The organism is Aestuariimicrobium soli, from assembly GCF_051192575.1.
GTDB classification, from domain to species: domain Bacteria; phylum Actinomycetota; class Actinomycetes; order Propionibacteriales; family Propionibacteriaceae; genus Aestuariimicrobium; species Aestuariimicrobium soli.
In genome coordinates this window covers 282932-340602 of record NZ_JBPJSQ010000006.1, presented here as the reverse complement: position 1 = coordinate 340602, position 57671 = coordinate 282932, and the positions used below count along the sequence as shown (strand labels likewise).

48 protein-coding genes and 2 pseudogenes (2 of these 50 running past the window's edge) are annotated in these 57671 nt (G+C 69.5%); 16 read left to right on the top strand and 34 right to left on the bottom strand.

What is annotated here, in order from left to right; genetic code table 11:
• The 4 genes in view from ACSDQ9_RS08340 to ACSDQ9_RS08325 are tightly spaced (at most 5 nt apart) and all read right to left on the bottom strand, a layout consistent with a single transcriptional unit that may run on beyond the window.
• On the bottom strand, window positions 1–61 hold the 5' portion of the coding sequence (locus ACSDQ9_RS08340; protein ID WP_435145955.1) for a sulfate/molybdate ABC transporter ATP-binding protein. The gene continues 656 nt to the left of window position 1, outside the view; 61 of the gene's 717 nt are visible here — the first part of the coding sequence; the start codon lies at window positions 59–61; the stop codon falls past the left edge of the window.
• Window positions 54–848 (bottom strand): ABC transporter permease, encoded by a 795-nt coding sequence (locus tag ACSDQ9_RS08335; protein WP_435145953.1) that lies wholly within the window; start codon window positions 846–848, stop codon window positions 54–56. The genes ACSDQ9_RS08340 and ACSDQ9_RS08335 overlap by 8 nt, the downstream gene beginning before the upstream one ends.
• Window positions 849–853: 5 nt before the next feature.
• On the bottom strand, window positions 854–1615 hold the full coding sequence (modA, locus tag ACSDQ9_RS08330; protein WP_435145951.1) for a molybdate ABC transporter substrate-binding protein: 762 nt from the start codon (window positions 1613–1615) through the stop codon (window positions 854–856).
• Window positions 1612–2022, bottom strand: a complete 411-nt coding sequence (locus ACSDQ9_RS08325; protein ID WP_435145949.1) for a TOBE domain-containing protein — start codon at window positions 2020–2022, stop codon at window positions 1612–1614. Before ACSDQ9_RS08325 ends, modA begins: the two co-directional genes overlap by 4 nt.
• A gap of 75 nt (window positions 2023–2097) precedes the next feature.
• Here ACSDQ9_RS08325 and ACSDQ9_RS08320 point away from each other — a divergent pair, with 75 nt between their 5' ends.
• The 5 genes and pseudogenes from ACSDQ9_RS08320 to ACSDQ9_RS08300 form a co-directional block, all read left to right on the top strand.
• Window positions 2098–2616, top strand: a complete 519-nt coding sequence (locus tag ACSDQ9_RS08320; protein ID WP_435145947.1) for a MogA/MoaB family molybdenum cofactor biosynthesis protein — start codon at window positions 2098–2100, stop codon at window positions 2614–2616.
• A gap of 608 nt (window positions 2617–3224) precedes the next feature.
• Window positions 3225–4805, top strand: a complete 1581-nt coding sequence (locus ACSDQ9_RS08315; protein ID WP_435145945.1) for a DNRLRE domain-containing protein — start codon at window positions 3225–3227, stop codon at window positions 4803–4805.
• A complete protein-coding gene (locus tag ACSDQ9_RS08310; protein ID WP_435145943.1) occupies window positions 4756–9687 on the top strand; it encodes a hypothetical protein in 4932 nt (1643 codons plus the stop codon). The genes ACSDQ9_RS08315 and ACSDQ9_RS08310 overlap by 50 nt, the downstream gene beginning before the upstream one ends.
• A gap of 17 nt (window positions 9688–9704) precedes the next feature.
• Window positions 9705–9938 carry a CPCC family cysteine-rich protein gene (locus tag ACSDQ9_RS08305; protein WP_435145941.1) on the top strand — a complete coding sequence of 78 codons (234 nt, stop codon included), beginning with the start codon at window positions 9705–9707 and terminating at the stop codon, window positions 9936–9938.
• A 142-nt stretch (window positions 9939–10080) separates the two neighbouring features.
• Window positions 10081–10221 (top strand): annotated as a pseudogene (locus ACSDQ9_RS08300) (IS256 family transposase); the annotation flags it as partial.
• 427 nt (window positions 10222–10648) lie between these two features.
• Here the strand turns inward: ACSDQ9_RS08300 and ACSDQ9_RS08295 are convergent.
• Window positions 10649–11835, bottom strand: a pseudogene (locus ACSDQ9_RS08295) (transposase).
• Window positions 11836–12057: 222 nt separating this feature from the next.
• On the opposite strand from ACSDQ9_RS08295, the gene ACSDQ9_RS08290 reads away from it, so the two are divergent.
• Together ACSDQ9_RS08290 and ACSDQ9_RS08285 are read left to right on the top strand one after the other, a co-directional pair.
• Window positions 12058–12396, top strand: a complete 339-nt coding sequence (locus tag ACSDQ9_RS08290) for a DUF1877 family protein (protein WP_435145939.1) — start codon at window positions 12058–12060, stop codon at window positions 12394–12396.
• Entirely contained in the window at window positions 12396–13235 is an 840-nt protein-coding gene (locus ACSDQ9_RS08285; RefSeq protein ID WP_435145937.1) for a hypothetical protein, read from the top strand. Before ACSDQ9_RS08290 ends, ACSDQ9_RS08285 begins: the two co-directional genes overlap by 1 nt.
• 119 nt (window positions 13236–13354) lie before the next feature.
• Here ACSDQ9_RS08285 and ACSDQ9_RS08280 read toward each other — a convergent pair whose 3' ends face one another.
• On the bottom strand, window positions 13355–13615 hold the full coding sequence (locus ACSDQ9_RS08280) for a hypothetical protein (RefSeq protein WP_435145935.1): 261 nt from the start codon (window positions 13613–13615) through the stop codon (window positions 13355–13357).
• 139 nt (window positions 13616–13754) lie between these two features.
• Between ACSDQ9_RS08280 and ACSDQ9_RS08275 the strand changes: the two genes are divergently transcribed.
• Window positions 13755–14042 carry a DUF1877 family protein gene (locus ACSDQ9_RS08275; RefSeq protein WP_435145933.1) on the top strand — a complete coding sequence of 96 codons (288 nt, stop codon included), beginning with the start codon at window positions 13755–13757 and terminating at the stop codon, window positions 14040–14042.
• Window positions 14043–14227: 185 nt separating this feature from the next.
• On the opposite strand, the gene ACSDQ9_RS08270 is transcribed toward ACSDQ9_RS08275, so the two are convergent.
• Window positions 14228–14410: a hypothetical protein gene (locus tag ACSDQ9_RS08270; RefSeq protein WP_435145931.1), complete on the bottom strand. Its 183-nt coding sequence runs from the start codon at window positions 14408–14410 to the stop codon at window positions 14228–14230.
• 271 nt (window positions 14411–14681) lie between these two features.
• Here ACSDQ9_RS08270 and ACSDQ9_RS08265 point away from each other — a divergent pair, with 271 nt between their 5' ends.
• Window positions 14682–14960 carry a hypothetical protein gene (locus ACSDQ9_RS08265; RefSeq protein WP_435145929.1) on the top strand — a complete coding sequence of 93 codons (279 nt, stop codon included), beginning with the start codon at window positions 14682–14684 and terminating at the stop codon, window positions 14958–14960.
• A gap of 198 nt (window positions 14961–15158) precedes the next feature.
• On the opposite strand, the gene moaC is transcribed toward ACSDQ9_RS08265, so the two are convergent.
• From moaC to moaA, 13 genes are read right to left on the bottom strand one after another with little or no spacing between them, the layout of a single operon-like run.
• On the bottom strand, window positions 15159–15665 hold the full coding sequence (gene moaC, locus ACSDQ9_RS08260; RefSeq protein ID WP_435145927.1) for a cyclic pyranopterin monophosphate synthase MoaC: 507 nt from the start codon (window positions 15663–15665) through the stop codon (window positions 15159–15161).
• Window positions 15662–16906: a molybdopterin molybdotransferase MoeA gene (locus tag ACSDQ9_RS08255; RefSeq protein WP_435145925.1), complete on the bottom strand. Its 1245-nt coding sequence runs from the start codon at window positions 16904–16906 to the stop codon at window positions 15662–15664. Before ACSDQ9_RS08255 ends, moaC begins: the two co-directional genes overlap by 4 nt.
• Window positions 16903–17646, bottom strand: a complete 744-nt coding sequence (locus ACSDQ9_RS08250; protein WP_435145923.1) for a HesA/MoeB/ThiF family protein — start codon at window positions 17644–17646, stop codon at window positions 16903–16905. The genes ACSDQ9_RS08255 and ACSDQ9_RS08250 overlap by 4 nt, the downstream gene beginning before the upstream one ends.
• A complete protein-coding gene (locus ACSDQ9_RS08245) occupies window positions 17643–18050 on the bottom strand; it encodes a molybdenum cofactor biosynthesis protein MoaE (protein WP_435145921.1) in 408 nt (135 codons plus the stop codon). Before ACSDQ9_RS08245 ends, ACSDQ9_RS08250 begins: the two co-directional genes overlap by 4 nt.
• 8 nt (window positions 18051–18058) lie before the next feature.
• Entirely contained in the window at window positions 18059–19465 is a 1407-nt protein-coding gene (locus ACSDQ9_RS08240) for an MFS transporter (RefSeq protein ID WP_435145919.1), read from the bottom strand.
• A 57-nt stretch (window positions 19466–19522) separates the two neighbouring features.
• Entirely contained in the window at window positions 19523–20833 is a 1311-nt protein-coding gene (locus ACSDQ9_RS08235) for an MFS transporter (protein ID WP_435145917.1), read from the bottom strand.
• Window positions 20834–20861: 28 nt separating this feature from the next.
• Window positions 20862–21617 (bottom strand): respiratory nitrate reductase subunit gamma, encoded by a 756-nt coding sequence (narI, locus tag ACSDQ9_RS08230; protein WP_435145915.1) that lies wholly within the window; start codon window positions 21615–21617, stop codon window positions 20862–20864.
• A 1-nt stretch (window position 21618) separates the two neighbouring features.
• Window positions 21619–22278, bottom strand: a complete 660-nt coding sequence (gene narJ / locus ACSDQ9_RS08225) for a nitrate reductase molybdenum cofactor assembly chaperone (RefSeq protein WP_435145913.1) — start codon at window positions 22276–22278, stop codon at window positions 21619–21621.
• A complete protein-coding gene (narH, locus tag ACSDQ9_RS08220) occupies window positions 22278–23903 on the bottom strand; it encodes a nitrate reductase subunit beta (RefSeq protein WP_435145911.1) in 1626 nt (541 codons plus the stop codon). The genes narJ and narH overlap by 1 nt, the downstream gene beginning before the upstream one ends.
• Window positions 23903–27634: a nitrate reductase subunit alpha gene (locus ACSDQ9_RS08215; RefSeq protein ID WP_435145909.1), complete on the bottom strand. Its 3732-nt coding sequence runs from the start codon at window positions 27632–27634 to the stop codon at window positions 23903–23905. The genes narH and ACSDQ9_RS08215 overlap by 1 nt, the downstream gene beginning before the upstream one ends.
• Before the next feature lie 54 nt (window positions 27635–27688).
• Window positions 27689–28294 carry a molybdenum cofactor guanylyltransferase gene (gene mobA / locus ACSDQ9_RS08210; protein WP_435145907.1) on the bottom strand — a complete coding sequence of 202 codons (606 nt, stop codon included), beginning with the start codon at window positions 28292–28294 and terminating at the stop codon, window positions 27689–27691.
• A gap of 5 nt (window positions 28295–28299) precedes the next feature.
• Window positions 28300–28554, bottom strand: coding sequence for a ubiquitin family protein (locus tag ACSDQ9_RS08205; RefSeq protein WP_435145905.1), 255 nt, complete (start codon window positions 28552–28554; stop codon window positions 28300–28302).
• 42 nt (window positions 28555–28596) lie between these two features.
• The gene (gene moaA / locus ACSDQ9_RS08200; protein WP_435145903.1) at window positions 28597–29625 is read right to left on the bottom strand and encodes a GTP 3',8-cyclase MoaA; all 1029 of its coding nucleotides are present in this window, start codon (window positions 29623–29625) and stop codon (window positions 28597–28599) included.
• Window positions 29626–29706: 81 nt separating this feature from the next.
• Between moaA and ACSDQ9_RS08195 the strand changes: the two genes are divergently transcribed.
• Window positions 29707–30336 carry a helix-turn-helix transcriptional regulator gene (locus tag ACSDQ9_RS08195; RefSeq protein ID WP_435145901.1) on the top strand — a complete coding sequence of 210 codons (630 nt, stop codon included), beginning with the start codon at window positions 29707–29709 and terminating at the stop codon, window positions 30334–30336.
• Window positions 30337–30366: 30 nt separating this feature from the next.
• On the opposite strand, the gene ACSDQ9_RS08190 is transcribed toward ACSDQ9_RS08195, so the two are convergent.
• The 3 genes from ACSDQ9_RS08190 to ACSDQ9_RS08180 form a co-directional block, all read right to left on the bottom strand.
• Entirely contained in the window at window positions 30367–31077 is a 711-nt protein-coding gene (locus ACSDQ9_RS08190) for a DUF1707 SHOCT-like domain-containing protein (protein WP_435145899.1), read from the bottom strand.
• Window positions 31078–31258: 181 nt separating this feature from the next.
• Window positions 31259–32152, bottom strand: a complete 894-nt coding sequence (locus tag ACSDQ9_RS08185; protein ID WP_435145898.1) for an aldo/keto reductase — start codon at window positions 32150–32152, stop codon at window positions 31259–31261.
• Between the two features lie 167 nt (window positions 32153–32319).
• A complete protein-coding gene (locus ACSDQ9_RS08180; protein WP_435145896.1) occupies window positions 32320–34359 on the bottom strand; it encodes an alpha-amylase family glycosyl hydrolase in 2040 nt (679 codons plus the stop codon).
• Between the two features lie 80 nt (window positions 34360–34439).
• On the opposite strand from ACSDQ9_RS08180, the gene ACSDQ9_RS08175 reads away from it, so the two are divergent.
• Window positions 34440–37460, top strand: coding sequence for a glycine--tRNA ligase (locus ACSDQ9_RS08175; RefSeq protein ID WP_435146342.1), 3021 nt, complete (start codon window positions 34440–34442; stop codon window positions 37458–37460).
• A 34-nt stretch (window positions 37461–37494) separates the two neighbouring features.
• Complete coding sequence (locus ACSDQ9_RS08170; protein ID WP_435145894.1) at window positions 37495–38415, top strand: 1,4-dihydroxy-2-naphthoyl-CoA synthase; 921 nt, start codon at window positions 37495–37497, stop codon at window positions 38413–38415.
• Between the two features lie 150 nt (window positions 38416–38565).
• Here ACSDQ9_RS08170 and ACSDQ9_RS08165 read toward each other — a convergent pair whose 3' ends face one another.
• The 10 genes from ACSDQ9_RS08165 to ACSDQ9_RS08120 all read right to left on the bottom strand — a co-directional run bounded on the left by ACSDQ9_RS08165 (window position 38566) and on the right by ACSDQ9_RS08120 (window position 50786).
• Window positions 38566–39444 carry a diacylglycerol kinase catalytic domain-containing protein gene (locus ACSDQ9_RS08165; protein ID WP_435145893.1) on the bottom strand — a complete coding sequence of 293 codons (879 nt, stop codon included), beginning with the start codon at window positions 39442–39444 and terminating at the stop codon, window positions 38566–38568.
• On the bottom strand, window positions 39441–40457 hold the full coding sequence (locus ACSDQ9_RS08160; protein ID WP_435145891.1) for an SPFH domain-containing protein: 1017 nt from the start codon (window positions 40455–40457) through the stop codon (window positions 39441–39443). The genes ACSDQ9_RS08165 and ACSDQ9_RS08160 overlap by 4 nt, the downstream gene beginning before the upstream one ends.
• A 109-nt stretch (window positions 40458–40566) precedes the next feature.
• Window positions 40567–40824, bottom strand: a complete 258-nt coding sequence (locus tag ACSDQ9_RS08155) for a DUF6457 domain-containing protein (protein ID WP_435145889.1) — start codon at window positions 40822–40824, stop codon at window positions 40567–40569.
• On the bottom strand, window positions 40821–41933 hold the full coding sequence (locus ACSDQ9_RS08150) for a uroporphyrinogen-III synthase (RefSeq protein ID WP_435145887.1): 1113 nt from the start codon (window positions 41931–41933) through the stop codon (window positions 40821–40823). The genes ACSDQ9_RS08155 and ACSDQ9_RS08150 overlap by 4 nt, the downstream gene beginning before the upstream one ends.
• Window positions 41934–42015: 82 nt before the next feature.
• Complete coding sequence (locus tag ACSDQ9_RS08145) at window positions 42016–42504, bottom strand: precorrin-2 dehydrogenase/sirohydrochlorin ferrochelatase family protein (RefSeq protein ID WP_435145885.1); 489 nt, start codon at window positions 42502–42504, stop codon at window positions 42016–42018.
• Window positions 42501–42968, bottom strand: a complete 468-nt coding sequence (gene nirD, locus ACSDQ9_RS08140) for a nitrite reductase small subunit NirD (RefSeq protein WP_435145883.1) — start codon at window positions 42966–42968, stop codon at window positions 42501–42503. The genes ACSDQ9_RS08145 and nirD overlap by 4 nt, the downstream gene beginning before the upstream one ends.
• Window positions 42965–45658: a nitrite reductase large subunit NirB gene (gene nirB, locus ACSDQ9_RS08135; RefSeq protein WP_435145882.1), complete on the bottom strand. Its 2694-nt coding sequence runs from the start codon at window positions 45656–45658 to the stop codon at window positions 42965–42967. The genes nirD and nirB overlap by 4 nt, the downstream gene beginning before the upstream one ends.
• Window positions 45659–45662: 4 nt before the next feature.
• Window positions 45663–47228 (bottom strand): FAD-dependent oxidoreductase, encoded by a 1566-nt coding sequence (locus tag ACSDQ9_RS08130; RefSeq protein ID WP_435145880.1) that lies wholly within the window; start codon window positions 47226–47228, stop codon window positions 45663–45665.
• Entirely contained in the window at window positions 47225–49387 is a 2163-nt protein-coding gene (locus ACSDQ9_RS08125; protein ID WP_435145878.1) for a molybdopterin oxidoreductase family protein, read from the bottom strand. The genes ACSDQ9_RS08130 and ACSDQ9_RS08125 overlap by 4 nt, the downstream gene beginning before the upstream one ends.
• A 1-nt stretch (window position 49388) precedes the next feature.
• Complete coding sequence (locus ACSDQ9_RS08120; protein ID WP_435145876.1) at window positions 49389–50786, bottom strand: MFS transporter; 1398 nt, start codon at window positions 50784–50786, stop codon at window positions 49389–49391.
• Between the two features lie 227 nt (window positions 50787–51013).
• On the opposite strand from ACSDQ9_RS08120, the gene ACSDQ9_RS08115 reads away from it, so the two are divergent.
• From ACSDQ9_RS08115 to ACSDQ9_RS08105, 3 genes are all read left to right on the top strand, one after another.
• Window positions 51014–52636, top strand: a complete 1623-nt coding sequence (locus tag ACSDQ9_RS08115; protein ID WP_435145874.1) for a molybdopterin-dependent oxidoreductase — start codon at window positions 51014–51016, stop codon at window positions 52634–52636.
• A 37-nt stretch (window positions 52637–52673) separates the two neighbouring features.
• A complete protein-coding gene (locus ACSDQ9_RS08110) occupies window positions 52674–53201 on the top strand; it encodes a hypothetical protein (protein ID WP_435145872.1) in 528 nt (175 codons plus the stop codon).
• Window positions 53202–53278: 77 nt separating this feature from the next.
• On the top strand, window positions 53279–54622 hold the full coding sequence (locus ACSDQ9_RS08105) for an MFS transporter (protein WP_435145870.1): 1344 nt from the start codon (window positions 53279–53281) through the stop codon (window positions 54620–54622).
• Here the strand turns inward: ACSDQ9_RS08105 and ACSDQ9_RS08100 are convergent.
• Window positions 54521–57439 (bottom strand): polysaccharide lyase family 8 super-sandwich domain-containing protein, encoded by a 2919-nt coding sequence (locus ACSDQ9_RS08100; protein WP_435145868.1) that lies wholly within the window; start codon window positions 57437–57439, stop codon window positions 54521–54523. The genes ACSDQ9_RS08105 and ACSDQ9_RS08100 overlap by 102 nt on opposite strands.
• A 176-nt stretch (window positions 57440–57615) precedes the next feature.
• Here ACSDQ9_RS08100 and ACSDQ9_RS08095 point away from each other — a divergent pair, with 176 nt between their 5' ends.
• On the top strand, window positions 57616–57671 hold the 5' portion of the coding sequence (locus tag ACSDQ9_RS08095; RefSeq protein ID WP_435145866.1) for a YbaK/EbsC family protein. It continues 490 nt past the right edge of the window; only the first 56 of its 546 coding nucleotides appear in the window; it begins with the start codon at window positions 57616–57618; its stop codon lies off the right edge, out of view.

Genomic DNA, 57671 nt, shown 5'->3' with positions numbered 1-57671 from the left:
CGAGGTCGAGGTCGAGGCCCCGCTCCGCGAGGGTGGCGCGCACGTGCACGGGGTCAGCCACGGATGCCTCCCCAGCGGGAGGTCGCGACCACCAGTACAGCCGCGACCGCCAGCAGCACCAGCGACAGGGCGAGCGACAGGTCGGGGTCGGCCTCACGGAGCAAATAGATCTCCAGCGGCAGGGTGCGGGTGACCCCGGGCAGGGAGCCCGCAAAGGTGAGCGTGGCGCCGAACTCGCCCAGGGCGCGGGCGAAGGCGAGCGCACCGGCGGCCACGATCGCGGGCGCGCTCATGGGAATGGTCACGGTCAGCAGTACCCGCAAGGGATGCGCCCCGAGCCCGGCGGCGACGAGTTCGTGGTCGCCGGCATTCGATCGCAGCGATCCCTCGAGCGAGCCGATCATGAACGGCAGCGAGACGAAGACCTGGGCGACGACCACGGCGGTGGTGGTGAACCCGATCTCGATGCCGGCCTGCGACAGCGGACGACCGATCAGCCCCCATCGTCCGAAGGTGGCGAGCAGGGCCAAGCCTGCGACGACCGGCGGCAGCACCATCGGGAGGCTGAACAGCGTGCGCGCCACCTCCACCCATCGCCCGCGGGCCCGTGCCAGCACGACGGCCGTCGGCACCCCGAGGAGCACCACGATCACCGTGCTGACCACGCACGTGCCGAGGCTGAGCCCCAGCGCCTGCTGCGCCTCGGTGGTGCCCAGCAGCGTGGGCAGCCTGCCCCACGGGGCGCGGATCACCAGGGTCAACAGCGGCAGCCCGATCAGCGCTGCGGCAAGGGAGAATGCCACCCAGGCGGTGCGGGGTGGCGGGGCGGTGACGCGGGCTCGGGACACCGTCGTCAGACGCCCGCGCCTGCCGGGCCGAAGCCCTTGGCGGTCAGCAGACGCCGGCCGGTCTCGCCGGTGACCGCGGCGATGAACGCATCGGCCCCGGAGCCCTTGGTGGTGCCCTTCACCCTGGCGATGTAGAGATGGGTGGCCCGCTTGTCGGCGCCGGGCAGGGTGATCACCTCGACCTCGTCGTTGGCGTCGGTGGTGTAGGCGACGCCTGCATCGGCCTCACCGGAGGCCACCTTGCCGACGACGTCGGTGACCTTGAGTTCCTCCGAGACAGGCTTGAGGGTGATCGAGCGGTCCTGGGCGACCTGCAGGGTGGCGCGACCGCAGGGAACCTCGGGGGCGCAGATCACCAGCTTCTTGCCGTCGAGATCGGCGAGGTCGGTGACACCCGCCGGGTTGCCCTTCGGCACCACCAGGGCGAGTTGGTTGGTGGCGAACTCGCGGGGCGTCTCGACCAGGCCGCCCTTGACGGCGCGATCCATCGTGGTCTTGTCGGCCGTGGCGAGCACATCGGCCGGCGCGCCGCCCTCCAGCTGGTCGACGAGCCCCGACGAGCCGTCGAAGCTGAACGTCGCCGGGGTCTTGGCCTCGTCCGCGATCTGGGGGAAGACCGTCGAGAGCGAGGCGGCCGCGAAGACGGTGGTCGTGTCGGGCTGGGAACTGCAGGCTGGCAGCCCGAGGGCAAGGGCGGCGGCGAGCACCAGTGCCGCGGCTCGGGCCGCGGCCCGGCGCGGCGAACGGCTGGGCACGGAGTGGGTCATGCGGGGGCTCCCTCGAGTGAGACGTTGGTGGCCTTGATGACCGCCGTGGCGATGGACCCCACCTCGAGGCCCAGGTCGTTCACGGCCTCGGTCGAGATCAGGGAGACGACGCGGTTCGCGCCGCACTGCAACTCCACCTGACTCATCACTGGATCGCTGACGATGCGGGTGACGATGCCGGTCAGATGGTTGCGGGCCGAACGCCGGTGTGAGCCGGGGTCGAGCGCGTCGTGGTCGACCTCGGCGGCGAGTTCAACCGCGAGGGTGGCGGCGGCGGACCCCTCGACGACCAGACGGTTCGCGTCGTCCTTGTGGGCGCTCAGCCGGCCCTGGTCGACCCACCGACGCACGGTGTCGTCGCTCACGCCGAGCAGGGTGGCGACCTGAGAGATCCGAATCTGCGGCATGAAAGGAAAGTATCAGCCGCATCTGCGCGTTCATCCACCGGGGTGATGGAAAGCACCGATCGTTACCATGAGGCCATGAACCAGCATCGCGCCTGCGTGATCACCTGCTCCGACCGGGCTCACGCCCACGTCTATGAAGACCGGTCGGGCCCGATTCTGCGGGAGGGGTTGGCCTCGCTCGGGTTCGCGGTCGGCGAGCCCGTGATCGTGCCCGATGAGGCGGACGAGATTCGCGCCGCCGTCGTGGCGGCCATCGACGCCGGCGTGCGGGTGGTGATCACCACCGGTGGCACCGGGATCGGGCCGCGCGACGTGACGGTGGCGGCGACCCGGCCCTTGTTGGACGTGGAGATTCCGGGGATCGGCGAGGCGATCCGGGCGGCCGGGGCGTCCAAGACCCCCCTGTCGTGGCTGTCGGGAGGCCTCGCCGGGGTGGTCCGACGGAAGGGCGTCGCGCCCGCGGTGGTGATCAACGTGCCCGGGAGTCGAGGCGGGGCCCGCGACGCCCTGGCGGTGCTGTCGCCCCTGCTCGTGCATCTGGTCGACCAGCTCGATGGGGGCGACCATCCGATGGATCCCGTCGGCGCCAGCTGACGGGGCGCGCGCTGCGATTCGCAGCGTTCCGAGGGTCAGATCTGTGAGGCGATCGCGATGGCGATGAAGATCAGCAGGCTGAGCCCCAGCAGTGAGCGGCTCACGGTCAGTGATTGCCCTCGTCTGATCGCCATGGCTATGAGCCCACCCACCCAGGCTCCCGACCCCACGGCCAGCCCGACCAAGTGGAGTGGCTTGGCGGCCGGGAAGCACCAGTCAGACGCGTTTGCTCCGCCGTCGGTGGCGCACGCCCAACTGGCTCCCAGTAGCCACGCTGCGAGACCGGCAGCGATGGAGGCCACCACGAGTGCCACGTCGATGCTCCGGCGCTCCCTCGCGCTGGCGGGTGAGGACATGTGAACCCCCAGATGGATGGTGCGACCCTTCTCTCGGGCGAGATTGAGGGTCGGGTGGCAGTCGGACGAGTGGGCGACTCCGCGCTGGCCACTCTAGCCGCGCCGCCGCGCATCCATTCCGAACGCGCTCCTCTGCAGGAAATGTTGGTGCCGGCTCTTGTGCTGGGGTGGGTGGGCTGTTTAGTGTGTGCTCGCTGGCTTGTTGGCCAACGTTTCCGGCGTAGTCCTGGCGGTGGTGCTGGGTGTGGATCGATGAAGATTCTGATGGTGGTTCTGCGTCGGTTGGTTGCTGTGGTGGTGGGGTTGGCGTTGGTGTGGTCGGTGGTCCCGACGGGGCGGGCGGTGGCGGATCCGACGTCTCCGGCAGATTCCCCTTCCCCGTCGCAGGGTGATCTGGTGCGTCCTGATTGGGTGTCGGCGACGGTGACGGCTCGGGCGACGGGGCAGCGGGTGGAGGTGTTGTCGGAACGTACGGAGTTCGGGTCGACGTGGGTCCGTCCTGATGGGGTGGTGGATCAGGAGGTGTCGGCCGGTCCGGTGCAGTTTGAGGACGCTGCCGCCGAGGGTGGGTGGCGCAGGATTGACACGCGTTTGGTGCGGGGGGCGGACGGGCGGCTCCGCGCGAACGCGGTGAAGGATGCGGTCATGGTGGGCACGACCCCGGCCGCTGCTGTGGTGAGTGTTGAGGGCGGTGTGGGGTTGTCGTTGCCGGGGGTGCAGCTGCCGGTGCCGACGGTGGAGGGGTCGACGGCTGTCTACGCCGAGGTGGTGCCCGGTGTGGATGTGACCGTGGAGGTGTTGCCGGCCGGGTTTGAGTTGTTGTGGGTGGTGAAGTCGAAGGCGGGCGCGGCGGAGCTGGTGTCCCGGTTCGGGAAGGCCGGGCAGGTGGTGTTGCCGACCACGGTCACCACGGATGGTGGAGTGTCGACGTCGGTGGATGCTGCGGGCGGGTTGGTGGTGACCAATGCCAAGGGGGCCCGGGTGGGTCGGTTCGGTTCTCCGGTGATGTGGGATGCGCCGGACACGTCGGCGGGCAAGGGCCCCGCCGTTGGGGACCGTGGTGTGGGCGATCGGGGTGTGGTGGAGCCGGTGGTGTTCAAGCCGGCGGCGGCGACGTTGCGGGGTGGGAAGGCGTCTCGGCGGGTGGATGTGGTGGCGTCGGTGGCGTGGTTGACGGGGGCGGAGCGCCGGTTCCCGGTGACGATTGATCCCACGTATGCCAGTGATTATCGTGCGCCGGCGTTCGACACGTTCGTGCAGCAGGGTTTCACGACGGATCAGTCGGCTGATGGGGAGTTGAAGCTGGGGAACAACGGGTCGGGGCAGGTGGCGCGCACGTATTTCAATTGGGACAACACTCTGTTCAAGGGCCGCACGATTGTGTCGGCGTCGTTGTCGATGTTTGAGAAGCATTCGTGGTCGTGTGAGGAGCGGGCCTGGTCTGCCTACGATGCGGGGTTGTCGAGCACGGCGTCCCGGTGGACGGTGCAGCCGTCGGTGGGGTCGAAGCGGGCGACGTCGACGCAGACGAAGGGCGCCTCCACCGCGTGTCCGGCGGGGCGGGTGTCGATGTACAACTTGACGGGTCTGGCGCAGGCGTGGTCGGCCACGACTGCTGCTCAGGTGGGGATGATGTTGCGTGCTGATGATGAGACCGATCCGTATGGGTGGAAGCGGTTCTATTCGGCCGACAGCAACTATCAGCCGTTGTTGAGTGTGTCGTACAACCGGGTGTCCGGGTCGCCGGCCACTCCGGGTTTGACGGGGCCCAACTATCGGGGGGGTGCAGTGGACATCGAAGACACCGACGGCGTCGGCGGTGGTGCCGAATGATCCGGACGGGAACACGGTGCGGGCTGAGTTCCGGGTGTTCACGTCGGCGGGGTCGGGCACGAATCCGGTGTCGTCGTGCGACACGGCGATGGTGGCCGGGGGGACGAGTGTCACGTGTGTGATGCCGGCGATTCCCGACAACGCGACCTACTGGCTGCGGTATCGCACCTGGGATGGCTACGGCTATTCGGCCTGGTCGCCGGCGCGGGAGTTCACGGTGGCGGGGTCGGTGCCGAATACTCCGTCGATCTCCTGTCCGGCCCCGTACGGCAACGGTTCGTGGACGGACACGGTTCCGTCGTCGAAGGTGCGCTGCACGATCACGGTGACCGGGTCGACGACCTCGGCGCCGTTGTGGGCGGCGGGCACGCTGGACGGGGTCGGGTTTGAGGCGGCGGTCACGCAGCCGACTTCGTCGGCGTCGTTCTCGTTCCCGTTGGATGTGGCCAATGTCAGCGGCCAGCACTCGATCAGTGTGTATGCGATTTCTCCGATCGGTACCGCATCGGCCACCCGGACGCACACGTTCGGGCTGGGTCAGTTGGCGTTCGCCACACCGGCGGAGAATGCGGTCACGACCGACACGGTGGCGTTGCGGGCGCAGGGTCCGGCGTCGGCGACTGGTTCGAGTGTGCAGTGGCGGGTCGGGGGCGCACTGGACGCCACCTCCGGGTGGGCATCTCCGCCGGCGTCGGCCACCAGCTCGTTGACGTTCAGCCTGCCTGCTGGGACGGTGTCGGGGCTGTTCGACACCACGGCGTTGGTGGGGGTCGCAGACGCCTCCGGGGCGAAGGTGTCGGCCAGGACAGCCAGCACGGTGGAGGTGAAGGTGTGTTTCACCTACGTTTCGGGCACGAAGTGCGCGACGCGGAGCATCGTGCGGGTCCCGCATGCGTACGGTGCGGGTTTCCCGACCACCGATGCGGGTCCGGCGTCGATCGCGTTGTGGACTGGTGAGGTGCAGGTCTCTGACACTGACGCCGAGTTCAACACCCCGGGGGCAGGGCTGTCGGTGTCGCGGACGTTCAGCTCCCTCGCCGGTCCTGCCGAGCCGAGGAACGCGATCTTCGGCCCCGGCTGGGCAGCGTCGCTTGATGCTGCCGAGTCCGCCGGGTTGTCCGGTTCTGAGGTGTATGACTCGACCCGGGTGGACGGCACGATCGTGGTCGAATCGGCCGAGGGGGACGTGTTGGTGTTCGCGGCGCCCAGCGGGAAGCGACGCACCACCGCCACCCTCGAGGCGGGCACCTGGAAACCGGTCACCGACGACACCACCGCTTCCGGGCTCGCCCTGACAATCACCACCTCGTCCGGGACCGTGTTCGTGACGATCACTGACGACGATGGGGTGGTCACCACTTTCACGGGCGCTGCCCCTGCTGCTGGCACGGATGCCACGTTCGCGGCGTTCACCGTCGCTGATGCGGTGACGGGGGAGAGCACCAGCTACCGGTACGACAATCTGGGTCGGGTGACCGCCATGGTTGCCCCGCTGCCTGAGGGGATCGGTTCGTGTGACACGGCGGCCCCGCAGGCTGGGTGCCGGTTCCTGAGCTTCACGTACTCGGCCACCGACTACTCGTCGGTGACGCCGGATGCTCCGTGGCGTTTGACGGGTGTGTCCGCCACGAACGGCACCACCACCAAGCAGGTGGCCTCCTACACCTACACCGGCGCCACCGGCCAACTGTGGAAGGCCACCGACACCCTGACCGGGCTGACCACCACCTACACCTACACCACCCCAGGGAAGATCGCCACGATCACCCCGCCGGGGGAGAAGCCGTACACCATCGAGTACCAAGCGACGGCGCCGGCCCTGGTGTCGGGTGTCACCCGGACGCAGCCAGCCCCGCTCACCGGCACCATGCAGCTCGCCCGGATCCTCCCGATCACCGATCTGTCCACCGTGACCGGGCTGAACATGGTCCAGTTCGGCCCCGGATCCGGCTACGACCTTCCGCGTGTGGCGACGCGCGGGTTTGCGGTGTTCGGGCCCGACCGGGTCAAGCCGGCTGGTGCTGCCATCGCTGCTGATGATTGGCCCTATGCCAGCCTGTATCTGACCGATGATGATGGGTACACGATCCACACCGGCAGCATGGGTGCCGGCGAGTGGCAGTTGGATGCCACCGTCTACGACGACCACGACAACGTCATCAAAACCTGGGATGCCCGCACCGTCGCCGCGATCCGCGCCAACCAAGCAGACCCCGAGCGGAACCTTCTGGACGGGCCGGTGGCGCAGCTCGCCAGCGACACCACCTACACCGCTGATGGTGCGCACGTGGTGGCGTCGGTGTCACCGATCCGCCGCGCCGTCATCCCCGGCGGTGACCCGGAAGGGATGTCGACCCGGGTGAAGACGGTCACCCTCTACGACGAGGGAACCCCCACCCCCGCCGAACCGGCCTGGTTGGTGACCCGGATCCTGACCACCGTCATCGACGGCGACGGCACCGAAGTGTACAAACTGGGCGCCACCATCAACGGCTACGCCAAAGTCGACCCGGCAGATGTGAAGACCGGGTGGGAACTGCGTCAACCCACCACCGTCACCACCGACATGAACGGCGACCAACAAGCCAACACCGGCGACATCACCCGCACCACCCGCTACGACGCCCGCGGCCGCACCATCGAAGACCGCCAACCCCTCTCGTCGGGTACCGATGCCGGGACCCGGCAGACCCTCTACTACACCGGCACGGGAACCGGCGGCTGCGTGAACGCCACCTACGCGGGCCTGGTCTGCCAGGTCGGACCCAAGGCCCAACCGTCGGGGGTGACTGTGCCGGTGACGAAGACGACGGGTTACACGTGGGCGATGCAGCCCACCACCACGGTCACCACGTCGGGGACCGTGACCCAGACCACCACCACCGGCTACGACACCGCGTTCCGGCCGACCACCTCGCAGACGGTGACCACCGGGTTGGCGTCATCGACACCGGTGCCAGCCACGACCACCACCTACGACCCTGCCGGGCGTGTGGCGTCGGAGTCGAACCAGTGGGGCACCATCAACCACAGCTACGACGAGTGGGGCCGCGAAACCCGCTACGAGACCACCTCCGGTGGCCAAACGGACTACTCCAACACCACCTACGATGCTCTCGGGCAGGTCGCCACGGTGGTCACGAATCAGACCACCACCGTCTACACCTACGACGGCACCGACGCCCTCGGCCAAACCGAACGCCGCGGCCTCACCACCAAGGTCACCGTCACCACGTCAGGGAAGACGTGGACCTCCACCGGCGCCTACGACGCCCAAGGCACCCTCACCCTCGAGAAACTGCCCGGCGGAATCATCAAACGCAGCACCTACGACACCGCGGGTGAACTGGTGGACCACACCTGGAACGGGCCCGCCACCCAAGCCGACGGCACCATCACCCCAGACCAGCCGTGGTTGGCGTGGTCGTCCCGGTCGGATCCGGCGGGCCGGGTGGTGCACGAGTGGATGCCTGACGGGCAACTGGCCACCAGTGGTGACCTGGGTGCCGCGGTCGCGGCGTCGGACCGTTCCTACAGCTACGACCCGGCCGGTCGGTTGACACAGGTGCGGGACTTGACCGGTGATCCGACCATCACCGCGGCCACCCCGTGCACGCTGCGGACCTATGGTTTCGACCGCAACGGCAACCGCACCAGCCAAGGCACCGCCACCAGCGCCAACAACACCCGCCCCACGACGGTCACCAGCAGTGTCAGCCCCGCCTACGACACCGCAGACCGGCCCACCACCGGCGCCAACGGGACCGGCACCTACACCTACGACCCGCTCGGCCGTCAAACCAGCATTCCCGCCGTCGACACCCCCCAAGGCGCTACGGCGGGTAACACCGGTCTGGCCTACTACGACACCGACGCCATCCAGTCCATCACCCAAGCAGGCACCACCATCGGGTTCACCCTGGACGCGGGCCTGCGGCGTTCCACCCAAACCACCACCACCGGTGGGGTGTCGTCGACGTTGATGCGGCATTACACCGACAGCAGTGACAACCCCACCTGGAGTGTCGACACCACCAGCGGGCAGACCACCACCACCCGCTACGCCGAACTCATCGCAGGAGACCTCGGCCTCACCATCACCACCACCAACACCGGCACCACCGCGACCATCGCAGTCTCCGGCCCCCGCGGTGACGTCACCTCACAAATCACCCTCCCCGCCGACGCCACCACCCCCACCACCGGCACCCCAGCCGGCCTCGACTGGTGGAACGACTACACCGAACACGGCCAACCCACCACCCCCCAGACCGTGACCCCCGGCTCCACCACCGGCATCGGCTACGGCTGGCTCGGCGCGAAACAACGAGCCACCACCCTCCACGGCTACACCCTCATGGGAGCACGCCTCCACAACCCCACCACCGGCCTCTTCACCAGCCTCGACCCCATCCACGGCGGCAACGAAACCACCTACGGATACCCCAACGACCCCATCAATCATGTAGACCTCGACGGTCAATGGTGCGTGGGGAGAGTCGGGAATAGTTGTCCTCGAGTTTGGAAGAACGGTAGTGGCGAAAGGATTCACGTCTCGAATGCCACGCTGGGAAAGCTGCAGGCGAAGCACGGCATTTCCCAAAGTACGGCCAGATACCTGCTTGAGCGACTTGGGCCGGATCGAGGAGTGGTACGCGGGGCGAATCGAAAATCATTCGGAGGTCGGCTCTACGAAATGCAGTGTCGCGGGTGGTTGATCAAGCGCTGTGTGCCAACGGGGCAATCTATCTACGTAACAATCATCGTGGATTACTCCAGTGGTCGTCCTAAGAAGACAGACGGAACGCTGGTGACGATGTTTTGCCTCACAAACCGAGGACATAAATGCCCATCATGGGTTAACAGTCCGAAACTTCGATAGATCGATCGGCGAATCAGATGCTCCCTTGCCCATGTTGCGGCCATCTCACAATAACCAGGATTGGATACTTTGATCTCTGCCCCGTTTGCTACTGGGAGGACGATTATGCGCAGAGCCAGAACCCAGAGTCACCACTGGGTGCAAATGGCTACAGCCTTGTGGAAGCGAGGCTGAACTTTCAAAAGACTGGAGCTTCTCATCCGGAGTTCATTGGCCTGGTTCGTCCTCCCACCCCTCTAGAGCGCAATTGAAGTAGCTTCGGAACGGAAGAATCAGTCGCGATCCCTTGGCTCTGCGTCATGGTGGGGCTGCCCAGACTTTGGTTGAAACCTGACCCGTGAGGATATGTCCTCGCTGGAAGGATGTCTGTCATGCCGAAGCCGTATCCCAAGGAGTTCCGTCATGAAGGTGCTCTACCTCGCTGTCCGACAGCGGGAGGCCAACCGGCCCAACCCCACGGGCAGGATCAACGGCTGGCAGGCCATCATGAACGTCCTCGCACTGACCTACGGCGACCGCCTGGGTCTCAACTAGCCGACACCACTCACACAAAAAATCTGACACACCCGTGCCAGGTCATGGTTTACGAATGCGAGGTTGACCGAAGGGGTCGAGTCTCCGGTCGGATCACGCGTGTGGGTACGGTCTATCCCGATGGAAGCGGTGGGACGCGGTATGTGGCGGCAAGGGTGCCAAAGGTCTATTCGATCGCGGGAACTTTCCGCGCTGGTGGAGCGGGTGGATTGTCCATCCGTGGTGGAAGTGGGGCAGGCGTGAGCAGCAAGATGCGCTAAAAGACTAAGATCTGCACAATTCAAGGCGAGGGGAACATGTATGGGAATGACGTGGATGGGCGCGGCATTTAAGAATCGCGCAGAGGTGGACAAGTTTGTCGAGCAGACATTGGATGACGTGGATTGGCTGGATGATGTGTGGTCGGAGCTTGTCGGGCTCATCGCATTCAAGGGTGTAGTCGGGGTCTGAATCCGCCGGCCTCGAGGAGCGCTCGGGCGATGTAGTTGGTGAGGTTACGGAATCCGAGGGCAGAGCCACGTAGGTGCTCGAGGCGACCGTTGATCGCTTCGGTGGGCCCGTTGCTGGATCGTGGTCGGTCGAAGTAGGCCAGGACGTCTTCGGCGCGGCGGGACAGAGTGCGGCCGAGTCGGCGTAGTTCGGCAAGGCCGGTCGGGACTCCTTGGCGGACGGCGTCGATCACTGACCGCATCTGTTCACGTCCCTGGCTGGGGTCGGGGTGCCGGTAGGCGGCGACCATGCGCTGGTAGATGCCCCAGGTCGCCTCGACCGCGACGTGCTCATCGACGGCGAAGAGGGCCTTGAGGCGTGCGACCTGTTTGTCGGTAAGCAGGTCGGCGCCGGTGTGCAGGGTCCGGCGGGCGGAGTAGAGCGGGTCGCCCTTGCGGCCTCGGTGTCCGCGGGTCTGTTGCTGGACCCGGCGGCGGGCCTCGTCCATCGCCTCCCCGGCCAGCTGGATCACGTGGAAGGGGTCCATCACCGTCACCGCGTCGGGGAGCTCCTCGGCGGTGGCTGCAGCAGCCGCGCCGGCCCGGTGCCGTCACGGACCGGCGTCAGGTCGATGATGACTGTGACGAACTTGTCGCCCTTGCGTGTGTGCCGCCAACAGTGTTCGTCGACGCCGAGTACATGGACGCCGTCGAGACGGTGCGGGTCGTTGATCAGGACCCTCCTGCCCTCGGCCAGGACCGCGTCGTTGGCGGTGTGCCAGGACACTCCCAGACCCTCGGCGACGCGAGCCATGGACAGGTGATCGACCACGATCCCGACCAGTGCCCACCTCAGCCCCGTCCGGGAGATCTTCGCCCTCGGCTCTGCCGCGGCGGTGGTGCCCTGACGCCACACGTGCCTGCACTCGGCGCACCGGTAGCGGCGCACCGTGATGAGCAAAGTGGTGGGCCGCCAACCGAACGGAGCGTGCGCGAGACGCCTGGTCACGGTGTCACGCGGGATGCCCTGGCAGCCGCAGCGCCTGCACCAGTCGTCCGGCTCCACCACCCGGCAGGCCAGGACGGCCCGGTCGGGCTCGAGGAGCTGGCCACTCACCTCCAGCCCGAGCTCGTGCAGGCCTGCGAAGGTGGTCAGGTCGGGGCGTGTGGAGGTAGCGTCGGGCACGTCGAGGTCTTTCGGATGGCTGGCGTAGGAACCTCCATCATCGGAAGACCTCGACCCCTACCCCGCCAGCGACGCGCCCACGACCCATACACCGTCATCTGCGAAGAGCCGCTTGTCGACGGGGACCTAGAGGAGCCCGAGGCCCTTCCAGATGGATGGGATTCCCTGCCTGGTGATGCCGATGTCCCCTTCCCGCGACGAGCCATTGAGATTGAGGGGTTCATGCTTTTCGAGGCCCTATTGCCCAAGGGTGGCGCATTGCGGTGGGCCGTATCCGGTGGTGAAGAGATCTCCGATGACATCTTGGGGTTGGGTGGTTGGCAACTGTTGACAGCCGAACAGGTCGCCAATATTGCCAGTGCGCTGCATGAGCTGGATCCGCAGGACCTTGCCGATGGTGCGGATCCCAAGCAACTAGCATCGGCGGGAATTCTCCCCTATGGGCGCCGTTGGACTCGCCGAAGGGTGATGGAGGTCTTCAGCGAGGAGTGCTTCGCGTTCGTGGACTTTTACCGGTGGGCCGCCCACAATCGGGCCCTGATCATTCATTTGATGGCCTGATGCGACGCATCGTCACGGCAGCAGCCATCTGGAACGCGCTTCCGATCCAACAAGCGCTTGAGACCGCTGCATCAGGCCCTGATCTCGATGAGAACATCTGCAGTGATTCTCGGCTGCTCGCTCCGGGGGTCACGGGCCTGGAGTCCCTGTTGGTGCAAGCTCGCACCCCTCATTGGATCAATGTGGCTGGGAGGGGGTCGCCGACCAGGGCGGTACTGTGTACTGAGCCGGAGTTTCGTGCCCGGGAAGATGAGCACGCGGAGGCCGCTGACAACTTGTCCGTTTGCCCTCTCGCGTCCATGGTCGTCGACCGCCTCCGGTGGAGTTACTGCCACCTCAAGATCAACCTCCACCCCGGCGCTACCGCGGTGGCCGAGGCCCTCAGGAGGCTCGACTGGTCAGGGGTGACGCTGCACGACTTCGTCATTGATGTGCCGTTGTTCAAGTTTCCAGACGGATTTGCCCTGGACTCGCCCGAACTCAGGACGAACGAGTGGATCGCACATGTTCTTCCCAGCATCAAGGACTGTCTCTTGTTGTCGACGACCATCTTGGGCTGCCATGCCGTCGCGCGACGCTTGGATGCGCCACGAGTGAGGGGAACCGTCGAGAAGTGGCGCTGGGCACTTTTGGGCCTTTCCATGCAAGACCCCTTCCCTCTCCTCACTCGAGAGTTCTTGGTGCGGTACTTTCCTGACAGCAGCAGCGACAAGGTCCCACTCAGTCGTCAGCGCACACAATCCAAGAATGCTTTGGTTGACCTGCTGGAGCAGACGAAGAACACACATCAAGTCTCCAAAGTCGAGAAGGTGTTCAGCGAGCCCTTTACGCGCTTCTGATCCCACGTACCGTCCGCTTCGTCGCTGACGAGGACGACCGACCAGTTGGTGGCGTCAGGTCTGGCTCCTCGACGTCGCACGAACCTGGCATCGCTGGATCGACGACGCGCTGGACTGGACTACGAGGGCGGGCTCAATGCCGCCGTGAGCCGCTCGGCCGACGTACCCAACCCCCAGCGCGCGGTGAGCGCCGCTACGCGCTCGTCGTCGTGCGGCAGCCGCTCCAGGTCGAGCGCCGCGGTGTCGAGCTCCAGATCGGTGACCACCTGCACGACCACCTGCGCCGGCCCCAGGTAATCGATGGCCCCCTCGAGCTTGCGGCGCAGGGCCGTAGCCGGGGCTGATCCCGGGTCGCTCGCCGCGGCGGCGATGTCGTCCAATCCAACCCCCCATAGGCGGCGATCAACTGGGCGGCGGACTTCCTCCCCGATCCCGGCCGCACCGGGCAGCAACGGGAGGCGTTCCTGTCGCGGTTCGATGCGGTGAGCTACCTCTACCTGACCCGAGATTCGCAAGCTGGTGGGAGGGATCGACGTCACGGCCGACCCGTTTGGTTACGGTGGAGCGCAATGGTTGGATCCCGGCCAGGTCACGGATACATCCGACTACCTGGCCGAGTTTGACGTGTCCGCTGCCATCCTTGGGGTCGACGTGGGGGAGATGAATCGGGGCGAGCTCTATCCAGCGTTCTCTGAGTGGAGTCTGGATTACGTCTCCGAGCTCGTCAATGATGAATGGGATGGATTGTGTCGGCTCTACCATCACGCCTCCTCAAAGAAACTGGGCGGTCTTCACGTCATTGAATAGACCGTCGCGCCATCCCACGGCTCCAACAGTGGGCTGGCCTGGCGGCGCTGCATCGGCGACGCGCTGGCGCAGACTACGAGCACGTTGTCGATGCGGCCGCGAGTCGGTCGGCCGATGTTCCCAACCCCCACCGCTGGCCGAGCGCGGCGATGCCGTCGTCGTCGAGCGGCAAAACCTCAACCGCCTCAGTGGTCGTCCGGGCGGGTCCAATCGCCGGACGTGCCTCCGGGCTTCGCGACCACTTTGGCCGAGGTGATCTCGGTGAACCGGTCGACGGCGTTGGCCATGTCGACCACCGCGGAGGTGGCGGCGGGCTCCGTGACCAGCGCTTGCAGGACAACCCCCCGGTGCGGTCGGCGGTGCGACATCGCTGCCGTGACGTCGCCGACGTGTGCAGGCGTTGTTGGCGCTGTCACTTGTGCTGGGCGGTTGGGCTGTTTAGTGTGTGTTCACTGGCCCGTTGGCCAACGTTTCCGATGAGGTCCCGGCAGTGGTGCTGGGCGTGAGCGGTGATCCATGCTGAAACCTGTCCAGCCCGCAGCCTTGGCGTGCATGTTCCTGGTGGCTCTCTCATCCCTCTACCTTGGGGCTTGCTCCCAAGCGGACCCCACGTGCACATTGGCGGGCAAGCAGAAGTTGATGAACATCGGCCAGGCCGTCGCCCAGGCCACATCCGCCACGGAACTTCAGTATCAGGATGCAGACTGCGACAGCGGAGGCTCGGCCTACGCCCAAATGTTGGTGCCCAACTCCGGATTCGCGGCACTGACGCGTGGTGAGTTGTGCGTGCTGGCCGAGTCCGGTGAATCCTACGACTACCAGTGCCGTGTGGATAATGAGTCGTTCGTCGTCGTCAAGATTGACCGAGGGCCGAAGGGCGGTATCAGTACGCTTGTTTGGGTGGCTCGCGATTACTGAGCATCGACGCTCAGTGCCCCCGGTCCTTGACTCAGGCGCTTCCTGATGAGCGCAGCTTCTTGGTAGGTTCAGTAGTCTTCTTTGTTGCGGGGGTCGTGGTACTCCTGCAAAGGCCCGTGTACCTGCCACGGTCCCAACCCCCACCGCTCGGCGAGCGCGGCGATGCGGTCGTCGTCGCGCGCCAACACCTCAACCGCCTCAGCGGTCGTCCGGGCGGGTCCAATCGCCGGACTTGCCCCCGGTCTTCGCGACCACTTTGGCCGAGGTGATCTCGGTGAACCGGTCGACGCCCTTGACCATGTCGACCACGGCGAGGGCGGTCACGGTCACCGCGGTCAGGGCTTCCATCTCGACCCCGGTGCGGTCGGCAGTGCGCACCGTGGCCTCGATGGCGACCCCCTCGTCGGTCACCTCGAGGTCGACGACGACGCCGTGCACGCCGATCACGTGGGCCAATGGCAGCAGGTCGGGCACCCGCTTGGCGGCGGCGATGCCAGCCACCCGCGCCACCGCGAGCACGTCCCCCTTGGGCACGGTGCCGTCACGCAGTGCCGCCACCACAGCGGCCGACGTCCGCACGAACCCGACCGCCGTCGCAGACCTCACCGTCGGCTGCTTGTGCGTGACATCGACCATGCGGGCCCGGCCGCGATCGTCCACGTGGGTGAACGTCGCCTTGTCGCTGCCGTGGGTGCCCTCGTTCATGGGGACACCCTATGGGTGCGGACGAGGTGCCCCGCCTCGACCCGGGTGACGTCCTCGTCCACCACCGCCAGACTGTCGGCCAGCGCCAGCGACGCCACCAGGTGCGAACCCGACCCCAACCGATGCACCGGCTCGACCCCGCCCTCGACGATCCGGGCCGGCAGGAACTGGCGGCGTCCGGCCGGGCCCGACCAGCCCACCCGGGTCGGCAGCGCGACGGCAGGCCAGTCGTCCGACCAGCCGCCCAGTCGAGCCAGCAGCGGGCGCACGAACAGCCAGCTCGACACGAACACGCTGACGGGGTTTCCGGGCAGCCCGAGCAGGGGCACGCGGCGTCCGTCGGCGGACGTCAGCAGCCCGCTGGCCTGGGGCTTGCCCGGCTGCATGGCCACCTTCACGAACGAGATCTCGCCCTCGACCACCTGCCGCACCACCTCGAAGGCGCCCACCGACACTCCGCCGGTGGTGACCACCAGGTCACTCGTCGCGGTCGCGCGCTCCAGCACCTCACGGAAGGCGTCGGCGTCGTCGGGCGCCCGCTCGACCAGCGACACCTCCGCGCCGAACTGCCGCACCAACCCGGCGACCAGCGACGAGTTGGAGTCGGGAATCCGACCCGGGCCCAGCGGTGCACCGGGGGCGGCCAGCTCCGACCCGGTGGCGATCACCGCCACCCGGGGTCGTCGCACCAGCCGCACCCGGGCATGCCCCAGCGAGGCCGCCGACGAGGCCGCTCCCGCCGTCCACCGGAGCCCCGCGGGCAGCACCACCTCGCCCGGCGCGACGTCCTCCCCGCCCCGGCGCACGTGTTGGCCCGCCCGCACCGGCTCGCGCACCAGAACCCGGTCGGGCAGCGGCACGTCGCCCAGAGGCTGGTCGGTCTGCTCCACCGGCACCACGGCGTCTGCCCCCGGCGGCAGCGGGGCGCCGGTCATGATCCGCGCCGCCTCACCGGCGCCGACCCTCGGCCAACTGGTCGCCCCCGCGGGAATGTCGCCGACCACCCGCAGGCTCGTCGCAGCATCGGCCACCAGGTCGGACGATCGCACGGCGAACCCGTCCATCGCCGAGTTGTCGAAGGGCGGCACGGCGACCTGTGCGGCCACGGGCTCGGCCAGCACCCGGCCGAGGCCGTCGTCGATGCCGCACTCCTCGTCGTCCAGTCTGAAACCCAGGGCGAGCACCCGGGCGAGGTACTCCTCCACGGTGAGCATGCCCGTCGCCGGAGGGTGTGGAGTCATGGGCGGGCCGCCCGCAGCGGCAGCACAGACCAGCGTCCGCGCAGCGCATCGAGCACCATCACCCGGCCGACCAGGGGCTCCCCGAAACCCGCGAGCAGCTTGACCGCCTCGGTGGCCTGCAGCGACCCGACCTGGCCGACCATCGCCCCGAGCACACCGATCTCGGTCGCCCGAGGGTAGTCGTCGGGGTCGGGCTCGACGGGAATCAGGTCGCGCAACCACAGCCGGTCGCCGTGGGCGTCGGGCACCCCGAACACCGAGCACTGACCCTGCATGCCGACCGCGGTGGCCCACACCAGCGGACGCCCCGCCTCCCGGCAGGCGTCCGAGATCAGGAACTTCGCCGCGAACGTGTCGCAGCAGTCCATCACCAGGTCGTAGCCGCGGAACAACTCCGGGGCTTCGTCGGCGGTCAGGTAGTCGGGGACGACCTCGACCGTCACGTCGGGGTTGAGCAGCTGCAGCCGTTCGGCGGCCGAGTCGGCCTTGTTGCGGCCGAGCTCGGTGTGCAGCACCTGCCGCTGCATGTTCTTCAGTTCGACCACGTCGCCGTCGACGATGCCGATCCGCCCGACGCCGGCGGCCGCCAGGTAGGGCAGCGCAGCCGAGCCGAGCCCGCCGGCGCCGATCACCAGCACGGACGAGGCCAGCAGTCGCAGCTGACCGGCCTCGCCGAGACCGACGACCGAGGTGTTGCGCACGTAGCGCTCCTGTTGCTCGGGGCTGAGCTGCGACGTCACGGGCACTGGCTCCACTCGTGCGTGCCGTCGGGGAAGTACTGCTTCTTCCAGATCGGCAGCCGCGCCTTGGCCTCGTCCACGAACTCGCTGATGGTCGCGAACGCCAGTGCCCGGTGCGACGTCGCCACCGCCACGTACAGCGCCACGTCGCCCACCACCAGCGAACCGACCCGGTGTTCGGCGGCCAGCGCGTGCACCCGCTCGCGGGACCGGAACTCCGCCAGCAGCGCGGCCATCACCTCGTCCGCGCCGGGGTGGGCCACGTAGTCGATGGCGGTCACGGCTCGTCCGTGGTCGTGGTTGCGGACGACGCCCGCGAAGGTCGCCACCGCCCCGGCGGCGGGGTCGTCCACCGAGGCGAGCAGTGCGGCGGTGTCGAGAGGTTGCTCCGAGATCGGGGTCACCGTGATCCTCAGCTGGGCTTGGGGGCGTTCTTGCGGGCGTAGCGCCACCACGTGATGGCGATGCACCCGACGGCCCACACGGCTCCGATGATGTAGAAGGTGGTGGCCGACATGATCGTCAAACCTACCCCGAACAGGAACGGCCCGAACGCCGCGATCGCGGCCGTCCACCCGATCACCCCGCCGGCCTGACGGCGCTCGAAGATCATCGGCATCTGCTTGAACGTCGACGCGTTGCCGATGCCGGCGAACAGGAAGATCGCGAGCATGCCGAACAGGAACAGGTTGAAGTCACCCTTCAGGGCAGCCGCCGACGAGGTGTCGGGGGTGAGGGAGGGGATGGTCACGAGGATCGACACGAAAAGCCCGATGCCGGAGATCAGCGTCCAGATGGCACCGCCCATGCGGTCGGTCAGCGGCGAGAACAGCACGCGGGCGCCGGCGCCGACCAACGGACCGAGGAAGACGAACTTCACGGGATCGGGCACGTCGTAGCCCTCGATGAGCACCCGGGCGGCGACCCCGGTGCCCTCGACGACGGCGGAGTTGCCGATGCCGTAGAGGTTGTTCATGAGCAGGCCGAACTGCGCCGACAGGCCCGAGAAGGTGCCGAAGGTCATGATGTAGAGGATCGTCATCCACCAGGTGTCCTGGTTGCCGAAGATGTCGAACTGCTGGCGGATGCTGGCCTTCACCGGCACCGAGCGCAGCACGATCCACGCCCAGATCGCGACGCACACGATCAGCGGCACGTAGAAGAAGGCCGCGTTCTGGTACCAGACGTCGACCGGCGGCTGGCCGGGGCGCTTCATCGACTGCGAGGCGCCGAGGAAGCCGACCATCGAGAAGCCGATCATCCACGGGGTGAGTACCTGCACCAGCGAGACGCCGAAGTTGCCGATACCGGCCTGCAGGCCCAGCGCGGTGCCCTGCATGCGCTTGGGGAAGAAGTAGGACGTCGACGGCATGAAGCCCGAGAAGGCGCCGCCGCCGATGCCGGCCAGGAAGCTCAATGCGAGGAACTTCCAGTACGGCGTCTGGCCGACGTTCTGCACCTCGACGCCCCAGCCGAGCACGGGCAGCAGCAACAGCAGCGTGGTCGCGGCGACCATCTTGCGGGTACCGATCTTGGGCGGCAGGACCATCCAGAACAGGCGCATGAAGCCCGCCGACAGGCCCGGCATCGAGGCCAGCCAGTACAGCTGGGTCTTCGTGAAGGTGAACCCGAGCGCGTTCAGCTTGGGAATGATCGCGCTGGGCAGGAACCAGGCGACGAAGCACAGGGTGAGACTCACCGTGGTGACGATCAGCGTCTGCCACGCCAGTGGCTTGTTCCAGAGCTTCTCGTCCTCGGGGTCCCAGGCGGTCAGCCAGTCGCCCTGGGTCTCGGGTCGGGTGCGTGCGGTGGTGGTCATGGTCGGTTCCTCGACTGTGAGAGGTGGCGGGAGAGGAGGGTTGTCGTCCGAGGGGGATCAGGTGGGTTCGATCTGGCCGGCCAGCTCGGGGGAGGCGCGGTGCAACATGCCGTGGATCGTCACGTGCATCCAGGCTCCGCACACCACGACCAGCACGAAGATGCAGAAGAAGGTCGACGACGGGAATCCCGACCAGGCCTTGGTGTAGGCGAACAGCGGCGGCAGGAAGAACCCGCCCAACCCGCCGAGCATGCCCACCAGGCCACCGACCGAGCCGACGTTGTCGGGGAAGTACTCGGGGATGTGCTTGAAGACCGCGGCCTTGCCGAACCCCATCGCGCAGCCGAGCACGAACACCAGCGACACGAATGCCGGCAGCCCCATGGCGTAGGCGAGGTGCTGGGTCTGCGTGCCGTCGGGGTGCGCGACCACGATGTGCCCGTTGGGCATCATCAGGATTCCCGAGGTCAGCGCCATCAGCGCGAACGTCAGGTACATCACGCGGCGGGCGCCGAACCGGTCCGACAGCCACCCCCCGAACGGACGAAGCAGGCTGGCGGGGAAGATGAAGGTGGCGCTCAACAGTCCGGCGACGGCCAGCGAGACCCCGAAGTTGTCGACGTAGTACTTCGGCAGCCACGCCGACAGCGCCACGTAGGCGCCGAAGACGGCCACGTAGTAGAGGCTGAACCGCCACACCCGCACGTGCCGGAGCGGGGCCAGCATCTCGCTCAGCGGCTTGGACCGACCCGGCACCCGGTCGTGGCGGGGCACCACCAGCCAGGTGACGACACCCATCACCACCAGCAGCGCGGCGTAGATGACCGGCACCAGCCGCCAGCCGCCCTGGATGCCGAACACGTAGGTGCTGCCGGCGGTGGCGACGATCAACGGGGGGCCGATGAACTTGGTCACCGAGGCGCCCACGTTGCCGGCTCCGAAGACGCCCAGAGCGAGCCCCTTGCGGTCCTGCCCGAACCACGCGGAGTTCCAGGAGGTGCCCACCGAGAACAGGTTGCCGGCGAAGCCGACCAGGAAGGCCAGTGCCAGCACGGCGCCGTAGCTGTCGGCCCGCGACACCAGATAGGTCGGGATGGCCGTGGCGAACACCAGCACGAGTGTCACCACTCGGCCGCCGTACCGGTCGGCGAGGATGCCGGCGGGCAGCCGCCACAACGAGCCGTTCAGCACGGCCAGTGCCGACACCCAGCTGAGTTGCTCGTCCGACAGCCCCAACTCCTTCTGGATGGGGATGCCCAGGATGCCGAACATCAGCCAGACGGCGAACATCAGCGTGAAGGCCAGGGTCGAGACGGTCAGCACCCTGCCGGCCCCACGGCTGGTGGGGCCAGGATTCGTGTCAGTCATGTCGATGGGTTCGGGGTCAGCGGCGGCTTCAGCGGCGGCGGTTGTCGGGGGTGCCGATCGGGTCCCACCCTCGTCCCTTGGTGGTGGACGAGGCGCGGGCGCCGACGGCATCGCGCGAGCGGTAGACGATGTAGGGGCGGAACAGGTAGTGGAACGGGGCCGAGAAGGCGTGCACCAGTCGCGTGAACGGGATGCCGGCGATCAGCACGAGGGCGATCACCACGTGCGTCTTGAACTGCCAGGTGGCGCCGGCCATCGCCTCGATGTCGGGTTGGAACACGAACAGCGAGCGGAACCACGGCGAGACCGTCTCGCGGTAGTTGTGCTCCTCGCCGGTGGACGTGTGACCGCCGGTGAGGGTGGCGACCATGCCCAGGCCGACCACCAGCGCCAGCACCAGGTACATGATCTTGTCGTTCCACGTGGTGGCGCGGAACACCTGCGGGGTGCGGCGACGACGCCAGATCAGCATGCCCAGCCCGACGGCCAGCCCGATGCCGGCCAGGCCGCCGCCGTACAGCGCGCCGGTGTGGTACGCGTGCTGGCTGAGCCCGATCCAGTCGGTGAACGCCTTCGGGATCAGCAGCCCGACCACGTGGCCGAGGAACACCGCCAGCAGCGAGAAGTGGAACAGCGGCGAGGCGATCTTGAGCAGTTTCGACTCGTACAACTGCGACGAGCGGGTCGTCCAACCGAACTGGTCGTAGCGGCGACGCCACACCAGCCCGCCGACGAACACCACCAAGGTCAGGTAGGGGAGCACTCCCCACAACAGGGCATCCATGTCAGCTCCTCACGCTGCTCGACCGCGCCGTCGGGTAGCCGAGCAGCACTGGCTCGGCCCCCAGGCCGACCGTCTCGGCGGGGGGACCGGCCAGGAGGGCGCGCACCTGCTCCTTGGTCTCGGGTGACTCGCCACCCAGTTCGCGGCAGATCGCCACGAGCAGCCCGGCGTGGGGCAGGGAGTCCTTCTCGAGCCCCAGGCGCAGTAGCTCGAGGCTGGCGCGGTAGCGGTTGAGGATGCCCAGTCCGAGCACCGGGTCGCCCGTGGCGGCGAACTCCAGCACCATCGGCAGGTGGTCGGGCAGTTCGCCGTCCAGGTCGACCAGCAGCCCCGAGTCGCGGTAGGTCTGCTTGATGCTGGCCAGCACCTCGCCGCGTCGGCGGGTGTCACCGTCGGTCCAGTAGGTCAGGTGCAGCGCGTGGCGTCGCGACAGGTCGAACTCCTGCACGTGCCACCCCTGGGCCTCCATCAGCGGCATCGACCGCAGGTGGGCGATCGTCGCCTCGACGTCGGACGAGACCCCCGCCTCGGCGGCCGCCCGCTCGATCAGGGGCAGGCGCTCGAGCAGGGCCTCGTCCGGGTAGCCGAGCAGCAGCGCGGCGCACTGGAACACGACGGCGGTGCGACGCGACACGGTCGCGGTGGTCTGGGGGCGGGCCATCACGCACCGCTCGCATCCTGCTGGCGCGCCTTGGCGTCGGCGTAGGACTCGATCGCGACGGGCACCACCCGGCCGGACGACGACCCGAACGGGCCGTCCCCGCCGGCGCCGGGTCCGCCCTCGAAGTCGAGCGAGCAGCCCATCTCCTCCAGGTTGTGGGCCTGCTCGCGGTGGGCCTTCGGAATCACGTAGCGGTCGTCGTACTTGGCGATCGCCAGCAGCCGGTACATCTGCTCCATGGCGCCGGGCTCCATGCCGACCGCGTGGGCCAGCTCGGGTTGGCGCTCCCGGCCCAGCGTGACGTCGCGCATGTAGGAACGCATCGCCGCCAGCTTCTGCAGCACCCCGCGGACGACCTCCACGTCGCCCGCCGAGAACAACTCGGCGAGGTACTCCAGCGGGATGCGCAGCGACTCGATCGCGCCGAACAGGTTGCCTCCGGCCTCCGAGTCGTGGCCCTGGGCCTTCAACAGGTCGACCACCGGCGACAGTGGCGGCACGTACCAGACCATCGGCATCGTCCGGTATTCGGGGTGCAGCGGCAGCGCGACCTTGAAGTGCTTGATGAGCGCGTAGACCGGCGACCGCTGGGCGGCGGCGATCCAGTCGGCCGGGATGTCGTTGGCCTTGGCGTCGGCGATCACCTGCGGGTCGTGCGGGTCGAGCATCAGGTCAAGCTGGGCCTCGTAGAGGTCCTTGTCGTCGGCCAGTGCCGCCTCGGTGACGCGGTCGGCGTCGTAGAGGATGATCCCGATGTAGCGCAGTCGTCCCACGCACGTCTCGGAGCAGACCGTCGGCAGCCCCACCTCGAGGCGGGGGTAGCAGAAGGTGCACTTCTCGGCCTTGCCGGAGCGGTGGTTGAAGTAGATCTTCTTGTACGGGCAGCCGGTGATGCACTGGCGCCAGCCGCGGCACTTGTCCTGGTCGACGAGCACGATGCCGTCCTCGGCGCGCTTGTAGATCGCCCCCGACGGGCACGAGGCCATGCACGACGGGTTCAGGCAGTGCTCGCAGATGCGGGGCACGAAGAACATGAACGTCTTCTCGTACTCCAGCTTGATCTGCAGGTTGGCCTCGTCGCGCAGCTTCTGCAGGATGGGGTCGCCCTCGTCGGTCGCGGCCACCCCGCCCAGCGCGTCGTCCCAGTTGGCCGAGGCCCCGATCTGCATGTTCTCGCCGGTGATCAGCGACTTCGGACGAGCCACCGGGAAGTCGTCGCCCAGCGGCGCCTGCACGAGGTTCTCGTAGTCGTAGGTCCAGGGCTCGTAGTAGTCGCCCAGCTCGGGCTGCACCGGGGAGGCGAAGATGCTCAGCAGCTTCTTGAACCGGCCGCCGGAGCGCAGCTTGAGGCGTCCGGACTTGGTGCGAACCCAACCGCCCTGCCACTTCTCCTGGTCCTCGTAGGTGCGGGGGTAGCCCTGGCCGGGGCGGGTCTCGACGTTGTTGAACCACACGTACTCGGTGCCGGCGCGGTTCGTCCACGCCTGCTTGCAGGTGACCGAGCAGGTGTGGCAGCCGATGCACTTGTCGAGGTTCATCACCATGGCCACCTGGGCCATGACGCGGCGCTTGGTCGGACGAGGCCCGGTGGCGGTGCTCGTGCTGGTGCTGGTCGTGGCGGCCATCAGTACTGAACCTCCTGCGAGCGGCGACGCACGGTCGAGACGATGTCTCGCTGCACGCCGGTGGGGCCGATGTAGTTGAAGGCGTAGGTCTGGTGCGCGTACCCACCGATCAGGTGGGTCGGCTTGAGCAGGATGCGGGTCACCGAGTTGTGGATGCCGCCACGGCGGCCGGTGGCCTCCGACTTGGGTACGTCGATCGTCCGTTCCTGGGCGTGCTGCACGTAGCAGATGCCGTCGGGCAGCTTCGAGGTGACGACCGCGCGGGCGACGAAGACGCCGTTGGCGTTGGTCAGCTCGATCCAGTCGTTGTCGGCGACCCCGATCGAGGCGGCGTCGGCGCTCGACAGCCAGGCCTGGGGTCCGCCTCGTCCGAGACTCAGCATGAACAGGTTGTCCTGGTACTCGGAGTGGATCGACCACTTGTTGTGCACCGTCAGGTAGCGCACCGTGATGGCCTTCTCGCCAGTGGGGCCGAGCTCGGGCTCGCCGTAGGCCCTGCCCATGTCGAGCGGCGGCCGGAACGTGGGCAGTTGCTCGCCGGCGTCGATCATCCAGTCGTGGTCGAGGAAGAAGTGCATGCGTCCCGACAGGGTGTGCCACGGCTTGAGCCGTTCGGTGTTGATGGTGAACGCGGCGTAGCGGCGGCCGCCCGTCTCGGACCCCGACCACTCCGGCGAGGTGATCACCGGCTGCGGGCTGGCCTGGGTCTGCGCGAACGTGATCAGCTTCTCCTCCGACCCCAGCGCGAGGTCGACGAGGTCTCGTCCGGTCTTCTTCTCCAACGTGCGGAAGCCCTGGGTGGCGAGCTCACCGTTGGTGGTGCCCGAGAACGTCAGGATGGCCTCGGCGAGGCGCTGGTCGGTGTTGATCGCCGGACGACCCGCGGCGGGGCCGGTCGGGTACACGCCGTGCAGCTTCGCGAGCCGCTGCACCTGGTGCGAGACGTCGTAGGTGATGTTCTTGGTGGTGAACCCGAGCTTCTCGGCGAGCGGCCCGACGGTGAGCAGCTTGTCGGCGATGGCGGTGTAGTCGCGCTCGACCACCTGCAGCACCGGCAGGTTCGTGCCCGGCACCGCGGGCAGGTCGGTGTCGAGCCAGTCGGGCACCACGCCACCGGGCTGCGCGAGCTGGCCGGGGGTGTCGTGCTGCATCGCGACGGCCACCAGGTCGCGGCGGGTGTCGAGGCGGCCCTTGGCCAACTCGGAGAGCCTGAGCGCCAACTCGGTGAAGACGTCGAAGTCGCTCTTGGTCTCCCACGGCGGGTCGATGGCCGGGGTGAACGCGTGCACGAACGGGTGCATGTCGGTCGACGACAGGTCGTGCTTCTCGTACCAGGTCGCGGCCGGCAGCACGATGTCCGAGAGCAGGGTCGAGCTGGTCATGCGGAAGTCGGCGGTGATCAGCAGGTCGAGCTTCCCCTCGGGGGCCTCGTCGTGCCACGCCACGTGCTCGGGCTTGAGGTCGGCGCCGTGTCCGTTCTCCATCACGTTGTGGTGGGTGCCGAGCAGGTGCTTGAGGAAGTACTCGTTGCCCTTGGCGGAGCTGCCGAACAGGTTCGAGCGCCACAGGATCATGGTGCGCGGCCAGTTCTGCGGCGCGTCGACGTCCTCGACGGACGACCGCAGCGCGCGACTCTTCAACTGCTGGGCCACCCATTCCTGGGGGGTGGCGGCCTCCCCGCGCTCGACGGCGGCCAGGGCGGCGTCGGCGAGGTCGAGCGGGTTGGCGTCGAACTGCGGGTAGAACGGCATCCAGCCCAGCCGGTGCGAGAGCGCGACGGCGTCGGCGGTGTGCAGGCCGTCGAGGCTGCCGGTCGACAGCGGCGACTTCACCCGGTCGGACGAGAAACCGTCGGTGCGCCACTGGTCGGTGTGCATGTACCAGTAGGCGGTGCCGATCATGGTCCGCGGTGGGCGCGACCAGTCGAGGGCGTTGGCCATGTGGAACCAGCCCGTCATCGGACGACACTTCTCCTGACCGACGTAGTGGGCCCAGCCTCCGCCGTTCCTGCCGATGGAGCCGGTCATCATCAGCAGGGCGATGATGGCGCGGTAGGTGACGTCGGCGTGGAACCAGTGGCAGATGCCGGCGCCGATGATGATCATGGTGCGGCCCTTCGACTCCGCCGAGTTGGCGGCGAACTCGCGGGCGATGCGCAGGCACGCCTCGGCGGGCACCGAGGTGATCTCGGCCTGCCAGGCGGGGGTGTAGGGCACGGCTGCGTCGTCGTAGTCCTGCGGCCAGGTGCCGGGAAGGCCCTCTCGTCCGACGCCGTACTGGGCGAGCATCAGGTCGAAGACGGTGGTGACGAGGTGGCCGTCGACGCGGCGAGCGGGCACGCCGCGGCGGATGATGGTGCCCTCGCCCTTGGGGTCCTCGAAGCAGGGCAGGGCGATCTCGACCCGTTCGATGTCGGGGGTGTCGAGGCCGGTGGCTGCCTCGTCGAGCAGGCTGAGGGCCGGGCGCAGGTCGCCCAGGTCGAGGTTCCACTGGCCCTCGCCGTCGGCGGAGTATCGGTCGCCCATGGTGCCGTTCGGCACGGCCGGTCGTCCAGTGGCCTGGTCCCACATCACGGTGCGGAAGGCGGCGTCGCTGCGGTGGCTCTCTGCGGCCAGGTCGGCGGCGGTGAGGAACTTGCCAGCGGTGAGGCCGTGGCCGTCGGGGTGCTCGACGAGGGTGACCAGCATGCCGAGGTCGGTGAACTGCTTCACGTACTCGTCAAAGTAGGCCTCGCGGCGGTCGACGAAGTTCTCCTTGAGGATCACGTGACCCATGGCCATGGCGAGCGCCGCGTCGGTGCCGGCCTGGGCGGGCAGCCACTCGTCCGCGAACTTCACGTTGTCGGCGTAGTCGGGGCTGACGGTCACCACCTTGGTGCCGCGGTAGCGCACCTCGGCCATCCAGTGGGCGTCGGGGGTGCGGGTGACCGGCACGTTGGAGCCCCACATCATCAGGTAGGTGGCATCCCACCAGTCGCCCGACTCGGGCACGTCGGTCTGGTCGCCGAAGACCTGCGGGCTGGCCACCGGCAGGTCGGCGTACCAGTCGTAGAAGCTGGTCATGGCCCCGCCGATCAGGTGGGTGAAGCGGGTGCCGATGGCGTGGCTGACCATGCTCATCGCCGGGATCGGCGAGAACGAGACGCAGCGGTCGGGGCCGTAGTTCTTGATGGTGTTGACGTAGCTGGCGGCGGCGATCTCGATCGCCTCCTCCCAGCTGATCCGCACCAGACCGCCCTTGCCGCGGGCGCGCTGGTAGCGGCGGCGCTTCTCGGGGTCGGTCGAGATCTCGCGGAAGGCCTCGACGGGGTCGCCCAGCCGGGCCTTGGCCTCGCGGTACAGCTCGACGAGCACGCCGCGGGCGTAGGGATACCGCACCCGGGTGGGCGAGTAGGTGTACCACGAGAAGGCGGCGCCGCGGGGGCAGCCGCGGGGCTCGTACTCGGGGCGGTCGGGGCCGGTGGTGGGGTAGTCGGTCTGCTGCGACTCCCAGGTGATGATGCCGTCCTTGACGTAGACCTTCCATGAGCACGAGCCGGTGCAGTTCACCCCGTGGGTGGAGCGAACGACCTTGTCGTGGCTCCAGCGGTCGCGATAGAAGACGTCACCCTGCCGCCCGCCCTGACGGAACACGGCCCGGCCGTCGGCGGTCTCGTCCCACTTGGAGAAGAACTTGCCGACCTTCAGCAGGGCGTCGGAGGCGGGTCCGTCGAGGCGCGCGTCGTTGCTCATGGGCCCGATTCCATCATGGCCGGGCTGGTTTGCACCGGCGGGGGGTAGAAATTCCTACAGTGTGTAGTGGACGCCCGGTCGGGCCCCGGCGTCGCGGGCCTGGTCTGGGGTGTCGAGGTCGGCAACGGCGCTGGTCGGAGCGGGAATGGTGGCGAGGTCCAAGGTGTGGAGCACGCGTCTCACCCCGCGGTCGCGGGCGTCGTCGGGCGAGCCGATCGCGGCGGCCAGGGCGGTGCGCCGGTAGCACGCGGCGAGGTACTGCACGAAGCTCTCGTCGTCGACCAGGGCGAGGCCGTCGCGACCCTCTGTTGTGGTGCTTGGTCGCGGGCTCTCGGTCAGCAGCGCGACCACCTCGTCGGGGTGGGCCAGGTCACCGGCCAGCACGAGCACCTCGTCGACCTCGGCCGGCAGCGAGGCCAGCGCCGCGGCGATGCCCGCCAGGGGCCCGCCCAGGGGCGGGTTCTCGAGCACGAAGGTGACCGGTTCGGGGGTGCCGAGCGGACGGGGCGTGCCCGCGACCACGATCGTCTTGGCCACCGACGAGGCGGCGGCGACGGCGCGGTCGAGCAGGGTCTGGCCGGCGATCTCGAGGGCGAGCTTGTCGGTGCCCATGCGCTCGGAGGTGCCCCCGGCGAGAATGATCGCCGCGGTGGTGGGCACGCGCCTCACCCGCCCGCGAACGGGGGCAGCACGTCGAGCTGGCTGATGCCACCCACGGGGCGGGAGCGGTCGTCCAAACGGACACCGTCGGCCAGCAGGCTGCTGGCCGCGAGCACCTTCGGCAAGCGCTCGGGGTCGTGGTCGGGCAGCCGGTCGGGCAGGGTGTCGAGCAGCTGGGCGACGCTCAGGTCGGAGGCGTCGAGGGTGGTCTCGTCGGCGCCTGCGGCCTCGGCGGCGCCGGCGAAGAAGCGGATCAGCATGGGCGGTTCCTTCCTGGGTTTGTCCGGTGGACGGGTGGGGTCTCAGCCGCCGATGGCGCTCATGGTGCGCACCGGAGGCAGGAACGTCGGGTCGTCGATCCCGTGTCCGCGGGGCTTGTCGGCGTGGGCGCCGACCCAGGCGGTGGCCAGGTCGTGGTCGGTGCCGCCGGAGCGCAGGATCGTCCGCAGGTCGGTCTCGGTGCGGCTGAACAGGCAGGTGCGCACCTGGCCGTCGGCGGTGATGCGCGAGCGGTCGCAGGCACCGCAGAAGGGGTTGGTGACCGAGGCGATCACCCCGATGGTGCCGCCCGGGTGGGGGTGGTCCGGGTGCGACGGGTCGGGTTCGACCTGCCACAGCTCGGCCGGGGCGTGGCCACGGGGCTCGTCCAACGGGGTGAGGGTGAGGTGCTCGCCGAGCTGGCCCAGGATCTCGGCCTGGGTGACCATCGCCGAGCGCACCCACTCGTGCCGGGGGCCGAGCGGCATCTGTTCGATGAACCGCAATTGCAGCCCGCGCTCCAGGCAGAAGCGGGCCAGCGGCACCACCGCCGCCTCGTTCTCGCCACGCATGATCACCGCGTTGATCTTGATCGGACGAAGGTCGGTTCCGAGCACGGCGTCGATGGAGCGCAGCACGTCGGGCAGGCGGTCGCGGCGGCTCAGCCGGGCGTAGGTCTCGCGGTCCAGAGAGTCCAGCGAGATGTTGACCCGGTCGAGCCCGGCGGCGATGAGGTCGGGCAGGCGCTTGTCGAGCCCGAGTCCGTTGGTGGTGAGGCTGGTCTCGGGGGCGGTCCCGTCGGCGGTGCGCAGGGTTGTGGCGGCGGCGATGATGCCGGCCAGTCCGGGACGTAGCAGGGGTTCGCCGCCGGTGAAGCGCAGCTTGGTGATGCCCAGCCGCTCGACCGCGACCCGCAGCAGTCGCACCACCTCGTCGTCGGTGAGGGCCTCGTCGGTGGGCAGCCACGGCAGTCCGTCGGCGGGCATGCAGTAGGTGCAGCGCAGGTTGCAGCGGTCGGTCAACGAGACCCTCAGGTCGGTGGCCACGCGGCCATGGCGATCGCCCAACTGCATGGACAGAGCCTACGCACGCCCTCGGACGAAGACCATGGGGGCCCCGTTCGGCGGACGGGGCAGCGGTGGCACACTGAGGGGGTGAACGACCAGGGCCAGCAGTTGGGAACCACCCGCGCCCAGGTGCTGCAGACGGTGCAGCAGTCCGGGGCGCCGGTCGGTGTCGCCGAGGTGGCGGCCGCGCTGTCGCTGCACCCCAACTCGGTGCGTCACCACCTCGAGGAACTGTCGGCCGCCGGTCACCTGTCGCGGGTCGTGGAGTCCCGCGGCCAGCAGGGCCGACCCCCCGCCCGCTACACCGTGACGGCCCAGGCGCCGACCCTGGGGCAGACCCACCTGGTGGAGCTCGCACAGGTGCTCATCGACGAGTTCGTGGTCGAGGCCGACTCGCGCGACAGCCGGCTGGTGAAGGCCGGACGAGGCTGGGGCCGCCGGTTGGCCGACGACGGCGGCGACACCACCCAGGCGGACGACGACCTGGTGGTCGTGGCGCGCGTGCTGGGTGAGCGCGGCTTCTCGGCGCTGGCGGACGAGCGCCGGGTCACCTTCGTGAAGTGTCCGTTCCGCGGGGTGCTGGCCGGTGAGCAGCTGCAGGCCGCCTGCCACCTGCACCGGGGGTTCATCGAGGGCGTGCTCGAGCAACGGCAGTCGTCCGAACGGCTCGACGACCTGCAGGTGGGCAGGACGGAGTGCGTGGCGACCTTCGCCTGAGGGACTGTTGGTCTGGTTCTGGCTGGCGCGTCAGGCGCTGGGGCCGGGCGGGAGCGCCCGGGTGAGGCTCAGCTCGGGCGGCAGGAGCGGCTTGCCCTTGGCCTGCCGCTTGATGACCCGGCGCCGGTCGGCGTCCGTGGGGAGGCGCACCTTCACCGAGCCGCTGGCCTGACCACGCAGGATGATGCGGGGCAGCCCCTTGCGCGGGCGGGTGAGCACACCCTTCTGCTCGGTGGTGGTGCGCTCCGACTGGTAGGTGGTGGTGTCGACGCCCCAGCCCTCGGGGACGATGATCGTCACCGCGCCCAGGTAGCCGATGAGGACGAGGTCGATCACGCGGGTACGGGTGGTGGCCTGGCTGAAGTCGAGGCGGCAGCCGCCGTAGCTGGCGTGCACCTCGAGGAAGGGCGGCACCTCCCACGGACCCTCGACGCTGAGCAGATGCCAGGTGCTGCCGATCAGCACCAGCGGCTCGTCCCAGGAGTAGCCCGGGCCCTCACCGACCAGCGACTCGGCGATGGACTGGTCGAGCTGCTCGGCCGGCACGAGGTCGCCGAGCACGTCTGCGATGTCGCCCCTGGTCACCGCCCCGAGGGCGCGGGGGACCCGCGACTCGAGTTCCTCGAAGGTGAGTCGACCGTCGGCGGCGGCGTTGCGCAGCACCTCGAGGGCGTGCTCGCGTTGTGCGGTGCCCACCCGCAGGTGGCGGTGGTCGCTGCCGGCGGTGGTGGGTTCGTCCATGCGGACACGCTAGCGGGGCCCCGGTTCCGGTGCACGGGGCCGCCGCGCTCCCCAGCCTCTGAGCGTTTGCCTGCCGAACCTGCCTTTGCCGCTGCTGGAACAAGGGCAAAGGCACGCCCGGGAGGCAAACGCGAGTGTTCCGGGACGAGGGCCCCGAGCCAGTGCCCCGGACGAGGGCCTCTCAGGCGTCCGGAATCTCGAACCCGAGGTAGCCCGACTGATCGGCCCGCGGGTCCGGACCCCCGCGCACACCCGTCTCGAGCGCGTCGATGCGGGCCAGGTCGTCCGCGCTCAGCTCAAAGTCGAAGACGTCGAAGTTCTGGGCGATGCGGCCCGCGTTGGTGGACTTCGGGATGGCCGAGCGGCCCTGCTGCAGGTGCCAGCGGATCATCACCTGGGCGGGCGTCTTGCCATGCGCCGCGGCGATCTCGGCGATGGTCTCGTCGTCCATCACACTGCGGCGCTGGTCACCCCACCCGGGGTAGAAGGTGATGCCACCGATCGGCGACCACGCCTGGGTGAGGATGCCGTGGGCGGCGTTGGCGGCCTGCACGTCGCGCTGCTGGAAGTAGGGGTGCACCTCCACCTGGTTCACGGCCGGAACCACGGTGGTCTCGGCCACCAGCGCCTCGAGCTGCTCGGGCATCATGTTGCTGACCCCGATGGCCCGCACCTTGCCGTCGGCCAGCAGGGTCTCGAGGGCCTTGTAGGCCTGCACGGTGCGCTCCGCGAAACCCGTCCCGGGCTGGTGCAGCAACAGCAGGTCGAGCTGCTCGACGCCCAGCTTGCCGGCGGCCTTGTCGAAGGCGTGCAGGGTCTCGTCGTAGCCGTAGTCGCTCACCCAGATCTTGGTCTCGACGAAGATCTCGGAGCGGTCGACCCCCGAGCGGCGGATGCCCTCACCGACCTCCCGCTCATTGCGGTACGAGGCGGCGGTGTCGATGTGGCGGTATCCCGCCGCGAGGGCGGCCTCGACGGCGGCAGTGGTCTCGTCCGGGGGGCTCTGGAAGACACCGAGCCCCACGGAGGGCAGGGTGACGCCGTTGTTCAGCTGCAGGGTGCGCACATCAGTCATGTGCCCATCGTCCATCGGCCGGCACGGTCCAGACAGGCACTGGCTTTGCCCTCTTCACCCGTCACTGCCGACAAACTTCTACACCGTGGCTCAACCAACCGCCCCAGAACGGGGATTGGTCGAGCCACGGTGTAGAAGTTTGTACCGACAACCGTCGGCGGACGACCTCAGGCCCGCCCGTAGACCAGCACCGAGTAGGGCCCGAGCGCCACCACGGCCGACGCCGGCTGCCCGTCCTGGTCGACGGCATCATCGGCGGTGACGTCACTGGCCGGCTGGTCGCCGAAGGTGTCGGAGTAGATCTTCGCGTCGGAGTTCAGCAGCAGCTTCCACTCGCCCGGGTGCGGGAACCCGATGCGGTAGTCGCCCCAGACCTGGTTGCGCAGGTTCACCACGACCACGACGTCGTCGCCCGGCCCGCCGTTCATGGCGCGGTGGTAGGCGAGCACCTTGGTCTCGTCGTTGGCGTGCAGCACGGTCGTCGCCTGACCCATCAAGCCCAGCGAGGTGCCATGGGCGTTGAGCCGCAGCTCGACCAGGTCGCGGTACAGGCGGGCGATGCCGACGAACTCCTCGAGCAGGTTCCAGTCGAGGGGGATGTCGTCGGAGAACCAGCCGCCCTGCAGGAACTCCTGCCCCTGGAACAGCATCGGCACGCCGGGGCTGGTCAGGGTCAGCGCCGCCCCCAGCGTCGATCGCTTGGTGGCGAACCAGCCCTGCGGGTCGGCGGGGTCGACCTCCTGGTTGACCCGGGCCTTGCCGTTGGCGACCTCGTCGTGACTCTCGGTGTAGATGGTGCGCTCGTACGCGTCGCCGTAGTTGAAGGTGACGGCGTTGGCCACGGCCGCCACCGAGCGTGAGTTGTCGTCCAAGGTGGTCAACTGCGCCCGGATCGGGTGGACGAAGTGCTGGTCCCACTGCGAGTGGAAGCCGGCGCCGTCGGCGTCGATCGAGGTGACCTCGGCCTCGCCGTGCAGATCCTCGGCGATGGTGATGGCGCCCGGGTGCAGGCGGCGCACCTCGTCGTTGATGAACCGGCAGGTCTGCCAGCCCTCGGGAATCGAGCGGTCGAAGCCCGAGACCGACCGCATGTACGGCGTCATGTCGAAGCGCAGGCCCTGCACGTGGTACTGCTCGAGCCACATCAGGGCGTTGTCGCGCAGGAACTGCCGCACCTCGGATCGTCCGTAGTCAGGGCGGGTGTCACCCCACGGGGTCTCGGAGCGCCAGTCGTTGAAGAAGTAGATGCCGCCCTTGCCGTTCTCACTCCAGCCGTCGAACTGCCACAGGTCGAGGTCGCTCGGCCCGAAGTGGTTGTAGACGACGTCGACGATCACCGAGATGCCCCGCTTGTGGGCCTCGCGCACGAACAACTTGAGGGCATCGGGGCCGCCGTAACTCGACTCGACCGCGAAGATGTGGGCGGGGTTGTAACCCCAGGACTGGTCTCCGGCGAACTCCATCAGCGGCATCAGCTCGACCGCGTTGACGCCCAGCTTGTCGAGGTGGTCGAGCTGCGCGGTGACGGCTTCGAGGTCGCCCGCGCCGTCGTCCCCGCGCGCGAACGAGCCCACGTGCATCTCGTAGACCACCAGGTTGTTCAGGTTGGGGGTCGAGAAGGTGTCGCCCTGCCAGTCGAAGGCGCCGTGGTCGACGATCACGCCGTTGCCGACCGAGTTGGTGACCTCGTAGGCGTAGGGGTCGATGCGCCACAGCATCTGGTCGCCGTTGGTGATCACGAACTGGTATTCGTCGCCGGCCGAGGCGCCCTCGACGCGGGTGTACCAGTAGCCGTTGCCCTCGTGGGTCAGCGGGTCGGCGTCGGTCGACCACTCGTTGAACTGTCCGGCGACCGCCACCGCGCTGGCGTTGGGGGCCCACACCCGGAAGGCCACGCCGCCGTCGGCGACGATCGCGCCCATGCCCGGCACCGGATCGTCCGCCTTGGCACGGGCCGGCGGGGCCGAGGTCTCGTCGGTGTCGGGGTCCTCGTCCGCCACGGCCGCATCGGCGCGACGCGGGCCGCCGGTCGCGGGCTGCGGGGCGGCCAGATCGAGCTCGGCGTCGTCCCACTGCCCGTCGGTCTCGTTCGTGGGGAACGGGTCGCCGACCTCGGACGAGCCTGCGGGCTCGGCCTGCGCGGCGCGCTCGGCGGGAGTCGACTTGGCGGAAACGGCGCTCTTGATGCGCGACCAGACGTTGTTCACAGGCCCAGACTACGGGTTGGGGCACGTGCGACAGGTGGGTCGGGGAGCGGCGCGACCATTAGGCTGGGCGGGTGCTGACGATGCAAGACGCCCTGACCAAGCTGTCCGAGTACTGGACCTCGCGTGGCTGCCTGATCTGGCAGCCCTTCAACACCGAGGTCGGCGCGGGAACGATGAACCCCGCCACCGTGCTGCGCGTGCTGGGTCCTGAGCCGTGGGACGTCGCCTACGTCGAACCGTCGGTGCGACCGGACGACTCCCGCTACGGCGAGAACCCGAACCGCCTGCAGACGCACACCCAGTTCCAGGTGATCCTCAAGCCCGAACCGGGCGACCCGCAGGAGCTCTACCTGGGCTCGCTCGAGGCGCTGGGCATCGACCTGTCGAAGCACGACGTGCGCTTCGTCGAGGACAACTGGCGTCAGCCGGCGATCGGCGCCTGGGGGCTCGGCTGGGAGGTCTGGCTCGACGGCATGGAGATCACCCAGTTCACCTACTTCCAGCAGGTCGGCGGGGTGAACCTCGACCCGATCCCGGTCGAGCTGACCTACGGCATCGAGCGCATCCTGATGAACCTGCAGGGCGTGACCCACTTCAAGGACATCGCCTACGCCACCGCCGCCGACGGCCGCACCATCACCTACGGTGAGGCCTTCGGTCAGCAGGAATACGAGATGAGCCGCTACTACCTCGACGACGCCGACGTCGAGGCCAACCGGTCGCTCTACGAGACCTACGTCGGCGAGGCCACCCGCATGGTCGAGGCCCGCCTGCCCGTGCCGGCCCACAACTACATTCTCAAGAGCTCGCACGCCTTCAACGTGCTCGACGCCCGCGGTGCCATCTCGACCACCGAGCGGGCCAAGGCCTTCGCCACCATGCGCCGGCTGATGCGCGACACGGCGAACCTGTGGATCGAGCGCCGCCAGGAGCTGGGCTTCCCCCTGATCCGTGAGGCCGCGGCCGAGCTCGAGGGCCCCGAGACGACTGACCCCGCGTCGCTGCCGACCGATCCGCAGACCTTCGCCCTCGAGATCGGACTCGAGGAGCTCCCCCCGCACGAGGTGCCGCTGCAGGTCGCGGCCGTGAAGTCCGCCCTGGAGTCTGCGCTGGGGGCGACCCGGCTCGAGCACGGGGCGGTGTCGGTCGACGGCACCCCGCGTCGTCTGGTCGCCATCGTCGAGGGTGTGGCCGCGCACGAGCCCGACGCCGAGGTGCTGAAGAAGGGCCCCAAGTGGGCCGCCGCCTTCGACGCCGACGGCAAGCCGACCAAGCCGCTCGAGGGTTTCCTGCGCGGTCAGGGCGTGACGCTCGAGCAGATCGAGAAGGCCGACTTCAACGGCGCCGAGCACGTCGCGGTGCGCTCCACCCAGACCGGACGAGCCGCGCTCGAGGTGCTGGCGGGCATCGTCGAGGGCATCGTCACGGGCCTGCGTGCCGAGAAGAACATGCGCTGGAACGACCCGTCGTTGTCGTACTCGCGGGCGATCCGCTGGCTGGTGGCCCTGTGGGGTCCGGCCGTGGTGCCGGCGCGGGTCTCCGATGTCGTCGCCGGGCGGGTCACCCGCCTGCAGCGCGACGCGGCCGGGTTCGCCGATGACGTGGTGCGCGGCGAGGTGTCGCTGGCCTCGGCCGCCGAGCTGGTGCCGGCCCTCGTCCGCGGTGGGATCGTGCTGGCATCGGACGAGCGCCGCTCGTCCGTGGTCTCGCAGGCGATCGAGCTGGCGGCCTCGGTGGGCGGCACGATCGACGTCGACGGTGAGTCGGCCCTGGTCGATGAGATCACCCACCTGGTCGAGCAGCCGTTCGGCGTGCTCGGCGGGTTCGACGAGAAGTACCTCGAGCTGCCCGAGCGGGTGCTGACCACGGTGATGCGCAAGCACCAGCGTTACCTGCCGGTGTATGCCGCCGACGGCTCGCTGGCGCCCCACTTCGTGACCATGGCCAACGGCGCCTGCGACCCCGAACTGGTCGCCGCCGGCAACGGCTCGGTGGTGCGGGCCCGCTACGAGGACGCTCAGTTCTTCTGGAACTCCGATCTCAAGGCCGAGCGTGCCGACGAGTTCGTGCCCGGACTCGAACAGCTGACCTTCGAGGAGACCCTCGGCTCGGTGGGAGCCCGCGCCCGGCGCATCGCCGAGGTGGCCGGCGCGCTGGCCGGGCGGGTGTCGCTGGCGGGCGACGAACTCGCCACCCTCGAGCGCGCAGGACAACTCGCGAAGTTCGACCTGTCGAGCCAGATGGTCGTCGAGATGAGCTCGCTGGCGGGCTTTGTGGCGCGTGAGTACGCGGCGCGGCTCGGGGAGACCCAGCAGGTTGCCGATGCCCTGTACGAGATGGAGCAGCCGCACACCTCTGCCGACGCCGTTCCCGCCTCCGTGCCCGGCGCGCTGCTGGCGCTCGCCGATCGGTTCGACCTGCTGGCCGGGCTGTTCGCGGTCGGGGCGAAGCCGACGGGCTCGTCCGACCAGTTCGGTCTGCGCCGGGCGGCGCTGGGCGTCGTGCGCATCCTGCGCGAGAAGCCCGAACTCGCCGCGATCACCGTGCGCGACGGCATCACGGACGCCGTCGAGCGGGTGCGCGCGCAGGGGGTCGAGGTGGCGGACGACGCGATCGACGCCGCCGTCGAGTTCACCGTCGCGCGGTACGCGCAGTTGCTGCGCGACGAGGGCGTCTCGGCCGATCTGGTGGCGGCCGTGCAGCCCGCCGCGGAGGCTCCGGGGGTGGCGCAGGCGCTGCTCGCGCAGATGCAGTCGCGGCTGGAGTCGGACGACCTGCGGGCCCTGGTGGCGGCGTTGGTGCGGATCACGCGCATCCTTCCCGCCGGCGTCGAGGCGACCTATGACGAGGCGGTGCTGTCGGAGCCGGCCGAGAAGGAGCTGGCCGCGCTGGTCGGGCACCCGGTCGGCCACGGACAGTTCGGCGAGTTCGTCGACGGGTCCGCCGAGCTGGTGGCGAAGACCCAGGCGTTCTTCGACCAGATTCTCGTGATGGCCGACGACCCGGCCGTGAAGGCGGCGCGACTGGGGCTGTTGGCCTCGGTGTTGGCCTCGGCGCCGGCGGGTGTCGACTGGCGAGCGCTCGATCTGGCGCTCGGCTGAGTCGGCGCGGTTGGTTGAGGAGCGAGGTACGAGCGTGTCGAGACCACAGTCCAACCCCTTCGACCCCACCCTCTGGGAGCCGGTCGAAGGGTTCGAGTTCACCGACATCACCTACCACCGCGCCAAGCACGTGCCGGCGGTCAGGATCGCCATCGATCGTCCCGAGGTGCGCAACGCATTTCGTCCGCACACGGTCGACGAGCTCTACCGCGCGCTCGACCACGCCCGGCAGTCGGCCGACATCGGCTGCGTGCTGCTGACCGGCAACGGACCCTCACCCAAGGACGGCGGCTGGGCCTTCTGTTCCGGCGGTGACCAGCGCATTCGCGGGCGCTCGGGGTACCAGTACGCCGAGGGTGAGACCGCCGAAACTGTCGACGACCGGCGGACGAAGGCCGAGGGCGGGCGACTGCACATTCTCGAGGTGCAGCGCCTCATCCGGTTCATGCCGAAGGTGGTGATCGCGCTGGTCAACGGGTGGGCCGCCGGCGGCGGACACTCGCTGCACGTGGTCTGCGACCTGACGCTGGCCTCTGCCGAGCACGGGCTGTTCAAGCAGACCGATGCTGACGTCGGCTCGTTCGACGCGGGGTTCGGCTCGGCCTACCTGGCGCGCCAGGTGGGGCAGAAGGTGGCCCGCGAGATCTTCTTCCTGGGTGAGACCTACGACGCCCAGCGGGCCTACGAGATGGGCACCGTCAACAAGGTGGTGCCGCACGCCGAGCTCGAGACCGTCGGGCTGGAGTGGGCGGCGAAGGTGTGTGCGAAGTCGCCGACGGCGCAGCGCATGCTGAAGTTCGCCTTCAACGCGATTGACGACGGTCTCATCGGGCAGCAGGTGTTCGCGGGTGAGACGACGCGACTGGCGTACATGACCGACGAGGCCGTCGAGGGGCGGGATTCGTTCCTGGAGAAGCGCGACCCGGACTGGTCGGCCTTCCCCTACTACTACTGAGTGGGCGGCGCTGGGGGAGGGGCTCCGGGCCAGACCGATCCAAAGTGGTCTGCTGGCGCAACATCTCGTCATTTTCACCAAGATTGCCGCTGACGGCACCGGTTTGGAGCGCTTCGATGCTGACACGGCCCGGGGTCAGCCCTCAGGCCCTCAGCCCACCAGCCGCAGCGACGTCTCCGCCTGCCCGATCCGCAGCGTCTGCCCCCACCCGAGGGTCAGCGAATCTGCCTCGATGCCATCGCCAAAGGCCACCAGCCGATCCGACTGCACCACCAGGCTCAGTTCGTTCCCGACCAGCTCGCCCTCGCTCAGCGTGGTGCCGGTCGCGGGCGATGGCCATGGCTCGCGGACGAACCAGACCAGCCGGGGATCGGCCGGAGCCGGCAGCGCCAGTGGGCTGCGCCGCTCCTGCGCGATCGAACTGCACCAGCCGGTGGCACCCGTCCCGGACGACACGATCAGCCCCGACGAGGCCTGGGCTTCTCGTCCCGCCCCCGGTGGACTCAGCTCGTAGCGTGCCGTCTGGTGACTCGGGTGCCCCACGAACACCTCGTTCAGGGCGACCAACTGCTGCCCGTCGTCCAAGCGGGCCCGCACCATCGTCCGCTCGGTGACCCGGTCGCGGTGACGCAGCAGGTCGCCCACCTCGAACGCCCCGTGGGTGACCAACACCCCGGCATTGCGCCCGGGTTCGGGGTCGACGCCGATCACGGGCTGCCCGTCGAGGTACTTGGCGACATTGGCGACCAGTCCGTCCTGGCCGACCACGACCACCACGTCGTCGCGGGAGAACAGGAACCGCGAGACGTCGGTCCGCTCCACCCTGCCCTGCCGCCAGTCCAGCGGAATGGCGGCCGCCACGGCCTCCAAGGCTCGCTCGTTGCGCAGGTGGCGTTCCTCGAGTTCGTCCAGGTCACGCCCGCGGGTCGACAGGAAGAAGGCTGCTTGTCCACGCGTGCCGTGCGTGGCCACCAGTTCCTGGTACTCGGTGCGCCGGTGCACCAGGACGACGCGAGGGGTGAGGCTCATCGTCGCTCGGGCGCCTCGGGGTCGTTCGCCAGTCTGGTCAGCACCCGGGTGAGCAGGTCGGGGCTGAGCACCAGGGTGTCGATCTGCGGCAGGTTCGTCGCCGCCTGGTGTGCCGCCAGCGCCAGCAGCACCGACTCCGGCACCCCCTGGTAGGCAGCCACCCGGGCAGCCTCGGCGTCACCCTTCGCGGCCCCGGCCAGCCGGGTGCTCTGGGCACGCGCCTCGGCCAGGGTGACCTCACGCCTGGCCTCGGACTCCACGGCAATCGCGGCGGCCTGCGCCTTCTCCTCGGCATCCCGGCGAGCGTTGGCGCCGCGCTGGGCCACCAACTGTTCCTCGCGGCGGGCCAGCTCGATCTGGGTCTGCAGTTCGTTCTCGCCGATGGCCCGCTCCCGCTCGACGGCGATGGCCCGTCGCTCGAAGCTGGCCTTGTCGGCCTCCTGCTGCACCAGTTCGCGGGTGGGGGTGCGCAGCGCCTTCTCGACTTCGGGTTCCGGACGAAGCGCGACCACCCGCACCCCGACGGCGGTGATGCCGGTCTCGGCGAGGCGCTCGTCCGCCCGCAGCCCCTCGGCGATGACCGTGCGCACCGGTCCGACGCCACCGGCGAGCGCGGTGGTCAGGTCGACCGTGGCCAGCAGGTCGACGGCGTACTGCTGCGCCGTCTCGGTGAGCAGCCCACCCACCTGGTCAAGCGGCGTGCCTCGCCAGCGACCGTTCCCGGGATCGATGGAGAAGTCGATCCGGCCGGCCGCCGCTCCCGGATCGGTGATCCGGTAGGTGATGGTGGCCTGCACCGTGACGTCCTGGAAGTCGCTGGTGCGGGCGTGGAACAGCAGCGGCAGCTCTCGGTCGTCCACCGGCACCTCGTTGAGCACGGCGCTGAGCGGCCGGAACCAGAACGAGCGACCGACTCCCGAACGCACGGTGCGGCCATCGCGGATCTGCTCCACGTGGGCCGTGCTCGATCCTCGCAGGTGGCGGACGAAGGGATAGCGGGCGATGTCGGCCATCAGGGGACTCCAAGCATGAGGGGCGAGTCAAACATATCGGGGGTGCCGGTGCAGCGAACCGGTGCGGATCAACCTGAGACCTGCGGCCCCACGCGCCGACTCGTCCGTCTCACGCGTCCTGGTCGTCCTCGGGGGGCGACCAGGTGGCGGCCAGACGGGTGGCCCGGGCCACCGCCTCGTCCGGCGCCATGCCGCGCCCGATCGCGACCCCCACCAGGAACGTTGTCAGCGGTGCGGCGGGGCGCATCACGCCGTGGGCCGCATCCCTGGCGAGGTCGAGCACCGTGTCGACCTCGCAGTCTGCGGGTGCCAGGCCAAGGTCGGACGACACCGCCGCCGCCCACGCATCCAGCCCGGGGCCGCTCATCGCGCGACCGAGAGGGCGTAACCCCGTTTCACGACCGTGCGCACGAGGTCGCGGCTGGCCGCCGACTCGCGGAGCCGGTTGATCGCCGCCTCCACGGCGTGTGGACCCACTCGTTCGCCCGGCAGCAGTTCGCCGAGCTGATCCCGGCTGAGCACGCCGCCGCGGGCAGCAGCCAGTGCCCGCAAGAGTTCGAGGCCGGTCGGGGTCAGGGGCAGGAGTCGTCCGTCGAGCACCGCGGCATTGGCGCGTACCAGCAGAGGCCCGGCCACGGTGGGAATCCCGGCGGCGGGGTCGGCGTAGTGCTCGACCAGCCACCTCACCAGCGCACCCAGCCGCCAGCGCTCGGGGTGGCTGACGGACAGGCCCGCCTCCTTCAGCGGAGCCGCGGTCACCGGGCCGACCGCCGCCAGCACCAGCTCCCCGCTGGAGGCTCGACGCCGGATCGGGGTCACGAGCTCGGCCTTCTGCACGGCGTCCAGCCACGACCTGGAGCCCGGAGCCGAGGTGAACAGCACGGCGTCGGCTCGTCCCTCCGCCACCTTCTCGACCCACGCGGCATGCGCCGTGCAGTCCGGCGGCGGTCCCCAGCCGTAGACCAGCACGGGCACGACGGTCGCCCCGGCCTCGAGAAAGGCCTCGTCCAGCCCGTCGGAGCCATTGCCGTGGTGCTGCACCGCGACCCGGAGCCCGGCGACGCCTTCGGTCAGCAGGTGGTCGCGCAGTTCGGCAGCGGTCTCGGACTCGGCCACCCAGTCCGCTTCGAGACCGGCGGCCTGGATCGCACCCCGCGCCTTCGGCCCCCGCGCCACCAACCGCGCGCCCCGCATGGCGGCGATCAGGTCGTCGGCCAGCCCGGCGGCATCGGCCGCCTCGATCCAGCCGCGGAAGCCGATGCCGGTGGTGGCCACCACCACGTCGGGAGGGGACGCGATCAGCTCCCGGCTGCGGGCGACCAGTTGGGCGTCGTCCAGGTGCGGAATGGTGCTCAGGCTGGGGGCATGGGCGACGGTCGCGCCGCGCCGCTCGAGGGCCGACGCCAGCTCGCGCTTGCGCCGGTCGGCCGTGATCACCACGGTGCAGCCGACGAGGGCGGTGCCGTCCTCGGACATGTCACTCCTCCCTGCCATGCGTTGACGCCGAACCTAGTTGCGGGATGTTTCAAGCCTGTTTCGGGCGGGCAACGAGCACGGATCAGCGCGCTGCTGCGGTCGTCCGGCGTGGGCTCAGATCGACCTCGCCCGAGGCCAGCAGCCCGGCCACGGCGTCGCGCACGTCACTGCTGCGACGCGGGTCGGGGGAGCCCACTGACAACACCCCCACCATCACCGGGCCGTGCCGGGTGGTGGCAGCCTGCCTCGCCGACCCGGAGTCGGCGCGGGAGGCGTTCACGCACCACAGCCTGCGCTGGTCGGCCCAGCCGGCGACCCGTCGGTTCACCTCCTCGTCATCGGTCGTGGCCAGCACGAACCAGGCGGTGTCAAGGTCGCTGCGGCGCACCCGACGGCGGACGAGGCGCACGCCGCCCTCGGCCTGCATCCGGGCGAGTGCAGCGGTGGTCTCGGGGGCGACCACCGTCACCCGGGCACCCTCGGCCAGCAGCCCGGGCACCCGGCGGGCCGCGACCCGACCTCCGCCCACCACCAGCACGTCCCGGTCCCGCAGGTCGACCCCGATCATCATGATGCCCGGCGCTCCTGCCCGAACCCCAGGCCCTGCCCGAACTCCTCGTCCTGGCCGAACTCCAGACTCATCTCCAGCGGGACCTCGACGATCTCCAGCGGGACCTCGACGATCACCTGCCCGTCCTCGACGGCCACCCCGAAGACCGCCAGATCGCGCCCCAGCCCCGATCGGGGCTGCTTGTCGAGATCGGCCAGGCATCGTCCGGTCACGAGGGAGAAGACCTGCTTGTAGACCGGGGAGGCGACGGTGGGCTCGTCCCCCTTCGAGCCGGTGATGCCGCGGCTGATCACCGAGGCACCCGAGAAGGGGTCGAGGTTCTGCACCGCGTGCACCTGACCGTCGCTGAGTCGGAACAGGGCCACCTGCAGGTCGCCGACGAGCGCGGCCACCCCCAGTTCGGGCACCAGCCTCTCGTAGGCGCAGACCTGCACCCGGGTGGTGAGGGCATCGAGGGTGGTCATCGTCGTACCTCCAGATCTGCACCGGCGATCAGCACGGCGCCTCGGTTGCCCGAGGAGAGTTGACGTTCGTCGGCGGTTGCCGGACGACGTTGCCCCCGCTGTTCCACATAGGCCAGCGTGGGATCGGGCTCCTCGGGGGCGTTCACGAAGCTCGTGAACTGCTTGAGTCGCTCGGGGTCTTCGAGGACGGCCTTCCATTCGTCCTCGTAGGTGTCGATGTGGCGGGCCATGTGCGCGTCGAGATCGGCGCAGATGCCCAGCGAGTCGGTCATGATCACCGCACGGATGGCCTCGAGCCCGCCCTCGTACTCCTCCTGCCAGGCGGCGGTGCGCTGCAGCCGGTCGGCGGTGCGCACGTAGAGCATCAGGTAGCGGTCGATCACCCGCAGCAGGGTCTCGTCGTCGACGTCCTCGACCAGCAACTGCGCGTGCTTGGGGGTGAATCCGCCATTGCCGCCCACGTAGACGTTCCAGCCCTTGTCGGTGGCGATCACGCCGACGTCCTTGCCGCGGGCCTCGGCGCATTCACGCGCGCACCCCGAGACACCCAACTTGATCTTGTGGGGGCTCCGCAGACCGCGGTAGCGCAGTTCGAGGGCGATCGCCATGCCCACCGAGTCCTGCACCCCGTAGCGGCACCAGGTCGAGCCGACGCACGACTTCACGGTGCGCAGCGACTTGCCGTAGGCGTGTCCGGACTCGAGTCCGGCGTCGACCAGCTTCTTCCAGATCACGGGCAACTGCTCCAGCCGTGCGCCGAACAGGTCGATCCGCTGGCCGCCGGTGATCTTGGTGTAGAGACCATGATCCTGGGCGATCTGCCCGATCAGGATCAGGTGCTCGGGCAGGATCTCGCCGCCGGGGACGCGGGGCACCACCGAGTAGGTGCCGTCCTTCTGCATGTTGGCCATCACCCGGTCATTGGTGTCCTGCAGTGCGGCCCGGTCGGCGGCCAGCACGTGCTTGTTCCACAGCGTCGCGAGGATCGAGGCGACCGTCGGCTTGCAGATGTCGCAGCCGCGGCCGGTGCCGAACCGGGCCAGGATCTCGGAGAAGGTCTCCAGCTCGGCCACCCGGATCGCGTCGAAGAGTTGGGCGCGCGAGAGGGCGAAGTGCTCGCACAGGGCGTTGGAGACCTCGACCCCCGCCTTGGTGAGTTCTGCGCCCATGATCTTCTTCACCAGCGGCAGGCATGAGCCGCACGAGGTGCCCGCGCGGGTGCAGGCCTTCACCCCCGCCAGGTCGGTGCACTTCTGGTCGCACACGGCCGAGCGGATCGAGCCCGCACTGACGTTGTTGCACGAGCAGACGGTCGCCTCGTCCGGCAGTTCGACCTGGGGACGCTCGCCCGAACCCTCCGGCAACAGCCAGGCCGCGGGGTCGAGCCCCAGTCCCGAACCGACCATCGGACGAAGGGACGAGTACGCCGACGCATCTCCCACGAGGATGCCGCCCAGCAGGGTGCGGGCGTCGTCGGTGAGCACCAACTTCTTGTAGACCCCGGCGACCGGGTCGGAGTAGACCAGCTCGAGGGACCCGGGGGTGGTGGCGAAGGCATCGCCGAAGGAGGCGACGTCGACGCCGAGCAGCTTCAGCTTGGCGGCGGTGTCGGCGCCGGGGAAGGTGGCGCGTCCACCCAGCAGGCGGTCGACCGCGATCTCGGCCATGGTGTTGCCCGGCCCGACCAGACCGATGCAGGCACCCTGGATGCAGGCCACCTCGCCGATCGCCGAGACCCGGGGGTCGTCGGTCAGGCAGGTCTCGTCGACCACCACGCCGCCGCGCTCACCGATGCCCAGCCCGGCCTCGCGGGCCAGTTCGTCGCGCGGACGAACACCGGTGGCGAAGATCACCACGTCGACCTTGAGGTCGTCCCCCTCGGCGAAGGTGAGCCGGGCGGCTCGTCCGTACGAGTCGGCCTTGACGGCCTTGGTGGAGGTGTTGCAGCGCACGGTGACGCCGAGGTTCTCGATCAGCCGGGCAAGGGCCTGACCGCCGCCCTCGTCGACCTGCAGGTTCATCAGACGATCCGCGAACTGGATGACGGTCGACTCGGCGCCCAACTCCTGCAGCGCTCCGGCGGCCTCCAGCCCGAGCAGGCCACCGCCGATCACGGCGCCGCGCACGGGGCGGTCGATGCCGCGCTCGGCGAGTTCGGCGGCGCGCTGGCCGACGTAGGCGTTCAGCGCGGCCACGTCGTCGATCGTCCGGTAGACGAAGCAGCCGGGCAGCCCAGCCCCTTCCATCGGCGGCGTCCACGCGTACGATCCGGTGGCGAGCACGAGGTGGTCGTAGCCGAAGCTGCGTCCGTTGCGGTCGGTGACGGTGCGGGCCTCGCGGTCGATGTCGACCACGGCTGCTTCCCGATGCAGCGTCACCCGCGGGTCGTGCCACAGGGCGGGGTCGCCCAGAGCCAGGTCCTTGGGGTCGCGCCCGGTGAAGTAGGTGGTCAGCGCCACGCGGTCGTAGGGGGCGCGAGGTTCCTCTGCCAGCACCGTGACCTGGAATCGTCCGTCTTCGTCGCGTGAGCGCATCGCCTCGACGAAGCGATGGGCGACCATGCCGCCACCCACCACGACGATGTTCTGTGCCCGGGTTCTGCCGTTCGGGATGGGGCCCTTCGTGGTGTGTCCGGTGTTGGTGTGTCCGGTGTTGGTGTGCCCGGTGTTGGTGGTGCCGTGTGTGGTCACGGGATCATCCCTCCGATCGGCCCGCGAGTGCGGGAACCCGGTTCTGGCCGGTCTGGTGGCCGGTCTGGTGATTGGTCTGACTGACGTCATGGGTGGCGCTGGAAGGGCTCTGACCGGCCGCGCGGGCGCAGGACCGCACCAGTTCGCCCACCAGCCCGGCGCAGTCCCCGCAGCCGGTGCTGGCGCGGGTCTGCCTGCTCACCTCGGCCGCTGTGGTGCAGCCCTCGCGCACGGCCTGCAGAATGCGACCCTTCGAGACCGTGTTGCACTGGCAGACGGTGTCGTCGTCGCCCATCTCGGCCGCCGAGGTCGCCCTCGGGCGGGCGGCACCGGCCAGGGGGCGGACGATCAGGTGGGCGGGGTCGCGGGGCACCGGCAGCATCCGCGTGTACATGGCCGACAGGTCCGTGGCGCACTGTTGGTCGCCGATCACGGTGGCTCCCACCAGCAGCCCGTGCGCCACCACCACCTCGACGTGGCGACCGATGGCGGGGTCGGAGAGCCTCACCGTCCGCACCTCCCGCTCGCCCCTCACCTCGCGCTGGGTGTCGGCGACCGCACCGGTCAGACCCATCGTCACAACGTCGAGCCCGGGAGCCTTGACCCGCACCACGTTGGTGAGGTCGGTCGGCTCGTCCACCAGGTCGGACGAGGTACCCGTCATTGCCGCCACCAGCCGCGTCGACTGCCGCCACCCCTGGGCCACCAGGCCGGTGCCACCCTCGGGTGGCTGGGCGCAGTCACCGATGGCATGCACGTGCGGGTCGGCCGGGGACGACAGGTCTGGGCCGACAACAATGCCGCGGTCGCAGGGCAGCCCGGCGCGCCTGGCCAGCGTGGTCTCGGGCACGGTGCCGGCACACATCACCAGCAGGTCGCAGGGGAGGGTGCGGCCGTCGGTCAGCGAGAGCCCGGTCAGCACCCCGCGGCGATCGGTGACGGCGCTGATCGAGGTGTGGGTGACGACCTCGACCCCCAGCTGGGCCAACCGTCCGGTGGCGATCTGGGCTGCGGCGGCACCAAGCTGTCGTTCCATCACCCGGCCGGAGTGGTGCACCACCGTCACGGCGAGCCCGCGGGCGGCCAACCCGGTGGCCACCTCGAGCCCGAGCACTCCCGCCCCCAGCACCACCGCCCGACGCGCCCTCGGCAGGGTGGCGAGGATGCGCTGGGCGTCGTCCAGGTCCTTCAGCACGCAGACCCCCGGCAGCAGGCCGCGCGGATTGGCCAGGCCGTGGATGTCGGGGATGCGGGCCTGTGATCCGGTGGCGAAGACCAACCGGTCCCAGGCATGCTCGATGCCACGGGAGTCGGTGACGGTGCGGCCAGCGAGGTTGACCTGGGTGGCCTCCACGCCCCGCAGCACCTGCGCCCGGTCCGACTCGACCCAGGGTAGCCGCAGCGTGGCGCTGTCGGTCTTGCCCGCCACGACGCTCGACAGCAGCACGCGGTTGTAGGGCGCATGATCCTCTTTCCCCAGCACGGTCACCCGGGCGCCCTCGTGGGAACGGAGCAGGTCGTCCGCGAACCGGGAACCGACCATGCCGTGACCGATGACGACGACCTTCATGAGGCGATCACCCCCGCAGGTGCGTGGGCCGCCTCGATCCGGACGGCGGTCACCTTGAACTCGGGCATGCCGCTGATGGGGTCGGTGGCGTCGTTGGTGAGCCGGTTCGCGCTGCCCAGCCCGGACCAATGGAAGGCCATGAACACCGTGTCGGCCCGAATGTCCTCGCTGAGCCGCACCACGGCGATGGCCTGCCCGCGACGGGTGGTGAGCAGCGCTTCATCTCCGTCGGCCAGCCCGATCCGGTCGGCCAGCAGGGGGTGCACCTCGACGAACGGGCCCGGCTGGGCGGAGTTCAGCTCGTCCACTCGTCGGGTCTGGGCCCCGGACTGGTAGTGCTGCAGCACCCGGCCCGTGATCAGGTGCACGTCGGCATCGGCTCGCACGTCGTCGGCGGGGGCATGGTGCTGCACGGGCAGCATCCGGGCGCGACCGTCGGGGGTGGGGAAGCGGTCGAGGAACACCCTCGGAGTGCCCGGGTGGTTGTCGGCGGGGCAGGGCCAGTGCAGCTCCTCGCCGGCATCGAGGCGCTGCCAGCTGATGCCGGAGTAGTCGGCCACGCCACCGGCCGAGGCCAGGCGGAGTTCCTCGAACACCTCGGCCGGGTCGCTGCTGAACCCCTCGGTCACACCGAGCCGGGCAGCGAGTTCGCGCCAGAGCCACAGCTCGGAGCGCACCCCGGCTGGGGGCTCCACGGCCAGCCGGCGGCGGATCACTCGTCCTTCGAGGTTGGTCATGGTGCCCTCCTCCTCGGCCCACTGGGTGACCGGCAGCACCACGTCGGCCAGCAGCGCGGTCTCGGAGGGGACGAAGTCGGCCACCACCAGCAGATCGAGCGACCGTAGGGCCGCGGTCACCTTGGTGGCGTTGGGGGCCGAGACCACCACGTTGCTGCCGTGCACCAGCAGCGCCCGGGGGCCGTCGTCGGTGCCCAGCAGGTCGAGCAGCTGCACCGCGGGCACCCCCGGGCCGGGCAGGCTGTCGGGATCCACGCCCCACACCCGGGCCACGTGGGCGCGGGCAGCAGGGTCGCTGATCGACCGGTAGCCGGGCAGCTGGTCGGCCTTCTGGCCGTGCTCGCGGCCGCCCTGGCCGTTGCCCTGGCCGGTGATCGGCCCGAAGCCAGACCCCGGACGACCCACCAGTCCCAGCACCAGGGCGAGGTTGATGGCGGCCTGCACGGCGGCGGTGCCCTGCGACATCTGCTCGATGCCTCGCCCGGTGAGCACGTAGGCGCCGCGTCCACCCCGCGCGGGCGAGGCCTGCGCCAGCAGCCGGGCCGTGCGCCGCAGGTCGTCCGCCGGGACCCCGCACACCTGCTCGGCGTGCTCGGGCCACCAGCCTGCCACCGAGCGGCGGACGTCATCGAGGCCCTGGGTGCGGGCAGCGAGGTAGGACTCGTCGGCCAGCCCCTCGGCCAGCACGATGTGGGTGAGGGCCAGGATGACGACCAGGTCACTGCCGGGAACGGCGGCGAGATGGATGCCCTGGGCTCGTCCGGTGGCATCGGTGCCGGCCAGTTTGGCGGTGGCCGACTCCCGCGGGTCGACGACCACCAGTCCGCCGCGGGAACGCACTCCGGCGAGGTGCTGCACGAACGGCGGCATGGTGGCGGCGACATTCGACCCCAGCACCAGCACCGCGTCGGCACCGCCCAGGTCGGCCAGCGGGAATCCCAGACCCCGGTCCATGCCGAAGGCGCGGTTCGAAGCGGCGGCGGCCGACGACATGCAGAAACGGCCGTTGTAGTCGATGTAGCGGGTGCCCAGCGCCACTCTGGCGAACTTGCCGAGTGCGTAGGCCTTCTCGTTGGTGAGGCCGCCGCCCCCGAAGACCGCGATCGAGTCGGCCCCCAGCTCGGCCCGCAGCGCGCTGATGCGGGCGGCCACCAGGTCGAGGGCCTCGTCCCAGCTCGCCTCCCGGAACCCCTCACCGGAACGGATCAGCGGGGTGGTGATCCGGTCGCTGGCTCGCAGCACCTCGGCACAGGTCCAGCCCTTCTGGCACAGTCCACCCCGGTTGGTCGGGAAGTCCCGTCCAGCCACCTCGACCGGCAGCCTGCCGCCGGTGGTGAGGGTGAGGGTCTGGGCGCACTGCAGCGCGCAGTAGGGGCAGTGGGTGGCGACGGCCGCGGGCCCCGGTTCGCACGATGGGGTCATGTCAGACCCGCTCCATCAGGGCGCCCCTGCGCAGGAAGAACAGCCAGGTGAGCACGGCCATCACGCAGAAGACACCGACGTAGATCTGCAACGCCGGCACGATCGACCCCATCGACTCCCGCGACCACTTGTAGACGAAGGGGATCGCGAACCCACCGAAGGCGCCGACGGCCGAGATGATGCCGACCGCACCGGCTGACTGCCGCTTGAACTCCAGGGTGACCGCGTCGGAGGTGTCGGGATCGAGCCCGCGCAACCGGGTGAAGATGGCGGGGATCATGCGGTAGGTGGAGCCGTTGCCGACCCCGGTGAGGGCGAACAGGGCCAGGAAGCTGGCGAAGAAGAGGCCGATGTTCTGCTGCTTCACGCCGATCACGGCTGCCCATCCGGCCGCCGCCATCAGCACGAAGCTGACCACGGTGATGATCGATCCCCCGAACCGGTCGGCCAGCTTGCCGCCGTAGGGTCGCGCGACGGAGCCGACGAGCGCACCGGCGAAGCCCCAGGTGAGGGCCACGTCGGGACGGTTGAAGACCACCGTCAGCAGGGTGGGGAAGGCCGAGGAGTAGCCGATGAACGAGCCGAAGGTGCCGATGTAGAGCAGCGCCATCAGCCAGGCGTGCGGGTACTGCATGGCCCGGATGGTGGGGGTGGGGTCGGCCTTGGCCTCGCGCAGGTTGTCCATGAACAGGAAGGCGCAGACGGCGGCGGCGATCGCCAGGGGTGCGTAGACCAGGCCGGCGGCGGCCAGGCCGACACCGCCCAGACCGACCGCGAAAGGCACCAGCTTCTGAGCGACGGCCACGCCGATGTTGCCCCCGGCGGCGTTCAGCCCGAGCGCCCATCCCTTCTGCTTCTCGGGGTAGAAGAAGGTGATGTTGGCCATCGACGAGGCGAAGTTCCCGCCGCCGAGGCCAGCGGTGGCCGCGATCGCCACCAGCACGCCGAACGGGGTCTGGGGACGACCGACCGCCCACGCCAACCCGAGGGTGGGGATCAGCAGCAGCACGGCCGAGACCACCGTCCAGTTGCGTCCCCCGAAGATCGGAACCATGAAGGTGTAGGGGATGCGCAGCAGCGCCCCGACGCCGGAGGCGACCGCCAGCAGGGTCAGGCCCTGCCCGGCGGTCAGCGCCCATCCGTTCACCCCGGAGGTGACGAGGGTGCCGGCGGCATCGTAGGTGCCGTACATCTTCACCACGACGATCGACCAGAGCAGCCAGACCGAGAAGCCGATGTGTTCGGCGATGATCGACCAGAGCAGGTTGCGGTCGGCGATGGCCTTCCCCTTCGAGCCCCAGAAACCGGGATCCTCGGGCGTCCAACGCTCGATCCAGCGGCCCTTGCCGATGACGCCGGCCTCGGCGGGTTCGGTGGTGGCGATGTCCTGCACGGTCATGGGGAGCTCCCAGGGGTGTGATCGGGGTCAGTGTTCGACGCTGTGCAGTCACGCTAGGCAGCCCATGTTTCGACCGATCAACCGGGTGTGACGCGCCCGCGAACTCCTGCTCACATCGCCGTCGGCGCCGATGTGAGATCGGCCATTCGCCCCCGATCCTCCAGGTGTGTGACCGGGGCGTCCGGCGCCCGCTTGGCTCCGGGTGGCGAGCGGAGCACGATGGGGGAGTGACGACCGCACCGAAGCCCTCGGACCAGCCGCGAAGCACGTCGCCGCGCCATCTGGCCGACCAGGCGACGGGTCCCCAGGAGCGTCCGCGTGGTCGCGCGATCAGTCGGCGTTTGGCCGCGGGCTGTGGTGCCCTCGCCACCGCCGCCGGGCTGGCGATCTCGGCACTCGTGGCCCAACTGGTCGACCCCGCCGCCTTTCCCGTGACCGCGATCGGCAACCGACTCATCGAGCTGTTCCCGGCCGATCTGGTCAACTGGGGCAAGGAGAACCTCGGCACCGCAGACAAGCCGGTGCTGCTCGCGGGGGTCGCCGTGGTGGCCCTGGGTCTGGGCGCGGTGGCCGGACTGCTGGCTGCCCGCCGACGTCACCTGGAGTGGCTGGTCGTGGTGCCGCTCGCGGTCGTCTGCCTGGCGGCCGCCTTCTCGGGGGCCGACGCCAGCTTCCCGCTGACGGCGTTGCCCACGCTTGCTGCCGTGGCGGTCACGGTTCCGGTGTTGGTCACCCTGCTCGACCGGGCCGAGTGGCGCCGGTTCCCCAACGGTTCGATGGACCCCGCCGGGCGGCGGAGCTTCCTCACCGCGGCTACCGGGGCCGGGGCCGCGACGGTCATCGGGTTCGGCGGCTCCCGCGTGCTCGAGGCCACCATCGCTCCCGGCTCGGGTTCGGTGCCACCGCTGCCCACGCCGGCCGCCACCGCGTCGATCCCGGCCGGGGCAGAGCTCGCCCTTCCCGGCCTCAGCCCCTACGTCACCCCGGCCAAGGACTTCTATCGCATCGACACCGCTCTCGTCGTGCCGCGCATCTCGGCCGACGACTGGCAGCTCTCGATCGTCGGCATGGTGCGCAAGCCCCTCACCATCGACTACGCCACCCTCACCAGCCGCACCCTGGTCGAGCACGTGACCACCCTGACCTGCGTCTCCAACGAAGTGGGCGGCAACCTCGCCGGCAATGCCGTCTGGCTGGGGCTGCCGATCCGGGAACTGCTCGCCGAGGCCGAACCGCTGCCCGGGGCCGACATGGTGCTCTCCCGCTCCCAGGACGGCTTCACCGCCGGCACTCCGCTCGACGCCCTCACCGACCCCGACCGGCAGGCCCTGCTGGCCGTCGGCATGAACGGCGAGCCCCTGCCCCGCGCCCACGGCTACCCGGTGCGGATGGTCGTCCCCGGCCTCTACGGCTACGTGTCGGCGACCAAGTGGGTGGTCGAACTGAAGGTGACCACGTTCGACGCCGACCAGGGCTACTGGACGCCGCTGGGCTGGTCGGCGCGCGGCCCCATCAAGCTCGCCTCGCGCATCGACGTGCCCCGTGCCGGCGGCGAGGTCACGTCGGGTCCGGTGGTCGTCGCCGGCGTCGCCTGGGCCCAGCACACCGGCGTCAAGGCCGTCGAGGTGCGCGTGGACGAGGGCCCCTGGCAGCCCGCCACCCTGGCCGAGGTCACCTCGTCCGACACGTGGCGACAGTGGCACTTCACGTGGACGGCGAACCCCGGCGAGCATCTGGTTCAGGTGCGCGCCCAGGACGCCACCGGGGCCTGGCAGATCGAGGCCGAGGCGCGTCCCGATCCCGACGGAGCCACGGGGCTCCACGGGGTGCAGGTGACGGTGAAGGCGTAGCGTGGGGGTCTCGTCGACGAAGGTGGGGTGAGCCAGCGTGACCTCTGCGAACCGGGCGCGCATCGCTCTGGCCGCACTGCTGGCCCTCCCGCTGCTCGGGGCGTGTTCGCCCCGCACCTACGGCGTCGTGGGGCTGGCACTCGACGACCAGGGCAGGGTCGTGGCGCACGCCCACCCGTGCCGGCCCGACGCCGGCTTCGACCGCGCCGTGATCGACGTGCGCGCCGAACCGGCCACCCCCGGTGGCCCCTACACCAGCGTCGACGTGGTCGTGTGGGAGTCGCCGACCAGTGCGTCGGGGCCCGTGAGTTGGCGGGTGGACGAGGTGCCCGGCCCCTCGTGGCGTGACGGCCACGGTCAGCCCGCCTGGCAGCCATCGACCACCTATCGGCTGGCGGTCAGCGAGACCGGCAAGAAGGACCAGTACTCGCTGGCCCGACTCTCGTTCACCACCGACGACCTCGCGCGCCTCGAGCGTGGCCGGGTGTGGCTGGATCGTCCGCAGGGTGGGTCGATGTCGGTGGCCGACTTCGCCGCGGGGAAGGCCTGCGCACCCGAGTCGTGAGCCGGGCTCGACATCCTTGCCCCGCCGGTCAGCGCCGATGCCAGCCCGGTCGGCCCCGGCGACCTAGAGTGGCTCGGGTGTCGTCCCTGCGGTCGGCCAACTACCGCTGGTGGCTGGTCTCGGACTCCTCCGGCGTGGTCGGGGGGTCATTGCGCGGGTTCGCCGTGCCGCTGGTGGTCTACCTGCTCAGTGGGTCGGCCGTCTGGGCGGGGGCCGTCGGCACCGTCGCCGCGGTGATCACCACGGTGTTGTCGCTGCCCGGCGGGGTGATCGTCGACCGACATGACCGTCGGCGCCTCGTGCGCTGGTACGCAGTCGGCAGCGTGCTCGTCTGGGGTGCGGTCACCGGCTTGGGGGTCGCGGGCTGGTTGACGTGGCAGGTGGTGTTCGCGGCGGCCGTCGCCGGCGCGGTGCTCGCCGCCCTGTTCGGGTCGGCCACCGATGCCGCGTTGCGTTCGGTCGTCGACCTCGAGGACTTCCCGCGAGCGATGGCCGTCAACCAGGGACGAGACGCGGCCATCCGCCTCGCCTCCGGCCCTCTGGGCGGCCTGCTGCTCGGGGTGACCAGCTGGCTGCCCTTCCTGGGCACGACCCTCGCCCACCTGGTGCAGGGGCTGACCATCGGGCGGGTCAATGGTGACCTCGCACCGCCGGCGCGCGAGCCGAAGTCGGTGCTGCACGACCTGCTCGAGGGGCTGCGCTGGATGCGGGGACAGTCCGTGATCGTGCACGTCTCCCTCGTCGCGGTGCTCACGAACTTCGGGTTCGGTGGGGCGTTGTTCGCCTTCAATCTCGTGCTGCTCGCCACGGGCCACACGCCGTTCCAGGTGGGGGTGCTCGACGCCGCCTCGGCCGTGGCGGCCCTGGTCGGCTCGTTGTTCGCGGCCCGACTGGTCGCTCACGTGCCCACGGGCGTGCTGGTGATCGCGACCCTCGCGGTCGACACGGCGCTGTTCGCGCCGGCCATTCTCGACCAGTCGTACGTGGTGCTGGTGGCGGTCAGCGCCGCCGTCAGCCTGCTGGTGCCGGCGCTCAACGCGTCCGCCCTCGGCTACCTGTTCGGACGAACCCCCGTCGAGTTGCAGGGGCGCATGCAGTCGGTGCTGGGCGTGGTCTCGATGGGCCTGGGGTCGCTCGCTCCGGGGCTGGTGGGACTCCTGCTCGACTGGCGTGGCGCCCGCGTGACGATCGCGGTGTTCGTCGGGGTGTTGGTGCTGGCGACGTTGGCGACGATCTGGTCGCGGCCGATCCGCACCATTCCCAGACCAGCGGGCTGGGAGACGGCGTCCCCCAGCCCGTCCGGCGACAGCCCCGGCGGCTCAGCGCAGCATGAGCTGGAACCGCACCGGCACCCCACCGCGCCCCGCGACGTCGACCGTGACCCGGGCGACTCGTCCGACCCTCTCGAGTCGAACCCCTGAGCCCTGCACCCGCGTCCAGGGCGCATCGGCCAGTTCCAGCACCAGTCGCCCGGCGCCCTGGGTCGGGTCGGCGATGGCGACGTCGGCCATCCCGGGAGTGCGCTTCGAGATCACCGTCGCTGGTCGTTCGACGGTGAGGCCCGCGGCCGATCCCGCACTCCAGAAGGCGGCGGCGGTCACGACACCGGCCGTCACGGCCTGCACCTGGGCGGTGTTGCTGACCACGGTCACCGGTGGCTTGGCCGCGAGCTTGCGGGTGGTGGCCTCGTCCGCGTGGGGCAGCAGCAGATGGGCGTAGGTCCCCCTGCCGGACGAGGGGTGCAGCACCTGCAGGGTGGCATACCCGCGGGTGTGAGCGGTGGTGCTCCCTCCCGTGTTGATGGCACGCCACGAGCCGGTCCGGGTGATGGCCGAGGCCTCGACGGCGGCTGGCGCCAGGAAGACGTATCCGCCGGTGCCGGGCAGGTGGGCCCACCGTGGCTCCTCGATGCGAGTCGGCTCGCCGATGCGGACACCGTCGACGACCAACGCTGCGACGGCGTCCCCCGTGTTGCGATGGTCCACGACCGACCGTGTGCGCCCGCCCTCACCCGCGACGACCGACACGGACAGGTGGGGCGCCGTGGCCGAGCCCGCCTCCTTGGACTTGATCTCCACTGAGAGTCCTTGGCTTCGTCCATTGAGGGGCTCCACGATCGCCAGCGTCACCACCCGGCCGGCGGCCAGGTCGTCCGCCAGTGACGCGGTGAGATCGACGGCCCGCCATGCGAACCCTCCCTGAATGGTGACCTCGCCGATCCTGTCGCCCAGGGGAGGGCGGTTGTTCCAGGTGAGGGTGGCCTCGTTGAAGTCGCCAGTGCGGTACACGGCGACGGTGTCGGTGGTGCCGCCGGAGTCGTTGACCCGCGCGTGCAGGTTGAGAGCGATGCTGGCGATCGCCGAGGGAGTCGCCTCGGGGGCGAACCGCAGGTAGGTGTGCCGGGTGTACCCGGAGTTCACGGTGGCGACCGACTTGACCAGCAGGGTGCCCGACGCGCCGGCGGGGGTGTCGGCCCGCGACCCGTCGTTGACGTGGGCATCGGCCGACACGGGCACCGTGTGGGTGGCGGTCTGCGGGGCGCACGTGATGTCGGCCCCCAGACACGCGACCAGGTCGGGGGTCGCGAACCAGGTCTTTCGGGCCGTCAGCCCGGTGCCTCCGGGGCCGATCAGGTGCTGCGCAGCCAGCGACCACTCGTCGAGCACCGAGCCGCCGGTCCACTCGTTCTGGGGGCAGCGGGCGCCCCACTCGCCCTCCACCTTCGGGGGAAGGGGAGTGGTGTCGACCGTGGTGCCCGCCGGCGCCGTGAGGTCAGAGGTGGGCCAGAACTCGTCGTCGTAGTGCGCGTCATCGGTGTCGAGGTAGAGGTAGGTCATGCCCGCGCTGGTCTGGGCCCCGAGGTTGTTCTCGCCGTTGCCGCACTCGTACCACGCGATCCGCGACGAACACATCGCGACGGTCAGCGCCCAGCGGTTGTTGGCGCCGCGATGCACGAGCCGGTCCATGCCGGGGAACAGACGACCGCCACCCGTGTCGGGTCGCGCCACCACGGCAGAGCTGAGCAGGGCGTGCACGAGGGCGGTGCGCACGATGCTCGCTCCGTTGAGAATGTCGTGACCGGACGACCCGGTGCGCCCCGCCTCGATCCACTGGCGGCACAGTCCGCGCCACCGCTCGGCCATCGCCGGCTCGACCGCCTCCGCCAGGCGAAGGATCGCCTCGATGGCCGCGTCGCCGTCGGTGAGGCTGCGGCTTCCCTCCCGCGAGACGGCGCGACCGCGCACGGAATCCATCATCTGTCCGCGATACACCAGCGGTGCATACGACCCCTCGACGGCCTGGTCGAGAATGCTGCGGCTGGGGTCGGTGATCGCATGGCCGCTGCCCGCGAGCAGGGCGAACAGCTTCGACAGTCCGCCGAGCAGCACCACTCCGTACGTGCCGGTGTAGCCGATCGTCGAGTGCTGCACGAACGAGCCGTCGCGGAAGAACCCGTCACCGCTGGTGACGTACTGCCACGTGTCCGAGAGGCCGTCGACGGCGTGCCGCAGCCGTTCGGTGTCGCCGCTGGCCAGCGACCGAATGATCACCGCTTGGCACAGATCGACGCGGTTGGCGCCCGTGGAGGTGACCACCTGCCGGGGTGGCATGAACTGGGTCCAGGGGTCGGGGACGAAGTGGTCGATGGCGGCGCAGTAGGCGGCGATCTCCTCGGGGGAGAGGTGGTCACGGACGATGGCCATGGCGTCGGCCAACTGGCGGCTGGCCCCGATCTCCCACGACCACCAGTTGCCGGTCTCGGCTCGTCCGGCGTGGTAGACGATGCGGTTCAGGTCACGCAGGGCATCGAGCGTCACCGCGAGCAGGGTCGCGGACTGGTGGTGCTTCGATCCCGGCGTGGCCCATGCCCGGGCGAAGGTCGCCACGCGGGTGTAGCTCGACACCATCAGGGCGTCGTTGGTCAGCGGTTGGTCATCGAAAACCTGGGCGCGGTCGGGGGTGGTCACGAGGTGGGTCATGGCGTCCTCGACCGACGCATCGAGCGTGGTCAGGGCGGCCGCGAAGACGGCGGCCTCCGGATCGATCAGGTGCCGGCCGGTGAGGAGGTCGATCCAACGCTGCCGCAGGGTCTCGTAGTCGCCGTCGGTGAGCGGTGGGGCGGCATGGGCCCATTGGGCGAAGCCATTGCTGAGCGCGGCCGTGACGGCTGCGACGCCAGCGCCGGCGAGCACCGATCGGCGGGAGATGCGCAGGGGGACGGTGGAGGGATTGCTCATGCGGGGGTCCTCTTCGGTGAGGCGGGGGATCGCCACCCGGGTGGGATAGCGCTTTCCGTATCGTGAGTGATCACCCTCCGAACGTCCGCTCATGAGTGGACAACGCTCAGTCGACGTGCGCGCCCGTGGGCGAGACACCGACCCCCGGCCAGCCTCGACGCTCGTAGGTTGGCCTCATGACCGTTCCACCCCTGCCGAGCCACTTCGCCCGTCTCGACTCCGTGCCAGCGGG

Excerpts from the sequence above, each read along its gene's own strand:
- moaA (WP_435145903.1), bottom strand. The coding sequence starts at position 29,625 with ATGCAGTTGGGCGATCGCCATGGCCGCGTGGCCACCGACCTGAGGGTC.
- moaC (WP_435145927.1), bottom strand. The coding sequence starts at position 15,665 with ATGAACGAGGGCACCCACGGCAGCGACAAGGCGACGTTCACCCACGTG.
- modA (WP_435145951.1), bottom strand. The coding sequence starts at position 1,615 with ATGACCCACTCCGTGCCCAGCCGTTCGCCGCGCCGGGCCGCGGCCCGA.
- ACSDQ9_RS08235 (WP_435145917.1), bottom strand. The coding sequence starts at position 20,833 with ATGACTGACACGAATCCTGGCCCCACCAGCCGTGGGGCCGGCAGGGTG.
- ACSDQ9_RS08125 (WP_435145878.1), bottom strand. The coding sequence starts at position 49,387 with ATGACCCCATCGTGCGAACCGGGGCCCGCGGCCGTCGCCACCCACTGC.
- ACSDQ9_RS08315 (WP_435145945.1), top strand. The coding sequence starts at position 3,225 with ATGAAGATTCTGATGGTGGTTCTGCGTCGGTTGGTTGCTGTGGTGGTG.
- ACSDQ9_RS08145 (WP_435145885.1), bottom strand. The coding sequence starts at position 42,504 with ATGATGATCGGGGTCGACCTGCGGGACCGGGACGTGCTGGTGGTGGGC.
- ACSDQ9_RS08255 (WP_435145925.1), bottom strand. The coding sequence starts at position 16,906 with ATGACTCCACACCCTCCGGCGACGGGCATGCTCACCGTGGAGGAGTAC.
- ACSDQ9_RS08185 (WP_435145898.1), bottom strand. The coding sequence starts at position 32,152 with ATGACTGATGTGCGCACCCTGCAGCTGAACAACGGCGTCACCCTGCCC.
- ACSDQ9_RS08240 (WP_435145919.1), bottom strand. The coding sequence starts at position 19,465 with ATGACCACCACCGCACGCACCCGACCCGAGACCCAGGGCGACTGGCTG.
- ACSDQ9_RS08190 (WP_435145899.1), bottom strand. The coding sequence starts at position 31,077 with ATGGACGAACCCACCACCGCCGGCAGCGACCACCGCCACCTGCGGGTG.
- ACSDQ9_RS08290 (WP_435145939.1), top strand. The coding sequence starts at position 12,058 with ATGCTTTTCGAGGCCCTATTGCCCAAGGGTGGCGCATTGCGGTGGGCC.
- narI (WP_435145915.1), bottom strand. The coding sequence starts at position 21,617 with ATGGATGCCCTGTTGTGGGGAGTGCTCCCCTACCTGACCTTGGTGGTG.
- ACSDQ9_RS08175 (WP_435146342.1), top strand. The coding sequence starts at position 34,440 with ATGCAAGACGCCCTGACCAAGCTGTCCGAGTACTGGACCTCGCGTGGC.
- ACSDQ9_RS08100 (WP_435145868.1), bottom strand. The coding sequence starts at position 57,439 with ATGAGCAATCCCTCCACCGTCCCCCTGCGCATCTCCCGCCGATCGGTG.
- ACSDQ9_RS08325 (WP_435145949.1), bottom strand. The coding sequence starts at position 2,022 with ATGCCGCAGATTCGGATCTCTCAGGTCGCCACCCTGCTCGGCGTGAGC.
- ACSDQ9_RS08130 (WP_435145880.1), bottom strand. The coding sequence starts at position 47,228 with ATGAAGGTCGTCGTCATCGGTCACGGCATGGTCGGTTCCCGGTTCGCG.
- ACSDQ9_RS08285 (WP_435145937.1), top strand. The coding sequence starts at position 12,396 with ATGCGACGCATCGTCACGGCAGCAGCCATCTGGAACGCGCTTCCGATC.
- narJ (WP_435145913.1), bottom strand. The coding sequence starts at position 22,278 with ATGGCCCGCCCCCAGACCACCGCGACCGTGTCGCGTCGCACCGCCGTC.
- ACSDQ9_RS08270 (WP_435145931.1), bottom strand. The coding sequence starts at position 14,410 with ATGTCGCACCGCCGACCGCACCGGGGGGTTGTCCTGCAAGCGCTGGTC.
- ACSDQ9_RS08155 (WP_435145889.1), bottom strand. The coding sequence starts at position 40,824 with ATGAGCGGCCCCGGGCTGGATGCGTGGGCGGCGGCGGTGTCGTCCGAC.
- nirD (WP_435145883.1), bottom strand. The coding sequence starts at position 42,968 with ATGACCACCCTCGATGCCCTCACCACCCGGGTGCAGGTCTGCGCCTAC.
- ACSDQ9_RS08160 (WP_435145891.1), bottom strand. The coding sequence starts at position 40,457 with ATGGCCGACATCGCCCGCTATCCCTTCGTCCGCCACCTGCGAGGATCG.
- ACSDQ9_RS08120 (WP_435145876.1), bottom strand. The coding sequence starts at position 50,786 with ATGACCGTGCAGGACATCGCCACCACCGAACCCGCCGAGGCCGGCGTC.
- ACSDQ9_RS08165 (WP_435145893.1), bottom strand. The coding sequence starts at position 39,444 with ATGAGCCTCACCCCTCGCGTCGTCCTGGTGCACCGGCGCACCGAGTAC.
- ACSDQ9_RS08205 (WP_435145905.1), bottom strand. The coding sequence starts at position 28,554 with ATGCTGATCCGCTTCTTCGCCGGCGCCGCCGAGGCCGCAGGCGCCGAC.
- narH (WP_435145911.1), bottom strand. The coding sequence starts at position 23,903 with ATGGCCGCCACGACCAGCACCAGCACGAGCACCGCCACCGGGCCTCGT.
- ACSDQ9_RS08320 (WP_435145947.1), top strand. The coding sequence starts at position 2,098 with ATGAACCAGCATCGCGCCTGCGTGATCACCTGCTCCGACCGGGCTCAC.
- ACSDQ9_RS08150 (WP_435145887.1), bottom strand. The coding sequence starts at position 41,933 with ATGTCCGAGGACGGCACCGCCCTCGTCGGCTGCACCGTGGTGATCACG.
- ACSDQ9_RS08305 (WP_435145941.1), top strand. The coding sequence starts at position 9,705 with ATGCTCCCTTGCCCATGTTGCGGCCATCTCACAATAACCAGGATTGGA.
- ACSDQ9_RS08265 (WP_435145929.1), top strand. The coding sequence starts at position 14,682 with ATGAACATCGGCCAGGCCGTCGCCCAGGCCACATCCGCCACGGAACTT.
- ACSDQ9_RS08215 (WP_435145909.1), bottom strand. The coding sequence starts at position 27,634 with ATGAGCAACGACGCGCGCCTCGACGGACCCGCCTCCGACGCCCTGCTG.